This is a genomic window from Enterobacter sp. MGH 33 (assembly GCF_000534535.1).
In the GTDB taxonomy this organism is placed as follows: Bacteria; Pseudomonadota; Gammaproteobacteria; order Enterobacterales; family Enterobacteriaceae; genus Enterobacter; species Enterobacter hormaechei_C.
The window spans coordinates 3,837,174-3,894,844 of record NZ_KI973212.1 but is presented as its reverse complement, the minus strand read 5'-3'; the positions used below and the strand labels follow the sequence as shown (position 1 = coordinate 3,894,844).

54 protein-coding genes and 1 pseudogene (2 of these 55 cut by a window edge) are annotated in these 57,671 nt (G+C 55.9%); 34 read left to right on the top strand and 21 right to left on the bottom strand.

Annotated features, from left to right (window positions below; translation table 11 throughout):
• The 7 genes and pseudogenes from L379_RS05930 to L379_RS05955 all read right to left on the bottom strand — a co-directional run.
• On the bottom strand, positions 1-6,637 hold the 5' portion of the coding sequence (locus tag L379_RS05930) for a BapA/Bap/LapF family large adhesin (RefSeq protein WP_032654713.1). 4,787 nt of this gene lie to the left of the window's left edge; the window shows 6,637 of its 11,424 coding nt (coding positions 1-6,637); it begins with the start codon at positions 6,635-6,637; its stop codon lies beyond the left edge, outside the window.
• 864 nt (positions 6,638-7,501) lie between these two features.
• Positions 7,502-8,677 (bottom strand): cupin domain-containing protein, encoded by a 1,176-nt coding sequence (locus L379_RS05935; RefSeq protein ID WP_032654711.1) that lies wholly within the window; start codon positions 8,675-8,677, stop codon positions 7,502-7,504.
• Between the two features lie 11 nt (positions 8,678-8,688).
• A complete protein-coding gene (locus L379_RS05940) occupies positions 8,689-9,480 on the bottom strand; it encodes an HpcH/HpaI aldolase family protein (protein WP_032654707.1) in 792 nt (263 codons plus the stop codon).
• On the bottom strand, positions 9,462-10,205 hold the full coding sequence (locus L379_RS05945; protein WP_032654705.1) for an alpha/beta fold hydrolase: 744 nt from the start codon (positions 10,203-10,205) through the stop codon (positions 9,462-9,464). Before L379_RS05945 ends, L379_RS05940 begins: the two co-directional genes overlap by 19 nt.
• 8 nt (positions 10,206-10,213) lie before the next feature.
• Positions 10,214-10,978 carry an SDR family NAD(P)-dependent oxidoreductase gene (locus L379_RS05950; RefSeq protein ID WP_015571632.1) on the bottom strand — a complete coding sequence of 255 codons (765 nt, stop codon included), beginning with the start codon at positions 10,976-10,978 and terminating at the stop codon, positions 10,214-10,216.
• A gap of 3 nt (positions 10,979-10,981) precedes the next feature.
• A pseudogene (gene hisD, locus L379_RS0124270) lies at positions 10,982-12,303 on the bottom strand (histidinol dehydrogenase).
• Positions 12,304-12,378: 75 nt separating this feature from the next.
• Positions 12,379-13,617, bottom strand: a complete 1,239-nt coding sequence (locus L379_RS05955) for an MFS transporter (protein WP_023295299.1) — start codon at positions 13,615-13,617, stop codon at positions 12,379-12,381.
• Between the two features lie 308 nt (positions 13,618-13,925).
• Here L379_RS05955 and L379_RS05960 point away from each other — a divergent pair, with 308 nt between their 5' ends.
• From L379_RS05960 to L379_RS05980, 5 genes are all read left to right on the top strand, one after another.
• A complete protein-coding gene (locus L379_RS05960) occupies positions 13,926-14,996 on the top strand; it encodes a LacI family DNA-binding transcriptional regulator (RefSeq protein WP_003862277.1) in 1,071 nt (356 codons plus the stop codon).
• Complete coding sequence (locus tag L379_RS05965; protein WP_015571630.1) at positions 14,993-15,964, top strand: nuclear transport factor 2 family protein; 972 nt, start codon at positions 14,993-14,995, stop codon at positions 15,962-15,964. The genes L379_RS05960 and L379_RS05965 overlap by 4 nt, the downstream gene beginning before the upstream one ends.
• A 105-nt stretch (positions 15,965-16,069) precedes the next feature.
• Positions 16,070-17,212 carry a nuclear transport factor 2 family protein gene (locus L379_RS05970; protein ID WP_015571629.1) on the top strand — a complete coding sequence of 381 codons (1,143 nt, stop codon included), beginning with the start codon at positions 16,070-16,072 and terminating at the stop codon, positions 17,210-17,212.
• On the top strand, positions 17,213-18,508 hold the full coding sequence (hisD, locus tag L379_RS05975) for a histidinol dehydrogenase (protein WP_032654702.1): 1,296 nt from the start codon (positions 17,213-17,215) through the stop codon (positions 18,506-18,508).
• Positions 18,509-18,561: 53 nt separating this feature from the next.
• The gene (locus L379_RS05980; RefSeq protein ID WP_032654699.1) at positions 18,562-19,932 is read left to right on the top strand and encodes an amidase; all 1,371 of its coding nucleotides are present in this window, start codon (positions 18,562-18,564) and stop codon (positions 19,930-19,932) included.
• Here the strand turns inward: L379_RS05980 and L379_RS05985 are convergent.
• The 8 genes from L379_RS05985 to fliE are packed head-to-tail and all read right to left on the bottom strand — an operon-like array spanning position 19,929 to position 26,876.
• Complete coding sequence (locus tag L379_RS05985; protein WP_023304283.1) at positions 19,929-20,348, bottom strand: flagellar protein FlhE; 420 nt, start codon at positions 20,346-20,348, stop codon at positions 19,929-19,931. The two genes, L379_RS05980 and L379_RS05985, sit on opposite strands and share 4 nt — an antisense overlap.
• Complete coding sequence (flhA, locus tag L379_RS05990) at positions 20,345-22,438, bottom strand: flagellar biosynthesis protein FlhA (protein WP_032654696.1); 2,094 nt, start codon at positions 22,436-22,438, stop codon at positions 20,345-20,347. Before flhA ends, L379_RS05985 begins: the two co-directional genes overlap by 4 nt.
• Positions 22,438-23,583, bottom strand: a complete 1,146-nt coding sequence (gene flhB / locus L379_RS05995; RefSeq protein WP_015571625.1) for a flagellar biosynthesis protein FlhB — start codon at positions 23,581-23,583, stop codon at positions 22,438-22,440. Before flhB ends, flhA begins: the two co-directional genes overlap by 1 nt.
• Before the next feature lie 18 nt (positions 23,584-23,601).
• The gene (cheZ, locus tag L379_RS06000) at positions 23,602-24,243 is read right to left on the bottom strand and encodes a protein phosphatase CheZ (protein WP_015571624.1); all 642 of its coding nucleotides are present in this window, start codon (positions 24,241-24,243) and stop codon (positions 23,602-23,604) included.
• Positions 24,244-24,248: 5 nt separating this feature from the next.
• Positions 24,249-24,635 (bottom strand): chemotaxis response regulator CheY, encoded by a 387-nt coding sequence (cheY, locus tag L379_RS06005; RefSeq protein ID WP_015571623.1) that lies wholly within the window; start codon positions 24,633-24,635, stop codon positions 24,249-24,251.
• Positions 24,625-25,686: a protein-glutamate methylesterase/protein-glutamine glutaminase gene (locus tag L379_RS06010; RefSeq protein ID WP_017692814.1), complete on the bottom strand. Its 1,062-nt coding sequence runs from the start codon at positions 25,684-25,686 to the stop codon at positions 24,625-24,627. The genes cheY and L379_RS06010 overlap by 11 nt, the downstream gene beginning before the upstream one ends.
• Positions 25,683-26,537 (bottom strand): CheR family methyltransferase, encoded by an 855-nt coding sequence (locus L379_RS06015; protein ID WP_015571622.1) that lies wholly within the window; start codon positions 26,535-26,537, stop codon positions 25,683-25,685. Before L379_RS06015 ends, L379_RS06010 begins: the two co-directional genes overlap by 4 nt.
• 15 nt (positions 26,538-26,552) lie before the next feature.
• Positions 26,553-26,876: a flagellar hook-basal body complex protein FliE gene (fliE, locus tag L379_RS06020; protein WP_020480519.1), complete on the bottom strand. Its 324-nt coding sequence runs from the start codon at positions 26,874-26,876 to the stop codon at positions 26,553-26,555.
• 264 nt (positions 26,877-27,140) lie between these two features.
• On the opposite strand from fliE, the gene fliF reads away from it, so the two are divergent.
• The 13 genes from fliF (at position 27,141) to fliR (ending at position 37,582) form a co-directional block, all read left to right on the top strand.
• Complete coding sequence (gene fliF / locus L379_RS06025; RefSeq protein WP_032654693.1) at positions 27,141-28,811, top strand: flagellar basal-body MS-ring/collar protein FliF; 1,671 nt, start codon at positions 27,141-27,143, stop codon at positions 28,809-28,811.
• On the top strand, positions 28,808-29,794 hold the full coding sequence (gene fliG / locus L379_RS06030; protein WP_032654690.1) for a flagellar motor switch protein FliG: 987 nt from the start codon (positions 28,808-28,810) through the stop codon (positions 29,792-29,794). The genes fliF and fliG overlap by 4 nt, the downstream gene beginning before the upstream one ends.
• Positions 29,781-30,485 carry a flagellar assembly protein FliH gene (locus tag L379_RS06035; RefSeq protein ID WP_017692817.1) on the top strand — a complete coding sequence of 235 codons (705 nt, stop codon included), beginning with the start codon at positions 29,781-29,783 and terminating at the stop codon, positions 30,483-30,485. Before fliG ends, L379_RS06035 begins: the two co-directional genes overlap by 14 nt.
• A complete protein-coding gene (fliI, locus tag L379_RS06040; protein WP_032654688.1) occupies positions 30,482-31,855 on the top strand; it encodes a flagellar protein export ATPase FliI in 1,374 nt (457 codons plus the stop codon). The genes L379_RS06035 and fliI overlap by 4 nt, the downstream gene beginning before the upstream one ends.
• 21 nt (positions 31,856-31,876) lie before the next feature.
• Positions 31,877-32,308 carry a flagellar export protein FliJ gene (gene fliJ / locus L379_RS06045; RefSeq protein WP_015571617.1) on the top strand — a complete coding sequence of 144 codons (432 nt, stop codon included), beginning with the start codon at positions 31,877-31,879 and terminating at the stop codon, positions 32,306-32,308.
• Positions 32,305-33,366 (top strand): flagellar hook-length control protein FliK, encoded by a 1,062-nt coding sequence (locus tag L379_RS06050; RefSeq protein ID WP_032654685.1) that lies wholly within the window; start codon positions 32,305-32,307, stop codon positions 33,364-33,366. Before fliJ ends, L379_RS06050 begins: the two co-directional genes overlap by 4 nt.
• 190 nt (positions 33,367-33,556) lie before the next feature.
• Entirely contained in the window at positions 33,557-34,000 is a 444-nt protein-coding gene (locus tag L379_RS06055) for a flagellar basal body-associated FliL family protein (RefSeq protein WP_050597043.1), read from the top strand.
• Positions 34,001-34,005: 5 nt separating this feature from the next.
• Positions 34,006-34,998, top strand: a complete 993-nt coding sequence (gene fliM, locus L379_RS06060) for a flagellar motor switch protein FliM (protein ID WP_015571613.1) — start codon at positions 34,006-34,008, stop codon at positions 34,996-34,998.
• A 7-nt stretch (positions 34,999-35,005) separates the two neighbouring features.
• Entirely contained in the window at positions 35,006-35,389 is a 384-nt protein-coding gene (gene fliN, locus L379_RS06065; protein WP_015571612.1) for a flagellar motor switch protein FliN, read from the top strand.
• Positions 35,389-35,784, top strand: coding sequence for a flagellar biosynthetic protein FliO (fliO, locus tag L379_RS06070; protein ID WP_015571611.1), 396 nt, complete (start codon positions 35,389-35,391; stop codon positions 35,782-35,784). Before fliN ends, fliO begins: the two co-directional genes overlap by 1 nt.
• Positions 35,781-36,524 carry a flagellar type III secretion system pore protein FliP gene (gene fliP / locus L379_RS06075; RefSeq protein WP_015571610.1) on the top strand — a complete coding sequence of 248 codons (744 nt, stop codon included), beginning with the start codon at positions 35,781-35,783 and terminating at the stop codon, positions 36,522-36,524. The genes fliO and fliP overlap by 4 nt, the downstream gene beginning before the upstream one ends.
• 9 nt (positions 36,525-36,533) lie before the next feature.
• Positions 36,534-36,803: a flagellar biosynthesis protein FliQ gene (gene fliQ, locus L379_RS06080; RefSeq protein WP_017692822.1), complete on the top strand. Its 270-nt coding sequence runs from the start codon at positions 36,534-36,536 to the stop codon at positions 36,801-36,803.
• Complete coding sequence (gene fliR / locus L379_RS06085; protein WP_074174243.1) at positions 36,803-37,582, top strand: flagellar biosynthetic protein FliR; 780 nt, start codon at positions 36,803-36,805, stop codon at positions 37,580-37,582. The genes fliQ and fliR overlap by 1 nt, the downstream gene beginning before the upstream one ends.
• Positions 37,583-37,586: 4 nt before the next feature.
• On the opposite strand, the gene L379_RS06090 is transcribed toward fliR, so the two are convergent.
• From L379_RS06090 to L379_RS06100, 3 genes are all read right to left on the bottom strand, one after another.
• Entirely contained in the window at positions 37,587-38,108 is a 522-nt protein-coding gene (locus L379_RS06090; RefSeq protein ID WP_048974273.1) for a hypothetical protein, read from the bottom strand.
• Positions 38,074-38,892: a winged helix-turn-helix domain-containing protein gene (locus L379_RS06095; RefSeq protein ID WP_026094272.1), complete on the bottom strand. Its 819-nt coding sequence runs from the start codon at positions 38,890-38,892 to the stop codon at positions 38,074-38,076. Before L379_RS06095 ends, L379_RS06090 begins: the two co-directional genes overlap by 35 nt.
• A gap of 863 nt (positions 38,893-39,755) precedes the next feature.
• A complete protein-coding gene (locus L379_RS06100) occupies positions 39,756-41,249 on the bottom strand; it encodes a flagellin N-terminal helical domain-containing protein (protein ID WP_032654678.1) in 1,494 nt (497 codons plus the stop codon).
• Positions 41,250-41,559: 310 nt separating this feature from the next.
• Here L379_RS06100 and fliD point away from each other — a divergent pair, with 310 nt between their 5' ends.
• From fliD to fliT, 3 genes are read left to right on the top strand one after another with little or no spacing between them, the layout of a single operon-like run.
• Complete coding sequence (fliD, locus tag L379_RS06105; protein ID WP_032654675.1) at positions 41,560-43,062, top strand: flagellar filament capping protein FliD; 1,503 nt, start codon at positions 41,560-41,562, stop codon at positions 43,060-43,062.
• Positions 43,063-43,106: 44 nt separating this feature from the next.
• Positions 43,107-43,514 carry a flagellar export chaperone FliS gene (fliS, locus tag L379_RS06110; protein ID WP_032654673.1) on the top strand — a complete coding sequence of 136 codons (408 nt, stop codon included), beginning with the start codon at positions 43,107-43,109 and terminating at the stop codon, positions 43,512-43,514.
• On the top strand, positions 43,507-43,815 hold the full coding sequence (gene fliT / locus L379_RS06115; protein WP_032654672.1) for a flagellar protein FliT: 309 nt from the start codon (positions 43,507-43,509) through the stop codon (positions 43,813-43,815). The genes fliS and fliT overlap by 8 nt, the downstream gene beginning before the upstream one ends.
• Positions 43,816-43,931: 116 nt before the next feature.
• On the opposite strand, the gene L379_RS06120 is transcribed toward fliT, so the two are convergent.
• The 3 genes from L379_RS06120 to flgA form a co-directional block, all read right to left on the bottom strand.
• Positions 43,932-44,375, bottom strand: a complete 444-nt coding sequence (locus L379_RS06120) for a flagella synthesis protein FlgN (protein WP_032654668.1) — start codon at positions 44,373-44,375, stop codon at positions 43,932-43,934.
• 23 nt (positions 44,376-44,398) lie between these two features.
• Positions 44,399-44,689, bottom strand: coding sequence for a flagellar biosynthesis anti-sigma factor FlgM (gene flgM, locus L379_RS06125; RefSeq protein WP_032654665.1), 291 nt, complete (start codon positions 44,687-44,689; stop codon positions 44,399-44,401).
• 73 nt (positions 44,690-44,762) lie between these two features.
• Positions 44,763-45,461 (bottom strand): flagellar basal body P-ring formation chaperone FlgA, encoded by a 699-nt coding sequence (gene flgA, locus L379_RS06130; protein ID WP_015571601.1) that lies wholly within the window; start codon positions 45,459-45,461, stop codon positions 44,763-44,765.
• Positions 45,462-45,720: 259 nt separating this feature from the next.
• Here flgA and flgB point away from each other — a divergent pair, with 259 nt between their 5' ends.
• The 13 genes from flgB to fliA all read left to right on the top strand — a co-directional run.
• Complete coding sequence (flgB, locus tag L379_RS06135) at positions 45,721-46,131, top strand: flagellar basal body rod protein FlgB (RefSeq protein WP_015571600.1); 411 nt, start codon at positions 45,721-45,723, stop codon at positions 46,129-46,131.
• Between the two features lie 4 nt (positions 46,132-46,135).
• A complete protein-coding gene (gene flgC / locus L379_RS06140; protein WP_015571599.1) occupies positions 46,136-46,540 on the top strand; it encodes a flagellar basal body rod protein FlgC in 405 nt (134 codons plus the stop codon).
• Between the two features lie 8 nt (positions 46,541-46,548).
• Complete coding sequence (locus L379_RS06145; protein WP_015571598.1) at positions 46,549-47,247, top strand: flagellar hook assembly protein FlgD; 699 nt, start codon at positions 46,549-46,551, stop codon at positions 47,245-47,247.
• Between the two features lie 28 nt (positions 47,248-47,275).
• Complete coding sequence (gene flgE, locus L379_RS06150; protein ID WP_015571597.1) at positions 47,276-48,490, top strand: flagellar hook protein FlgE; 1,215 nt, start codon at positions 47,276-47,278, stop codon at positions 48,488-48,490.
• A gap of 9 nt (positions 48,491-48,499) precedes the next feature.
• Complete coding sequence (locus L379_RS06155; protein WP_015571596.1) at positions 48,500-49,237, top strand: flagellar basal body rod protein FlgF; 738 nt, start codon at positions 48,500-48,502, stop codon at positions 49,235-49,237.
• A gap of 18 nt (positions 49,238-49,255) precedes the next feature.
• Entirely contained in the window at positions 49,256-50,038 is a 783-nt protein-coding gene (gene flgG, locus L379_RS06160; RefSeq protein ID WP_015571595.1) for a flagellar basal-body rod protein FlgG, read from the top strand.
• Positions 50,039-50,100: 62 nt separating this feature from the next.
• A complete protein-coding gene (locus L379_RS0124265) occupies positions 50,101-50,814 on the top strand; it encodes a flagellar basal body L-ring protein FlgH (RefSeq protein ID WP_032654661.1) in 714 nt (237 codons plus the stop codon).
• Between the two features lie 58 nt (positions 50,815-50,872).
• Entirely contained in the window at positions 50,873-51,937 is a 1,065-nt protein-coding gene (locus L379_RS06165; protein ID WP_045324746.1) for a flagellar basal body P-ring protein FlgI, read from the top strand.
• On the top strand, positions 51,937-52,866 hold the full coding sequence (gene flgJ, locus L379_RS06170; RefSeq protein ID WP_032654658.1) for a flagellar assembly peptidoglycan hydrolase FlgJ: 930 nt from the start codon (positions 51,937-51,939) through the stop codon (positions 52,864-52,866). The genes L379_RS06165 and flgJ overlap by 1 nt, the downstream gene beginning before the upstream one ends.
• Positions 52,867-52,970: 104 nt before the next feature.
• Positions 52,971-54,611 (top strand): flagellar hook-associated protein FlgK, encoded by a 1,641-nt coding sequence (flgK, locus tag L379_RS06175; RefSeq protein ID WP_017692832.1) that lies wholly within the window; start codon positions 52,971-52,973, stop codon positions 54,609-54,611.
• 11 nt (positions 54,612-54,622) lie between these two features.
• Positions 54,623-55,516, top strand: coding sequence for a flagellar hook-associated protein FlgL (flgL, locus tag L379_RS06180; RefSeq protein ID WP_017692833.1), 894 nt, complete (start codon positions 54,623-54,625; stop codon positions 55,514-55,516).
• Positions 55,517-55,581: 65 nt separating this feature from the next.
• Positions 55,582-57,210, top strand: a complete 1,629-nt coding sequence (locus tag L379_RS06185) for a methyl-accepting chemotaxis protein (protein WP_032649212.1) — start codon at positions 55,582-55,584, stop codon at positions 57,208-57,210.
• Positions 57,211-57,379: 169 nt separating this feature from the next.
• Positions 57,380-57,671, top strand: the 5' end (the start) of a protein-coding gene (gene fliA, locus L379_RS06190; protein WP_026094273.1) for an RNA polymerase sigma factor FliA. It continues 437 nt past the right edge of the window; only the first 292 of its 729 coding nucleotides appear in the window; it begins with the start codon at positions 57,380-57,382; the stop codon falls past the right edge of the window.

Genomic DNA, 57,671 nt, shown 5'->3' with positions numbered 1-57,671 from the left:
CTGCGGCATCGGTGGCGTTGAAGGTAATGGTATGCGGCCCTTCACCCAGCGCGGTGGTTGGCGTGAAGGTCCAGTTACCCTGGGCGTTGACGACCGCCGTGCCGATTTCCACATCATCGACAATAACGTGCACCGTTGCGCCCACTTCCCCCGTACCGTTGAAGGTTGGACGGGTGTCGTTGGTGGAACCGTTGCTGGCGATGATTCCCGTTCCCGGGCTGACATCGTCTATCACCGTGGTAACCACCGGGGCCGCAGGGCCAGTGGTATCCACCGTAAAGGCGAATACTGGCGAGTTGGCGGAGACGTTTCCGACATCATCGCTGGCGTTGACGCGCAGGTTATACGTCCCGTCCGTCAGAACCGGATCCGGCGTAAAGGTCCAGTTACCGTTGCCGTCGACCGTAGTGGTACCAATCTCCACGCCGTTATTCAGAACGTGAATGGTGGTACCCGCCTGGCCGGTGCCGCTCAGGGTTGGTGTGGTGTCATTGGTGACCTGCCCGGCGGTAAGCGGGCCGGTTACGCCACCCGGAGCGTTGTCGCTGACCGTATCGATCGTCGGCACCTGTGGCGCCGTCAGATCGATATTGATGCTCCAGACGCCGGACGGCTGGCTGACGTTGCCCTGCGGATCCGTCGCTCTGACCGTAAAGTCATGCGTTCCTTCCCCGAGGGCGGTTTCAGGGGTAAATGCCCAGGCGCCGGTACCGTCTGCCGACACCGTACCAATCTGCGTGGCGCCATCAAAAATGGCGACGACGCTGTTCGGCTCGGCGGTACCGGTCAGGGTTGGCGTGGTGTCGTTGGTTGGATCGCCGCTTGGGACAGGCGTTGCCGCATTGCCTGCGTTATCCGTCACGCTGGTAATCACCGGCGTGGTGGAGACGGTGTCGACCACAATGGTGATCCCGGCCGACGGGGTGCTCTCATTGCCCGCCGGGTCGGTGGCGGTCACGGTCAGGGTGTGGCTGCCGTCGTCCAGCGCAGGCGGCGTGTAGCTCCAGGTGCCGGTCGGACCGACAACAACGGTGCCCAGCGGGTCGCCGTCATCGTACACCGTAATAGTGTCCCCGGCCGTGCCTGTCCCGGTCAGGGTAGGACGGTTGTCGTTGGTGCTCTGCCCGTCGGCGATTGGGCCGGTGATCGGACCTACGTCATCAGTCACCGCACCGATGGCTGGCGCTGTCGGGGCGGTAAGGTCGACGGTCACGGTCGCGATCGGCGACTGTCCGCTGGTCGCGCCGGTGGTGGTATTCGTGGCGGTCACGGCAAAGGTGTGTGGCCCTTCCGTCAGCGGCAACAGCGGCGTGTAGCTCCAGTTGCCGTTATCATCCGCAACAACGTTCGTCAGCGGAACCAGCGCCCCATCCTGATAAATGGCGATCACGCTGCCCGGATCGGCGGTGCCGGTAAGGGTAGGCGTGGTGTCATTGGTGGTTTTATCTTTCACGTCGCCCGTGACGGGATCGACGTCATCGTTGATCGCCGTAATCACCGGTACCGCAGGCAGCTCGAGCGGAGAGTCCGGCACGTCAAAGGTGGTTGACGGGCTGGCATTGCCTGCGGGGTCCGTGGCGGTGAGCGTCAGCGTCGCGGCATCCAACTGGGCCGGGGAGAGGGCAATGGAGAAGGATCCTCCCGTCGCGACCCCGGTCCCGATGACATTGCCGTTGGCGTCACGAACCGTCACCGTGGTTCCGTCATCTGCCGTCCCGGTCAGCGGGGTGCCCTCCGCGGCAATGGTGATATTGGTTGGCGTTGCAGGCGGCAGGGTATCCACCGTCACGCTGAGATCCCCGGAGCTGGCGGAGGTATTCCCCGCCGCGTCACTCGCGGCCACTGAGAAGGTATGCGGCCCCTCGGTAAGCGCAGGGTCGGCGGTCCAGGACCATGTCCCGTTCGGCTGAACCTCCACGACCACCGGCGAGGCGACACCATCAACAGAAACGGTGACGCTTGAACCCGGCTCGCCAATACCGGTGAGGGTTGGCGTACCGTCGCGGGTGTAAAGCACGCTGTTGGTCAGCTGGCTGTCAGAGACGGCGTCAATTTGCGGCACGGTTGGCGCCTGCGTATCAACCTCCACCGTAAAGACCGGGCTTACCGGGCTAACGTTACCGGCATCGTCCACCGCGGCGACGGTGATATTCAGCGGGCCGTCGGTCTGCGTCGGCAGGGTATAGGACCATCCGCCATTGACGACTTCAACGCGATCCACTTCCACGCCGTTGTTGTAGATGATCACCGTCTCGCCGGTGGTGCCGGTTCCGCTCAGGGTCGGTGTGGTGTCGTTAGTGGACCCGCCGTTCTGCGCGCCGGCGATGTCGCTGATAACAGGGGTGTCCGGGGCGAGGGTATCGACCGTTATCGTGATACCGGCTGATGGCACAGATTCGTTCCCGGCTTCATCGGTGGCGGTCGCCGTGTATTCGTGCGTCCCTTCGCCAATGTTGTTCTCAGGACGCCAGCTCCAGTTACCGTTACCGTCCACCGTAACGCTGCCCACGGCCTGCGGCTCGCCTGTACCCACCTGGTCATAGATGGTAATGACGTCATTCGGCGTACCGGTGCCGCTCAGGACCGGACGCGGATCGTTGGTGGATTCGCCATCCAGCACGGGGCCGGTGATCTGGCTTACGCTGTCTGTCACCGTTGGGGTTCCCGGCTGGGCAGGCGCGTCGGTATCAATGGTAATGGTCACCGGCGTGGACGGGGCGCTTTCGTTCCCGGCGCTGTCCTGGTTGGTCACCGTAAGGGAGAGATCGTAGGTGCCGTCAGGCAGCGGAGTGGTGGGTGTCCAGCTCCAGTTACCGTCGCCATCGATCTCGGCTTCACCAATTTTGGTGGCACCATCGTAAATGTTGACGGTATCGCCCGGCGTGCCCGAGCCGCTCAGGGTTGGCGTGGTATCCCGGGTGGTCTCCCCAGGATTCAGGGCCGTCCCCGGCGTGCCGCCGTCCGGGTTGACGGTGATCTCAGGAATATCCGGCGTTGCAGGCGCGGTGGTGTCGATCGCCAGTTCAAACGGCGGCGAAATGGTGGTGTTACCCGCCTCATCCGTTGCGTGGACCGTCAGCGAGTGCGGGCCGTCCGTCAGCGGCGTGGTTGGCGTGAAGCTCCAGCCGCCGCTGCCGTCGAGCACGGCCGTGCCGAGCAGGGTGGTTCCGTCATAGATCGTGATGGTGGTGCCGTCCGGTGCGGTTCCCTGCAACTGCGGCAGCGTGTCGTCGGTGGTGTCCCCGCTGTTAAGCGGAAGCTGCACGGGCCCCACGTTATCGAAAACGGTGTCAATGGTGGCCGCCGGTGGCGGAGTCGTATCGACGGTAAAGGTAAAGCCGGCTGATGGTGCGCTGGCGTTACCGGCCGCATCGCTCGCGACGACGGTGAACGTATGCTGCCCGTTCACTAATGGGGTAGTAGGCGTGAAGGTCCATGCGCCACCGCTGTTGACAACGGCAGTACCAATATCCTGTCCGTCCAGACGGATCGTCACGGTGGAGCCCGGCTCGCCGGTACCGTTCAGCGTCGGGAGCGTGTCGTTGGTGGTTTCATTGGTGTCGAGCGCACCCGTGCGGCCCGGTACGTCATCAATGACCTGCGTAATGGCCGGCGCGCCCGGGGCGGCGGTATCCACCGTGATGCTCCAGGTGTTCGATGTCCCGCTGAGGTTATTGTTGGCGTCAACCGCCGTCGCCGTCAGTACGTGCCCGCCGTCCGGTAGCGCGGTTTCCAGCGTGATGGACCACTGACCGTTCGCCGACACGACTGCGGTGCCAATTTCGGTAGTACCGCTGTAGAGGGTGATGGTGGTGCCAGGCTCGCCCGTTCCGTTGATGGTTGGCGTGCTGTCGTTGGTGAGACCGTTCTGGCTGACAGGACCGGTGACGCCGGGGGCATCATCCACCACGCCCGTGATGACCGGGGTTTGTGCCGCGGTGATGTCCGGCGCGTCAAACGGCGCGGTCGGGCCGGTGTTTCCGGCGGTATCAGTGGCATCGGCGGTCAGGGCTTCGCCGTTGGCTTTCGGCGGGATCAGATCTACGCTGAAATTCCCCTGATCGTCGGCGACCGCTTCCCCGACCTTCACGCCATTTTCACGAATGGTGACGGTACTGCCCGGCTCGGCTGTACCGGTTACGGTGGTGCCGTCGGCAGAGATCACCACGTTTTCCGGCGCCAGCGGTGGGGTGCTGTCTGGCGCGTCGGCAAAGCCAGACGGGCTGGTGTTGCCGCTGCCGTCGGTGGCCGTCACTTCAAGGGCTTCGCCGTTGGTCTGGGCTGGCGAAATCGGGATGGTAAATGTGCCGTCCGGACCGGCGGTGGCCTGGCCGATGATCGTACCGTCCGGCGCTTTAATGATAATCGTGCTGTTTGGCTCGGCGGTTCCGCTGACGCTGGCCCCGTCTTCCGCCACCACCAGGTTGCCCGGTGCGGCAGGCGGGGTGATATCCGCTGCGTTAACCAGCGCCGGTGAGCTCTGGTTGCCTGCGGCATCGGAGGCGACCACGGAGATAATCTCACCGTTGGTCTGCGCAGGGTTCAGGTTGGCGACATAATTGCCGTTGCTGTCGGCAGTGGCGGTCCCGATTTGCAGCCCGGCATTGTTGGTGATGACGATTTTACTGCCCGGCTCGGCGGTACCGGTGATCTGGGTGCCTGCGGAGTTGATCGTCGCAACCGGCATGTCTGGCGGCGTAAGATCGACGGTAAAGTTGATCGGCTGAGACAGACCGCTCTGGTTGCCTGCCGCATCGGTTTCCCGCAGGGTAATCGAGTGTGTGCCTTCTGCCAGTGGACTCGTCGGCGTGATGCTCCAGGTACCGTTCGGCAGAACGGTGGTGGTGCCGATAACAACGCCGTTATCGTAAACCGTGATCGTGCTGCCCGGTTCGCCTCTGCCCGTCAGGCGCGGCTCTGAGGCATCGGTAAATTGCCCGGCACCGATCGCCCCTTTCAGTACGCCCGTGTCGTCGTTAATGATAAATCCGGAAGGCGTTTGCGGCGCGGTGACATCTACCGTGACGGTAAAGACCGGCGAGGCCGGGCCAGTGTTACCGGCGACGTCGGTGGCGCGCACGGTAAGCTGGTGGCTGCCTTCGCTCAGATTCACCGACGGCGTAAAGCTCCAGCTTCCGTTACTGCCCACAACCGCTGTGCCAATGGCAATGCCGTTATCATAGATGGTGACCGTCGAGCCCGCTTCCGCCGTGCCGGTGAGCTGTGGCCGCGGGTCGTTGGTGCTGCTTCCACTCCCGAGCGTGCCGGTGCCAGGCGCAACATCATCGGTGATGCTGACGATCGCTGGCGCGCCAGGCGCGACGGTATCGACCACGAAGGTTACCGCCGTGGACGCCGGGCTGGTATTGCCTGCGGCATCGGTCGCGGTGGTGGTAATGGCGTGGTTGCCTTCAGACAGGTTGGTCGACGGGGTAAAGCTCCATTTCCCGGTGGCATCGGCTGTGGCGGTGCCAATCGGTTTCCCGTTGTCATAGAAGGTAATGACGGTGCCGGCTTCACTGATGCCGCTGAACGTCGGACGCGCATCGTCCGTGCGTTGTCCGTTGCTCAGCGGGCCTGTTTCGGCGCCCACGTTATCATTGACGGTGACAATCTCGGGTGCATCCGGCGCGGTTAAATCCGGTGCCGTGACCTGAACGCCCGGGCTGGTATTGCCGGACGGATCGGTGGCGGTAGCGGTGATCTGTTCCCCGTTGGTGAGCGACGTACCGAGATCAATCGTAAATTTCCCGTCGCTGCCCGCTTTGCCCGTTCCGATGGTGTTGCCATCGGCATCTTTCAGGGTAACGGTGCTGCCCGGCTCAGCGGTACCGGTGACGGTTTTGCCGTCAGGGGAGACCTCCAGATTGGCCGGGGCATCCGGCGCGGTGAGATCCGGTGCCGTAACCTGACCGCCCTGGCTGGTATTGCCGGACGGATCGGTGGCGGTGGCGGTGATCTGTTCCCCGTTGGTGAGTGGCGTACCGAGATCAATCGTAAATTTCCCGTCGCTGCCCGCTTTGCCCGTTCCGATGGTGTTGCCATCGGCATCTTTCAGGGTAATCGTGCTGCCCGGCTCAGCGGTACCGGTAACGGTTTTGCCGTCAGGTGAGACCTGTAGATTGGTGGGGGCATCCGGAGGCGTGGTATCTGGCTCGGAAGGATTTCCCGGATTGCCGGGATTCGGACTGTTGTTATCGTCATCCCCGCCACCTCCACCGCCGGTTCCCGCCGCAATGGCAATCCCACCTGCGACGGCCAGGCCACCCAGCACCCAGGGCCACGCTGCGGCGCCGCCGGTATCACTCCCTGACGCCGCCAGTAGGGCGTCCGTGGAGGCGATGGATTCATAGGTGGCGGCACCGGTTGGATCTTCAATCCACCACAGCGCACCGTCGCTCTCCTCAAGCACCAGCTGGCTCACGCCCTGCGCGTCGGTGACGTAGAAATTCTTGAGGGTAATCACTTCGCCCGAGTGGAGGGTAATCACCAGATCGTTTCCGCTGCGGGAGTAACCTGAGATATCGGCGCGATCCACGTTAAGTTTAACAATAGACGAATGGCCGAGTGTTACCTGTGTTCCCTCCGTGGTCGTTTCCACGCCAGTTAGTTTCGATATAACAGATATTTGGCTCATACAGTTATTACTCCAGCAGAGTTATTGTTTACGGCGTGTCAGACGTGGCCATATTTTCTGGAGGGATGAGGGCGCTCCCGGCGAAAATACTGTGAATAAAACAGTATTTACCGTTGCTTTCTTTAGAGCGACCGAGACCCGCCAGCAATCAACGTGGCAACATCAGGGCGAAGCTAATTATTTACATGAGTAACTGTTATTTATTTATATTTTCGTAATTTATAAACCTTATTATTTGTGCAGGTATTATTTGTTTTGCTGTAAAAATGATATAGCTATAAATATCTGAATGTGCAAATTAAGTGTCTGTAAACCCTGCACTGTGATTGCAGAGAAAATTAATTGATAGCGCGAATATATTTTGTTGGCTATGCGGGCCGCGCCACAGAGGCGTTGGCGTACAGGCGGTCGGGATTAGGTAGTGGAGGAAATGAGAGGGGGATAATACTGAATACATAGGCTTTATTTATAATTACAGCGAATATTAATGACTGCTTAATAATGATTTAAGTTAGGGTGAATCATCTGCTGTATGATATATTTCAAAGAATTGCATTAATGAAATATATTTTCGGTTTGGGTTTGGATTCTGCTACGCATAAAAATAAACTGTCGACTTCACATATTTCATAAATAAAAAGGCCGCAAATGTGGCCTTTCTGAGGGGGGAGGTTTAGCCGAAAGAGATAATCCCCATTTCAATCAGTGCGGCGAGCGTCAGAAGAATAAAGAGGATAACGACTATGGGTCTGTACATTTGATTTTCCATCCATGTTTATCATGCAATCCGTTTTATGTGCATCATTATTGATGATGGTGCAGGCGATCCCTGCCCCCCTATTTTGCGCCACTTTGCCGTAAAAATCAGTTAGCTGCTGGCACTTTTTCTACTTTTTCTCCGGCCCGACGGGCCGTGGCTGGCAGGATGTCGGCATCCGCCACGTAGCCATCAGGATCGAGACAGCGATTGTGTTCTCTCGCCTGGTGCAGGATCGCTTCGTCCCAGTACAGGCGCTTACGCTGATCGCCCCGGGTCGTCAGAATAAACTCCACATTGCCATCAACCGCGCGGTAGCGGCGCCAGCTGTTTGCCGGAATGGAGATCACCGAACGTTCCGGGGCGATAATGCTGACTTCCTTACCCGCCTCGTTCCAGGTCACCTCCAGCTGGCCTTTAAAGACCATGATCACCTGAATATCCGGGCAGAGATGGCGACCGACAATGTGGTCGTCAGCAAGACGCAGCCATTCGACGGAAAAACCGTGCGGGCTCAGGATAGCGGGAGCGGAATCCCGATCCTGTGAAATGCCGAAACCGATAACCGGCGCAATTTCGCCGCCGTGTCCCGGCAGCACCGAGTCCAGCAGTCCCTGCGCTGACCAGCAGCGATCATCGCCGGTTACCGCACGCTGGCGCATCTCCTCAACGCTGTAGTCACGCAGACCGGCAATATATTGCTCTGACAGCGGCGTCAGCAGCGTGGCGGGATCGGGCATTGGTTCACCTGCCTCCTGCGCAATCAGCATATTATCCTTGCTGAGATACATACCGTACTCGCTGGCGGCCGCCAGCACTGACGGGTGCCAGATGATGCCGCCCGTGTTGTCCCCGCCGAGCACGGTAAATACCATGCCGCAGGTATCTTCTTTACTGACGTTGGTGAAACCGCGGAAGATCCAGGTCGGTATTGAGAGGATGGTGGGCGCGCTAAATTCAGCTTCATGCTCGCCGTTGGCGCCCCAGCGAAAACGCCATGTCCCTTCATGGATGAGGAACACTTCTGCGGTGAAATGCAGATGCAGGTTATTGGTTACCCCTTTCGGCATAGCCGCCGCGCCAATGTTAAAGCCGTGCGGCTCGGGGATATTAACAATCTGCTCGCTGGACTGGGTTACACCCGGGCCGATGAAGGAATAGTTTTGTTTGAGATGCGAACCGGGCAGCTTGCAATCAATAAAGGCAAGATTGCAGGAAACCATATCGTCGGGGGCGATTAACCGTGTTCGTGCCTGGCTCTGGCTAAGATGGATAGTTTTCATCATTTCTCCTTTTAATAACCGGATGCACCGGTGGTAGGGATGGCGTTGCCGCGGGCGAGAGCAATTGCTTCACGTGAGGCGCGACCCAGCTGCATAACGTCGTTTGCTGGGGTAACAAACTGGAAACCGTGCGCAATACGCGCTGCGGCGGCCGCGCCGGAAGTGCAGAAAATACCGGCAATCTTCTGCTGCTGGCGGCAGCAGTGAATCACCCGCTCAATAGCAGCAAGCATTTCGGGATGTTGGGATTCGGCGCTGGCGCTGCCGGTCAGCGTCAGCGAGAGATCGTTGGGGCCAATAAACACACCGTCCAGTCCTTCGGTATCAAGGATGGCGTCAAGATCCGCCAGCCCTTCGCGGGTTTCGATCATTGCCAGCGTCAGGATCTCGTCGTTAGCGTGCTGTGGATAATCGCTGCCGCCGTAGAGTAGACCTCTGGCCGGACCAAAGGAGCGAACACCCAGCGGTGGATAGCGACAGGCAGCGACAAAACGGCGAGCCTGTTCCGCGCTGGAGATCATCGGACAGATTACGCCATACGCGCCGGCGTCTAATACGCGCATGATTTGCGCCGGATCGTTATCTGCCACCCTCACCAGCGGCACGGCAGGCGTGCTCGATAGCGCCTGTAGCATCGACAACGCGCTGGCAAAATCAATCATGCCGTGCTGCAAATCGACGGTGACGGCGTCGTAACCCTGATGGCCCATAATTTCCGCGCTATACCCGGACGGGATCGCCAGCCAGCCGTTAACGATCGGGGTATTTTCCAGAAATGCGGTCTTTAAACTGTTTTTGCGCACTGTATGCACTCCGTTATCCACTGACGCAGCAGCGGCGCGATCTCATCCGGGGTTTCCAGCGGAATAAAATGCCCGCCAGTCTCCACCGTATGCCTGGTCACGTTCGCGTTGCCTGCTGCCAGTAGCTGATGATGATGGGGCGTGCAGATAACGTCCTGCGCGCCGTTTAGAAGTAAAGTGGGGCAGGAGAGGGCGTTAAACGCAGCCCGGTTGTCCTGCCGGTGAATGGCCATTTCCGTTTGCTCCGCAAAGGTCTCAATGCCGCACTCTTGCGCCATTCGGCAAATAGTCTCTTGCAGGATCCGATCGGACAGACGTGACGGGGCGACATAGCTCTGCCACAGCGAGGAGACCAGCCAGTCGGCCAGGCCCCGCGCCTGTGCGGTGTGTACCGCTTCCCGGCGTGAAGCAAGGGTGTCTGGCGCAACGGGCAACGGATTAACGGAAATCAGCGTCAGCCCGTTCACTCTTTCTGGCGCGTCGGCGGCCATTTGCAGCGCGACAATCGCGCCGAGCGAAAAGCCCGCCAGCAGAAAGCGCGGCGGCAGAACCTTTAACAACCGCCGTGACGCCTGCGGCGCGGACTCTGCGCCCGTCAGCGTGATGCACAGCACCGCTGAGACGTTCAGCCGTTCAATGACGGGCTGCCAGAGCCGGGCGTTACAGAGCGTGCCGCCAAGCAGCACCAGCGGCAGATCGGTATTGTCCAGAAGCGGATATTCCATTGCATCCCTCATGTAGCCGTCCAGCCGCCGTCAACCATCAGGGCGCTGCCGGTTATCAGCCCGGCGGCCTCAGAGGCGAGGAACACTACCGGCCCCATAATGTCCTCCAGCCTGCCTGGCCGGCGCAGTTTGATGTTGTCCAGCACATAGCGGCGAAATGCCGGGTCGGCGAGCGACGAACGCGTCAGGTCGGTTTCAATGAAGGTCGGGCACAGCGTATTGACGCGGATCCCCGCATCGCCCAGCTCCAGCGCCATCGTTCGGGTTAACCCTTCAAGCGCGAATTTGGAGGCACAGTACACGCTACGCTCGGGGCCACCAACGTGTCCCATTTGCGATGAGATGTGAATAATCGATCCCCCCTTACCGCCCGCCCGCATTCTGCGCGCCACATGCTGGCTGATAAAAAAGGTGGCGCGCAGGTTAAGCGCCATCACCGCATCGAAATTATCCTCGTTCACCTCAAGAAACGGCTGGTGGCGGGCCAGCCCGGCACTGTTCACCAGAATGTCGGGCGTGGGCAACGTCGCCAGCACACGCGCCACCTCCTGAGTGTCGGTAATATCCAGTTCCAGCGGGTGAAATGCGAGACTGTGTTCCGCTGCCAGACCTGTGGCATGCGCCAGCGCCTCGCGGCCCCGGGCGGCGATCCATACCTCTGCTCCCGCCTGTGCGAGGGCGACGGCGGCGGCGAAGCCAATCCCTCTTGACCCGCCGGTCACCAGCGCGCGTTTGCCGTGCAGGGTGAAAGAGGGCGTTTGCAAAAGCGTCATGGCTTACACCTTTTCCCTGACCGGGGCCGGTGTGGCGTAGGGAACTTCCGTCTGGCCATAACGGCGCACGCGAATATTGGCCTGCTCGGCATGTCCGGCGAACCCTTCCAGCAGCGACAGACGGGAACAATAGCTGCCGATTTCGGCAGTGGCTTCGTCGCTGAGGACTTTCTGGAAGGTGCAGGTTTTCATGAACTTGCCCACCCACAGGCCGCCGGTATAACGTGCGGCTTTCTGCGTGGGCAGGGTGTGGTTGGTGCCGATCACCTTATCGCCGTAGGCCACGTTAGTACGCGGTCCAAGGAACAGCGCGCCGTAATTGGTCAGGTTAGCCAGGAACCAGTCGTCCCGGTCGGTCATCACCTGAACATGTTCGGAAGCGATACGATCTGCCTCCAGCAGCATCTCTTCGTGGCTGTCGCAGACGATGATTTCCCCGTAGTCCTGCCACGACTGGCGGGCAATGTCGGCGGTAGGGAGCTTTTCCAGCAGCCGTTCCACTTCGCTGAGCGTCTCTTTGGCAAGTTGAAGCGAGTTCGTCAGCAGGATGGCAGGGGTGGTGACGCCGTGTTCGGCCTGGCCCAGCAGGTCCGTGGCGCACATTTCCGCGTCAACAGTGTCATCGGCAATCACCAGCGTTTCCGTCGGACCGGCAAACAGATCGATACCTACCCGGCCGAACAGCTGGCGTTTGGCCTCCGCGACGAAGGCGTTACCGGGCCCGACCAGCATGTCGACCGGTGCCAGCGAGTCCGTGCCCAGCGCCATGGCGCCTATCGCCTGAATGCCGCCAAGGGCATAGATTCCGTTGCGCCAGCCATTTTTTGCGCCGCGACAATCGCCGGGGCGGGCTGACCGTTAAACGGCGGGGCACAGCTGATGATTCTTGAACACCCCGCCACGCTGGCAGTGATGATCGACATGTGCGCGGAGGCGAGCAGGGGATATTTTCCGCCAGGCACGTAACATCCTACGGCGTTAATCGGAATATTTTTATGTCCGAGGATCACCCCGGGACGCGTTTCAATTTCCAGGTCCCGCAGACATTCTTTCTGCGCGCGGGCAAAATTCGCCACCTGCTGTTGGGCAAATTCAATATCCTGAATATCCTGGCGGCTTAACTGTTTTATGCAGCGGTCAATCTCCGCGGACGTCAGACGATAATCCTGACGGTCATAACGATCGAATTTAATGGATAATTCGCGAATGGCTTTATTTCCGCGTTTTTCAATATCCGCAAGTATTTGTTCAACCGTTTCCCTTATTTGCTGGTTGGCTTGCTGGCGCTCTTCGGTAGATTTACCGGTTTTTAATTTCCAGGACACTCGCTTCTCCTTACCTTTTTCAGATGTCAGTTGTCCTCCCGGCGAGCCGGGAAAGGGTGTTTACTTCAGAAAGAGTTATTGATCCGGCGCGGCAGCGTACGCACCGTTTTTTAATAATTGGGCTGAGGTTTGCGTTTTACGGGCATATACCCATCGAGCGGACAGCGGCGTGGCAATAGCGGCCACAACGGAAAGGGCGGCAATCAATATATAACCGGACGACAGGTTAATATGTTGCATCATTACTCCCATCATTACCGGCCCGACAAACATGCCGCAGGAATAAATGGTCTGGAATAGTCCCATTCGCGTGGATTGTTCATCAGACGAGGTATTCACTACGCTGAGCGACATGAATGCGGCAAAGGCCATACCGAACGAGAACCCCGCCAGCGCCTGCCACAGGTAAATCACATAGATATTGCTGGTAAAGGGAATGCCGAAAGTGGAAATCACCTGTAAAACGATGCCGAGCACGGCGGTTTTTACCAGCCCAAGGCGCTGATAAAACACCGAGCTGCACAGGGCGATGGCCAGCCCGTAAAAAAGAAGGTGAATGTTACCCAGCAGCGCGAGGATCCCCGCCCGGGCGCCAAGCTGCTCGGCATAGACCGGCGTCAGCGTGTCGCGGGTGGCGAAGGGCACCAGAATGACGACGGTCGCCAGGATGCCAATCAGCCAGACGGAACGGTCGGCCAGCTGCTGGCGCGCGCCGGTAATGCAGGCTTTAAGCGTGGGGGCCTGAACCGGGTCGTGCACGTCCTGAATGCGGGTCGTCAGGAATAACGCCACCAGGGCGGAGATGCAGGAGACAAAAAAGGCGATGTTATTGGCGAAATAGTGAATCAGCACCGCGCCAATACAGTTACCGAGAAACACGCCGATGGGCCCTGCCAGCGCCAGCAGCGCGACGGCGGCAGGCGCTTCGTTGCGACCGAAGTAACGCATGAACAGGATGTTGTACAGCACCCAGGTCGCCGCCGTGACACCGTCTGCCGCTTTCGCCAGATACAGCGTAATGGCGTTGGGTTCAAGCCAGGCAATCGGCCAGGCGATAATTGGCAGCAGCAGGCCAATCTGGATGAAGATCCTGCGGCTTTTAACCACGTCGGAAATAATGCCTAACGGGAAGCGTATCAGAAGGGTTGCCAGACCGGACGCGCCCATGATGATGCCCATGATCTGTGGCTCAATGCCCTGGTTGATCATCATGGGGGCCAGGAATGCATCAATGCTATGAATGCAGATAAAGAACAGGATGCTGATGATGAAAAAGAGCCGGGCTTCCCGACGGCGTAACAGTGCTTGAAACATGGTTTTGAACCTCTTAAGAATTAATGGGTTATAACCAGTCAGGGACGACGTTTACCGGTTCAATCCTTTGGGCGACTCCTGTTCTCTCCGGTACCATTGACGGTATGAAAACTCTTTGCATACGTATTCAAGATTTGAAGTTACGAAAAGGTTTCACATTTGTAAAGTGATCTCGATCTTGTTGTGAGAATTTTAATTTTTTGTGTTGCATACGCATGCAAAGGTGGTGTAAGTATAAAAAACACCCACTTGCTGAGGCGTTTGAAGCACGCGCAAATGGGCAGGACGTTGATAAGGAATCAGGGGTAATGAAACGTAAGACTTTTGCAGCAGTCACATCCCAACAGGTCGCTCAGCTGGCGGGGGTATCGCAATCTGCGGTGTCGCGAACGTTCACGCCGGGGGCCAGCATTTCACCGGCAACGCGTGAAAAAGTGCTGAAGGCAGCGCGCGAGCTGGGCTATCGCCCGAATGCGATCGCCCGTTCGCTCAACACGGCTCGTTCGCGCATTATCGGTGTCGTCATTTCTTACTTTGATAACCCCTTTTACTCGCAGGTGCTGGAGGCGCTGGCGCAAAAGCTGGATACGCTGAACTATCACCTGCTGCTGTTCGTTGGCGACCGGGAAGGTAACGTAGACCGTATTTTTGACCAGATTATGCAGTACCGGGTGGATGGCATTGTGCTGGCCTCGGTGACGCTGTCGCTGGAGTTATCCGAGGAGTGCCTTGCCGCCGGGATCCCGGTAGTGCTGTTTAACCGCAGCGAAGAGAGTGGCATGGCCTCCAGCGTCAACAGTAATAACGAAGCGGCCGCGCGGCAGATTGCCGAGTTTCTGCTGGCGGGGGAGCACAAGCGTTTTGCCTACGTGGGCGGCGTGGCCGATTCCCCGGTCAATATCGCCCGCCAGCGCGGGTTCATTTCCACGCTGGAAGAACATGGCATCACCGATGTCCGGGTGGTGCACGGGAATTACGACGCTCAGCAAACCACCCGGGCAGCCTATACCCTGTTTTCGACGTCGCCAGCGCCGGATGCGGTCTTTGTCGCCAACGATCATATGGCCGTCACGGTAATGGATGTGGCGCGCTATGAGTTTGGTTTGCGCATTCCGGAGGAGGTCTCCGTTGTCGGCTATGACGACATCGGCCCTTCCGGCTGGCCCTCTTATGCGTTGACCTCGGCGTCGCAGCCGGTCGGCGCGATGGTGGATGCCACGGTGGAACTGTTAATGAAGCAAATTGACAGCGGAACCATAGAGCCTGAACAGATTACGGTGCCCGGTACGCTGGTGATACGCCACTCGGCGCGTCGCCCACGCAGCGGCGTTATCGAAACCAATGGTTTAACGCTATTCCAGTCTAAGGAGCGCACATGACCAGATTGCGGGGCTTCAGCCCTCAATTCGACTCTATCCAGCAGTTCATTTTGACGCTGACGCACGTGGTGTGGGAGCAGAAAGATATCGGCCAGCTGGCGGATTTTTACGCCACGCCGGTGGTTTTCACTACCCCCGAAAAACAGCTGCATGAGCTTTCCCAGTTTATGCGCCTGACGCTTGAGGCGATGCACAGCTTCCCGCAGCGAGCGGTGCTGACGGAGGATATTCTGTGCAGCCAGAACCCGGGGGACGAGTACTATGCGGCGCAGCGTACCGTAGCCCGCATTCAGCACCAGGGGGAGGGATTTTTTGGCCCGCCGACCGGGAAAAATGTCTGGGTCCGCACCTGGGCCGATCGCATCTGTGTTGATGGTGCCGTACGCCAGGAGTGGCTGCTTCAGGATCGTGCCGCGATTGTGGCGCAACTGGGGCTGGATGTCCGCGACTTTGCTTTTAACCTGGCGACCATGCGCCAGCAGCTTGGGCTGGAATCTGTGTCTGCTGAGACGCTGGACGCCCGCTGGGCGGGTGGGCCTGAGGGCGACGACGTGGAAGGGGCGCTGGCCGGGGTCGTTGAGCGCTACTTAACGATGTGGGCGGGCGGTAACAGCGGCGTGGTGCCCGGTCTCTATCACCCGGCGGCGACGCTGTACGCGCCGGGGCACTGCCTCTGCACCGGCGAACAGGAAATTGGCGCACAGCTTTCCGGTTATCGCGCTTCATTTGCCGACAGCGAAACGCAGCTTCATCACCTGATTGTGCGTAAAGATCCTAATGAGCCGATTCGACTTTCATTGCGCTGGTCGTTGTTAACCTGGCATGACGGTTACGGCAAATTTGGTGCGCCGACCCGTAAACCCATATCAATTACCGGTATCAGCCAGCTTGAATTACGTGATGGTTTAATTTTCCGTGAATATCTGGGGATCGATGAATTAGCGATTTGGTCGCAAATATTTAATTAATGGGGCGGCAGCCCCCTTATTCCGGCTGCAAAAAATAACCGTGTTTAATTCACCCTCACTTACGGGTGCGGGTTCTTATTGTCTGAAAACAGAGCAGGAGTTTATATGTCTTCCACCGAAGCAACAAATAAAGCACCAGCCGTACCCGAAAAAAGCAGCGTGAAATCGCTGAAAGAGGAACCTGTATTACAGGTGGAGCGTCGTGATTTTGTCGATCTGGTACCGGAAAAAAGACCGCGCGTGCAATCATTACGCGGCTTTGATGACTGCTATACCGATATTGTCGATTATATCGTTCGCTGCACCCATAAAATATGGGACGAGCGCGATGTTGGCTTAATTTATTCTCACTATACCCATAACTGCGTGCTGTATAACGCGCTGGGGACACTCTATAACCGCGAACAGGTGGTGCAGGATACGCTGCAACGCTTAATTGCCTTCCCGGAACGGCGCGGAATGGCAACCCAGGTTATCTGGAACGGAAATGATGTTGACGGTTTTTATACCTCTCACCTGGTGACGGGAAGCGGGCGGCATACCCAGCACAGCCATTTAGGTAAGCCGACGAACCGTACGTTTGTGACGCGTACCGTGGCGGATTGCATGATCCACGAGAATAAAATTTATCGGGAGTGGGTGGTCAGCGACAATATGTCACTGATGAAACAGCTTGGCCTGAATACCGATCAAATCGCATTTAATATGGCAAAGGAGCAGTTCGATAAAGGCTTCCGCGTGATGGACATCGGCGAAAACGGCCGCATGCTGGGGCAATATCCGCCGGAGATGGAGTGCGATGTTTCCATTGCGCACACCGATACGGAGGAGCAGTGCCTGCGCTGGCTGCATGAGATCTACAACCGCCGGATGTTTGGCAAGATCAAAGAAGTGTATGCGCCTAACGTACAGTGGCACGGTCCGCTGATGAAAGAGCTGTACGGCACCGCGGCGGTAACCCATCAGACGCTGGCGCTGGTGGGGATGATCCCTGACGGCGCGTGGCTGCCGCAGCATATTTGTTCCAACCCGTGCGATGAAGGCGGCGTCAAAGTGGCCGTACGCTGGATTATCGAAGGACATCACCTGGGTTACGGCGAACTCGGCAAGCCGACCGGAGAACGACTGTTCGTGATGGGCATGTCGCACTACCACATCGTCAACGGAAAAATTGTTGATGAGTGGGTGGTTTATGACCATCTGGCGCTGCTGGCGCAGATCAAACTCGGCCAGATGGAGGACGCGTAAATGTTAAATCAGGTGAGCTGGATTAAGCGCCCGCAGGGGCAGGATGCGCAGGCCGATCGTTCCCTGACGGAGAAGGTCAGCGCCATTATCGAGCGCGTGAAAGCCGAGGGCGATACGGCGCTAAGAGCCTTTTCGCAGCAGTTTGATCATGTCGTACCGGCGCAGTTTGAGGTGAGCGAGCAGGAGATTGCCGAAGCACTGGAGGGGATGGATGCCCAGACGCGCCGCGACAGTGAGTTTGCCATTAATCAGGTGCGTCGTTTTGCGCAGGCGCAGCTGGCGACCATGCTGCCGCTGGAGGTAGAGACGCTGCCTGGCGTGCATCTCGGTCACCGGATCATCCCGGTGCAGACGGTGGGCTGCTACGTGCCGGGCGGACGGTATCCGATTCTCTCCGCACCCGTGATGTCGATTGTTCCTGCGACGGTGGCGGGCTGTGAACAGATTATCGCCTGTCTGCCCCCGGGCGCGCATCCGGCGATGATTGCCGTTTGCCATCTGGCGGGCGCGCACCGCATTTTCAAAGTTGGCGGCGCGCAGGCCATTGCGGCTATGGCCTGGGGAACGGAGAGCATCCCGTCGGTGGACAAAATCGTTGGGCCAGGCAACGCCTTCGTTAACGAAGCGAAACGCCAGGTGTTTGGTCGAGTCGGCATTGATGCCCTCGCCGGGCCGAGCGAGATTTTTACTATCGCCGACGACAGCGCCGACCCGCGCATTCTGGCCGCCGATATGCTGGCGCAGGCAGAGCACGATATTCATACCCGCGTCGGGCTGGCGACAACCAACCGGGATATCGCTGAGCGTACCCTGGCGGAGGTTGAGCGTCAGCTTGCCAGCCTGCCAACGGCCGCCACGGCGGGCGAGGCGTGGCGTCGGCAGGGTGAAATTGTGCTCTGCGAAGATGAAGCGCAGCTGATTGCGTTTGCTGACCATATGGCGACGGAGCATTTGCAGGTGCATACCCGCGATCCGCACGCGACGGCAGCGAAGATCCGCAACTATGGCTCGCTGTTTATTGGTCAGAACGCCAGCGTGGTGTTCTCCGATAAATGCTGCGGCACCAATCATACGTTACCGACGATGGCGGCGGCACGCTATACCGGCGGTCTGTGGGTAGGGGCATACGTCAAAATCTGTACCCATCAGTGGATTGACGAGCAGGGTATCCCGGCAATCGCAGAACCGGCGATCCGCCAGAGCCGTACCGAGGGGATGCAGGGGCACCGACGGGCGGCGGAAATTCGTCTGCGTCCGCAGGACATTGATGCCATTACTACCGGCATGCGGGACTAAAACGTATCCCGGGCAGCCTTCTGCCCGGTTTTCAGCACGGGGAGCCTGAGACTATGAAGCGCCTGATACCGCCAGACGACTGTCCGGAGGAAATTGCCCGCCGTCTCGACGTCATACAGCAGCACCGGGCGCTCAACGCGATCCTCGGGGTTAACCCTGACGCCATGTCTCAGGCGGAACAGCATCAGCAGCAGCGTCGGCGTGGAGAGCCGATCGGCCCCCTGCACGGCGTGCCGCTGATCGTCAAAGATAATATTGCCTGCGCGCCGATGCCGATCACCCTTGGCTGCCGTGCGCTGGCCTCACTTAACGCGACAGCGGATGCTCGGGTCGTGCAGCGATTGCGCAGAGCGGGGGCGATTATTCTTGCCAGGGCCAATATGTCCGAGTTCGCGTTCGATGTGCGCTCGCGTAGCTCGCTGGGGGGTGATGTGGCGAATCCACTTTGCCCGACACTCACCGCCGGAGGTTCCAGCGGAGGATGCGCCGCGGCGGTGGCGGCTGGAATGGCGGATGGCGCATTGGGTACCGATACCGGCGGCTCTATCCGCATTCCCTGTAGCTATACCGGGCTGGTGGGGCTACGGCCTGCCTTTCGCCGTTCACAGCTGGACGGCGTGGCGCCGCTCTCGCCCAGCAAAGATACCGTTGGGCCAATGGTACATAGCGTTGAGGATGCCGCCTTGCTGCATGCGGTGATCCATGGCCTGCCGCCGGTTGCGCTTCCTGTGCGTTCGCTGAAAGGCGTTCGCTTTGGCGTGGTGACCGCGTTACAGGGAGAGGATGAGGTACAGCTGGAGGTCTGGCAGTCGGCGCTGCACACGTTGCGCCGTGCCGGAGCGACGCTGGTGGAAGTTTCACTCCCCTTTCTTGAAGAGGTGAGGCAGGCCACCTGCCTCAGTCTGTATGAATTTCGCGTGGCGATTGACGACTGGCTTAGCAAACAGCCTGGCGCTCCCTCCGGACTGACAAGCATTGTGGACTCCGGCGCTTTCCTGCCAGAGTTTGCGCCGTTTCTACGTCAGATGCTGGCGAGTAACACGCTGAGAACCCCGCTCTGGCTGGCGGGGCGTCGCTTTCAGCGCCTGTTGCGGCAGAACCTTTGCCAGGTGGCGGAGGTGCAGCGCATCGACGGATTTGTGTATCCCACCGTACAACGATTACCAGAAAGTATGGCGAAGATGCCGCCAGGCTGCGCGCCGGAACTGGCCGCCATCAGCGGCCTGCCTGCCATTACGTTGCCCTGTGGCGTAAGCCGTATCGGGCTGCCGGTAGGGATGGAGATGTTATCGGCGCAGGAGGATGAGACGATGCTGATGACGCTGGCGCTGGCATGTGAGGGGGCGCTGGGCGGGATAAATGAGGTGCTGAGGTTTAAGGCAGGATATCGCCAGAGCGGTACCGTTTGTCAGAACCTCTCTTAAGGCGCCGATGGCCCCTTGCCGCGATACCTTATTGTGATTTCATTTTTCAGTATTGTCAGCGGCGGCGTCATTTCGCCGCGCGCTACCGACTGATACTCAAAGCGAAAGGGGCCCGCGGCCGGGAAACCCGCTGGCAACGGGATTTCGCCCGCCAGTTCCCTGAGCATCAGACAGCGCAGGTTGTTACAGACGCGAATGCGAAAGCCCGGCGGCGTGGGGCCGTCCGGTGTAATCTTCCACAGCAGATGCGTCGGCGTAACCCCTTTCGGAAGGGGGGCGGCGGGCTGAACTGGACGACTTTTCAGTACCTGCTTGCCGCGCGACAGCGTGCCGCCAAAACTATGGCTGCTCCATGAACCGTCCGCAGCAAACGCCGGTGGCGCAAGCAGCAGAACAAGCAAGGCGGCTCTTATCACGATTTACCTCCAATGAGATACGTCATTCTCACGTTGCGCTGAGTGTTTATCTCCTGGCTGGAGAGCACTGCAAGCTGAGGGAAGATGCGACGAAGATAGCGGGACAGCATCAAACGCAGCGCCGGGTTCACCAGCAGAACCGGCGGCGCACCCAGCGCTTCCTGATGCTGCAACGCCTGCTCGGTCTGTTTCATTAAATTCTCGGCAATTCCCGGCTCGATAGCGCTTCCGCTCTGGGTTGCCTGTACCAGCAACTGCTCAAGTGACATATCAAGGCCGATTATTTGGATATCGTCGTCGCCAGGGAACCACTGCTGCGTAATCGCCCGGGAGAGGCGAGCGCGCACGCGGGCCGTCAGCTCGTCAGCGTCAGACTGAGGAGTGGCATACTCAGCCAGCGTGTCGATGATGGTCCGCATATCGCGGATCGGCACGCGCTCGGAGAGCAGATTTTGCAGTACTTTGTGCAGCGTGGTCAGGCTGATTACCCCGGGGATCAAATCCTCTATCAGCTTCGGCGACTGTTTGGTGAGCTGGTCAAGCAGCTGCTGCGCCTCCTGGCGACCGAAAAGTTCGTCCGTGTGGGTGCTGATAAGGTGGTTCAGGTGCGTAGCGACGACGGAACATGGATCGACTACGGTATAGCCCAGCGTCTGCGCCAGCTCGCGATGGACTTCATCGATCCATAGAGCGGGAAGTCCAAAGGTTGGTTCTTTACAGGGCGTACCGGGCACTTCTCCCTCTGCACAGCCTGGATCGATCGCCATCCAGCGATCGGGCTGGACCTCGCCTTTACCAATCGTCACCCCTTTTAGCAGAATACGATAGTGAGTCGGCGGCAGGTCGAGATTATCGCGAATATGAACTGCTGGCGGCAGAAAGCCCATCTGCTGCGCGAACTTCTTACGAATACCCCGTACGCGGGTTAACAGCTGGCCCTGCTGTTCATGATCGACCATAGGGATCAGTCGATAGCCAACCTCCAGCCCCAGTACATCTTCCATCTGTACGTCAGACCATGTCGCTTCATTAACCTGCGCCACGTCAGCTTCAGCTCGGGTAGGGGCGGAGGGGGCGGCGCCCGTTTTTTTCGCCTTACCTTCCTGGCCCCGCAGCCACCATGCAATGCCTAAAAGTGAGGAGGTAAAGAGTAAAAAGACCAGATTGGGCATGCCTGGGATTAGCCCCAGCAAACCAATTACGGCCGCAGAGAGGGCAAGCACGCGAGGCGAGGTAAACAGCTGGCCGACCATCTGCTCGCCTACGTCCTGCTCGTTGACCACACGCGTTACAACGACACCTGCCGCGGTGGAGATCACAAGACCAGGGATCTGCGCAACCAGGCCGTCACCGATGGTCAACAGCGTGTAGGCTTCTCCCGCTGCGCTGAGGCTCATATCATGCTGCATTACGCCGATAATCAGGCCACCGATAATGTTTATTGCCATGATCAGCAGGCCTGCGATGGCATCGCCACGAACAAATTTGCTCGCACCGTCCATGGAGCCGTAAAAATCTGCCTCCTGAGTCACCTCTTTTCGACGGCGCTTGGCCTCCTCCTCGCCGATCAGACCGGCGTTCAGGTCGGCATCGATTGCCATTTGTTTACCGGGCATACCGTCAAGGGTAAAGCGAGCGCCCACTTCTGCAATACGCCCGGCCCCCTTGGTGATGACCATAAAGTTTATAATTATCAATATGATAAAAACGACGATGCCGATGGCAAAGTTGCCGCCTACCAGGAAGTGGCCGAACGCTTCGATGACCTGGCCCGCGGCGTCAGCGCCGTTATGGCCGTGCATCAGGATAACGCGCGTTGAGGCGACGTTTAGCGCCAGGCGAAGCAGCGTTGAGAAGAGCAGTACCGTCGGGAAGGCGGAAAACTCCAGCGTATTCTGGGTAAACATGGCGACCAGAAGGATCATGATCGCCAGTACAATATTAAAGGTAAACAGCAAGTCCAACACGAAGGTTGGCAGCGGCAGGATCATCATCGCAAGGATCGTCATGATCAGGACTGGACCGGCCAGTACCTGCCACTGGGTCTCCTTGATGCCGGGCAAACGTAATTTGGTGGCGATATTAGCCATTACTCTTTACTCTCTTGTGCAAAATCGAGCGCCGGGGGAACCGGCAAATCTTTAGGTTCTGTTGGGCGCAAGCCAAAGCCTTTACGCCACCGGCGCAGGCTATATACCCAGGCCAGGACTTCGGCAACAGCGTTATATAATTCACCGGGCACCGGCTGACCCGGCTCGCAGTGCCGGTAAAGCGCACGCGCCAGCGGTGGCGCTTCCAGCATCGGAACCCGATTTTCTTCAGCCATCTCGCGGATGCGCAGGGCAATAAGTCCACTGCCGCTTGCGACGACGATCGGTGCGCCCATGGTGCCTTCCTGGTACTTCAGCGCCACGGAATAGTGGGTCGGGTTGTTGACGACCACATCGGCGGTGGGCACCTCGGCCATCATGCGGCTTTGTGCCATCTGGCGCTGAATCTGCCTGACGCGACCCTTAATGTGCGGGTCACCTTCCTGGTTTTTAAATTCATCCTTTATCTCCTGGCGGCTCATTCTCAGCTTCTTAAAGTTGCTCCAGAGCTGATAAATCACGTCGAAGGCCACCATGGGGATCAGTGACAAAATCACGTACAGCATGCAGCCAATCAGCAGGTTGCTGATGTCGTTTAGCGCGCCGCCCAACGGTTCATACATTAGATTGATGAACCTGCTTTTATTGAGCAGTAAAAACAGTCCTCCCCCCGTGGCGGCCAACAGCACCTTGAGGATGCTTTTGATCATCTCTGATACCATTTGGGCAGAGAAAAGACGCTTGATACCGGTGACGGGATTAAGTTTTTTAAGATTAACCTTTAGCGCCTTACTGCTTGCGTTCAGGCCGCCGATAATCGACGGTGCCGTTATTGCGGTCACGTACAGCCCGCCGGCGAAGGGCAGAATGGCGAGAAAAGCCATGCTCAACAGCGAGGCTGCACGATGTAACATATTCTGCGGGTCGCGGATCAGCAGTCGATCAAAGGTCAACCCGTTGTGCAGAATAGATTCAAGCTGCGTCGCCAGATGGCTACCTGCGCCGACGATAAGCCCCCAGCCCACCAGAAGCATGGCAAGGGTGGTCAGCTCGCGCGAACGCGGAACCTGACCTTCCTCCCGCGCTTTCTGTTTTCGGTGGGGTGTGGGGTCTTCTGTTTTGTCGCTCTCGCTCTCTTCAGACATAGTGTTGGCCTGGGGTCATCAAAAGCCCAGCGACTCCAGCAGGTCATCCACCTGTTCCTGAGAGGCGACAATCCCGGCGACGCTGGTATCAATCTGCGGGCCGTTCTTGAGATGGGCGTCACCGCTCTGTTCGATACCCGCGTCACGTTCGCGCATGTTTTCAACCAGCACGCTGATCAGCTCGGTTTCGACGGTCTGAATCACCTGCATCAGGCTTTGTAGCACCTGGCCGGTGAGATCCTGGAAGTCTTGCGCCATCATTATTTCGGTGAGCTGTTGGTTGGTTTGCTGAGCGGTGGCCGGCACGTCCAGCAGAAAGGTACGTGTCTCTTTCACCAGTTCTCGCGCCTCGTCAAGCGGCTGTGGCTCTTCAAACCAGGCGTCCCACCGTTCAGTAAGCTTACCGGCATTTTCACCTAATCTTTCCTGGAGCGGTCGTGCCACCTCGACGGCCGTCAGCGCGCGATCGGCGGCCTGAGACGTTTTGCCAACAACGTAGTTGAGACGGTCACGCGTGTTGGGGAACGCGTCCGCGACTTCTTTAATGGCCTGCTCCAGGCCAAGATTTGCCATACTGTCGCGCAGCAGCCGGGTTAATTGACCGATACGCAAAAAGAGATCCTTTGGCGGTTCCGCGATCTCGCCAGGCTGAGTGGTCATAGTATTCACCCGAGTTTTTCAAAAATTTTGCCAAGCTTTTCTTCCAGCGTGGCGGCAGTAAACGGTTTAACGATGTAACCGTTGGCACCCGCCTGCGCGGCGGCGATAATGTTTTCGCGCTTTGCTTCCGCAGTAACCATCAGTACCGGCAGCTTTGACATCGCCGGGTCGAGGCGAATGGTTTTCAGCAGCTCAAGGCCATCAAGGTTGGGCATATTCCAGTCGCTCACAACGAAATCAAACTCACCGGCGCGCAGCTTGTTCAGCGCGTCCTGGCCATCTTCCGCCTCTTCAATATTTGAATAGCCCAGATCCTGAAGCAGGTTACGTACGATACGTCTCATGGTGGCAAAATCGTCCACCACCAAAAAACGCAGGTTTTTATCCGACATGTGTGTTCTCTCCTGAACGTCGTGGTTTATGGCTGAAACTTTCCAGCAGACGCTGGCTAATTTTATTGAGATCGACGATTTCTCGGGCAGCGCCAAGGGCAATCGCTTCGCGAGGCATACCGAACACCACGCAGCTCGCTTCGCTCTGAGCGAGAGTAAACGCGCCCGACTCCCGCAACGCCAGCAACCCACGTGCGCCGTCGGCTCCCATTCCGGTAAGGATGGCGGCGCTGGCATGTGCGCCCACCAGCTGTGCAACGGAGTTAAAGAGAACGTCTACCGACGGGCGATGACGGTTTACGGGGGGCGCGTCGGTCAGCCTGACGGCGTACCCTTTTCCGTGACGGACGATCTCCATATGCTTATCGCCGGGGGCGATCAATGCCGTACCCGGAAGTACCGGATCGCCGTCATCCGCTTCATGCACCTTTATCTGGCAAAGTGAATCAAGACGCTGGGCGAAGGAGCGGGTAAATCCAGCAGGCATATGCTGGGCGATGACGATACCGGGGACGCTGGCTGGCAGCGGCGTTAATACCTGGCGCAGCGCCTCCGTCCCGCCGGTCGAGGAGCCAATCGCCACAATGCTTTGCGGATCCACGGTAATGCCCCGCAGTATCGGCGAGGCCACTTCAGCCTGACGTCCCAGTTTTGCCTTCGCGGCAATGCGGATCTTCTCTGCGACCTGCACACCCCACAGTTCCAGATTTCCGGCGATACGCTGATCGGGTTTGGCCAGAAAATCGACGGCGCCGTGTTCCAGCGCGGCCATTGTCGCCTTCGAGCCTCGGGTGGTCATCGAGGAGATCATCACCACCGGCATTGGACGAAGGCGCATCAAACGGGAGAGAAACTCCAGCCCATCCATTTTCGGCATGTCGATATCCAGCGTCAGCACGTCGGGGTTCAACTGCTTAATCATCTCGCGTGCGATCAGCGGGTCTGGCGCGGTGCCGACCATCTCCATATCTGGCTGTTGATTGATCACTGCGCTCAGGATGTTGCGCATGAGCGCAGAATCATCAACTGTCAGCACCCGTATCCGTTTCACCGTAAGGCCTCCGTAAGTTCATACACCGACTGGCCGCGAAGCCTGAGTGGAATGTGCGGATGATTAAAATGTTCAGAGTGACCAACAAACAGCAGGCCGTCTGGCTTCAGCATGCGGGCAAAGCGCTCAAGCAGACGCTTCTGCGTCGGCGCATCGAAATAGATCATCACGTTGCGGCAAAAGATGGCGTCAAACGGTCCGGGCAGCGGCCAGCTGTTGTCCAGCAAGTTGAGCCGCTGATAGTGAATAGCGGCCAGCAGTTCTGGCTTTACCTTCACCCGATCGCTGTTCTCACCCGAGCCGCGCAAAAAATAGTGGCGTTTTTGCACCAGGGTCAGCGAGTGTAGGTCGGACATGCGGTATACCCCTGCCTCCGCTTTGGCCAGCACCTCGGTATCGATGTCAGAGGCCCAGACGCGTGGCCCTCCCGTCGCGCTCCCCAGAGTCTCGTCCAGCGTCATGGCGATGGAGCAAGGTTCTTCCCCGGTGGAAGCGGCAGTACACCAGACGCGGTAGCCGTTGGGCCGCTGACGGGCGTGTTCTGCGAGCACCGGGAAGTGGTAGGTTTCGCGAAAGAAAGAGGTCAGATTGGTTGTCAGCGCGTTGACAAAGTTCTGCCATTCCGGATGCTCGCTGTGGGATTCCAGAATGCTGATGTACTCAAGAAATGTGTCAATCCCCAGCGCCCGTAGCCGCCGTGATAAACGATTAAAAATCATCTCTCGTTTTTGTGCGTTGACTACAATCCCGGCGCGGCGATAGATCAGTTGCCCAATACGCTGTAATTCAGAATCGGATAACGTAAGCTTATTTGGCGATAAGCGCACGGGAATGTCTTTAAATTCACTCATAGACAGGGCGAGGCCTTATACCGGGGTATTCATGATTTCCTGGTAGGCACTGAGCATTTTATTGCGCGCTTGCACACCGAAGCTAAAAGAAATTGAGGACTTCTGCATTGCCAGCATTACGTCATTTAATCCAATATCGCTACTGCCAGACATCCACTGCTGCGTCATTTCTTTCGCGTTAACCTGAGTTTCATTAATTTCATTGATACTGTTGAATAAAATGTCAGAGAACGACGGCGTGTTTTTCAGCGCGGCAGGCTGGTTTCGGCTCATGCCGGCTATTTGCTGTGACTGAGTGTTAATTTGATCGAGTACGCCACGCATTAAAGTTGCTGACATTGTTGACTTCCTGAATTAATAAGAGAAAAGCATACATTTATTACATATCTTTTAAACGTTGATAGTTTAACACGTAGGCAAAATGGCCATAAAATCCAATAAGCGAACATTACTTTAAGCTTATTTATCCTTAAAAAATCGGCCTTTCAGACGATAATGCCCGCCTGAAAATTTCTCTTAATTTGAAATCGTCGTTATCAGCCCTGCGATATCACAGGCGCTGACGCGCATTATTGTGCGTGCTATTTCTTACAGGATCACGGCATGAGTGCCACATTAAATGATTTAACGAATAATCCGGCTGACCGAATTAAATCGGCTCTGTCATGGCTTCGCGCCAGCCCGAAGCTATCGCTGGTCATTTGCGCCGCGGCTGCCGTATCGGTATTAATTGCGCTTATGTTCTGGGCAAAAGAGCCAGGCTATCGCGTGTTGTTTAGCAATATCAGTGATGAAGACGGTGGGGCCATTGTTGCCCAGCTGTCGCAGATGAATGTCCCTTACCGCATCGACGCGCCGGGTGGCGCTATTCTGGTTCCTGAAGGGCAGGTCCATGAAGTGCGTATGAAGCTGGCCCAACAGGGGTTGCCAAAAGGCGGCTCCATAGGGTTTGAACTGCTGGATAAGGAAAAGTTTGGTATTAGCCAGTTTAGCGAACAGGTTAATTATCAGCGGGCGCTTGAGGGAGAGCTGGCGCGTACCATTGAAAACCTGGGGCCGATCAGATCGGCGCGCGTTCATCTTGCCACACCCAAGCAGACGATGTTTGTGCGTGAGCAAAAACAGCCGACGGCTTCCGTTACCGTCAACCTGATTCAGGGGCGTACCCTGGATGAAGGACAGGTCATTGCCATTACCCATCTGATTTCCAGCGCCGTGACGGGGCTGACGGCAGAAAATGTCACTATCGTCGATCAGCGGGGTGAGCTGCTCACCCAAAGTGGTTTGCGCGGCCTGCAAACGTCACAGCTGAAGTACACCAGTGAGATCGAAAGTGATTACCAGCAGCGCATCCAGCGAATCCTGGCGCCGCTGGTGGGCAGCAAAAATATTCGCGCCCAGGTCACGGCGCAGATTGATTTTACCCAGCAGGAGCAGACGCAGGAGCAGTATCAGCCCAACGCCGATCCGCAAAAAATGGTGATTCGAAGCCGCCAGACGAGCCAGTCCGAGCAGGGTAATGGACGCGGCAATGGCGGCGTACCGGGCGCGCTGACGAATCAGCCGCCAGCGCCTGCCACTGCGCCACTTACGCAGCCGCTTAACAAGCCTGCCGCTCAAACCAGTACCGCTGGTACCGGAAATGACCGTTCACAGCCCTACAACAATCACAACGATGAGACCACCAATTTTGAGGTCGATCGCACGCTAACCCACATTAAAAATGCCATGGGGCGCATCGATCGTCTTTCAGTCGCGGTGGTGATAAACCATCTGCCGCAAGGCGCTGAGGGCAAGCCGGGTCCGCTGAGTGAGGCTGAACTGAACCGTATTAATGCTCTGGTTAAAGAGGCTGTCGGCTATACGGCCTCACGCGGCGATAGCGTCAATATTTTGAACTCGCCGTTTAACGGGGTTGAGGAAGAGGAACTCCCGCCATTCTGGAAACAGGATAAGTTTTATCAGTTGATGATGGCGATTGCGCGTTATCTGGTTATTGCGATTATCGCCTGGGTTATGTGGCGTAAGCTTGTTCATCCGGCCTGGATCCGCCATCAGGAAACCAGCCTGCGCCGCATGGAAATGGAAAAAGAGGCGCGTCAGGAAGAGCTGGCCGCCCGCAAGAAAGCGTCCGAAAAGGATGCGCGTGACCGCGCTCAGCAGCGTGTGGATACGGAACTTAACAGTCAGCAGCTGCGCGAACTGGCGGAACAAGAGCCGCGGGTTATTGCGCTGGTTATTCGTCAGTGGATGAATCAGGAGCTCAAATCATGAATGCCGCAGAGAAAAGCGCCATCGTTATGTTGACGCTGGGCGACGTCCTGGCCGCCGAAGTCTTTAAGCACCTAAACGCGCATGAGGTGAAGACCATCAGCACTTCTATGGTCAACATGGCGGGGTTTACCCACGATCAAATGGCCTCCGTGCTGCGCGACTTTAAAAATGACTCAAGCGAGTATGCCGCGCTGAGCCTTAACACGAACGAGTATCTGCGCAGCGTGCTGGTCAAGGCGCTGGGTGAAGAGCGTGCGTCAACGCTGCTTGAGGATTTGCTGGATACCCACCAGGGTGGAAACGGGATCGAAACGCTCAACTTTATGGATCCGCTGGCGGTATTCGATCTGATTCGTGAAGAACACCCGCAAATTATCGCCACGATCCTGGTCCACTTAAAGCGTAACCAGGCGGCGGACGTCCTGAGCAAATTCGACGATCGTGAACGTAACGACATTATGCTGCGTATCGCCACCTTCGGCGGGGTTCAGCCCGCCGCGTTGCAGGAACTGACGGAGGTACTCAACGGCCTGCTCCACGGTCAGAATCTTAAGCGCAGCAAAATGGGTGGGGTGCGCCCGGCTGCGGAGATTTTAAACCTGATGAAATCCCAGCAGGAAGAGGCCGCCATTGAGGCGGTTCGCGATTTCGACAGTGAGCTGGCACAGAAAATTATCGACGAAATGTTCTTGTTCGAAAACCTGGTGGATGTCGAGGATCGCAGCATCCAGCGTCTGTTGCAGGAGGTGGAAAGTGAAACCCTTATCATCGCCCTCAAAGGAGCAGACGAAGCGCTGCGGGCCAAGTTCTTCCGTAACATGTCGCGCCGTCAGTCGGATCTGATGACCGAAGATCTGGCATCGCGCGGCCCGGTACGTTTGTCACAGGTGGAAGCCGAGCAGAAGACTATTCTGAACATCGTTCGTCGCCTTGCGGAGACAGGGGAAATCATCATTGGAGGCAGCGACGATGCCTACGTTTGATGCCAATAGCGCCGCTCAGTGGCGCAGCTGGCAGCCTGAGGATCTGTTAAACGAAACGGTTGAAGTACCGTTGCAGACGCAGGATACCGGCCATTCTGACGCGCAGTTTAAGGCCGAGCTGGCACGCCTGCGTAAGCAGGCTGAGCAGCAGGGTATTGCTCAGGGATTGGCGCAAGGCAAAGAGGAAGGCCGTCGCGAAGGCTATGAGGCCGGGCTGAAGGAGGGGCGTGAGGCGGGTCTGGCGCAGGGACTGGAACAGGCTCGTGACGAACGGCAGGCTTTACTGCTCCAGGCTGGAGAATGGGTGACGCAGTGCAAGCTTGCGCTTTCGAATCTCGATAGCCTTATTCCCGGACGTCTGGTTCAGCTGGCGCTGACGGCGGTACAGCAGCTGTACGGCACCCTGAGCGTGGCGGATAACCATGCTCTGCTTGCGCAGATCCGCCAGTTAATGAAGCAGGATACCCTGCTCAACGGCCCGACAGAACTGCATGTGAACCCGCAGGATCTGCCCATGGTCTCCCAGGCGATCGGTGAGACGCTCTCCTCAATGGGGTGGTCCTTACAAAGCGATCCCCAATTGGCCGCAGGGGGATGTCGTGTGGTCACGCCGGACGTGGAGTATGACGCCACCATGGAAACGCGCTGGCAGTCTCTCTGTCAGCTCGCCCGAGAGGAATTGTCCCAATGAGCCAGCAGTTAAAAAACTGGCTCTCGGTCATGGATCGGGTGGAAGAGAAGCTCGGAGAGCTCCCGCGCTTTCGTCAGTACGGCAAGCTGACGCGTGCTACCGGGCTGGTGATGGAGGCCGTTGGCCTGAAGCTGCCGATAGGCGCGTTGTGCATTGTTGAACGTCAGACCGGGCAGGCTATTTTACCGGTCGAGTGTGAGGTGGTCGGGTTTAACGGTCAGACGCTCTATCTTATGCCGCTTGAACATGTTGACGGTATTCTTCCCGGCGCGCGCGTGTACGCGCCAGAGGCCGATAAGGGAGCGGGTAAACAGCTGCCGGTGGGGTTACACCTGCTGGGGCGCGTGCTTGACGCTCAGGGCCGCCCCCTGGATGGTCGTCCACCGGCGGGAAAACCCGTAGCCGGCCTGTTTACCCCCTCGTTTAACCCGCTTCACCGCGATCCCATCAAGTCCGTGCTCGATGTGGGCGTGAGGGCAATAAATGGCCTGCTGACGGTTGGCAGGGGACAGCGTATGGGCCTTTTTGCCGGCTCGGGCGTCGGTAAGTCGGTGCTGCTCGGCATGATGGCCCGTTTCACCACCGCCGACGTCATCGTTGTCGGGCTGATTGGCGAGCGCGGACGTGAAGTAAAAGATTTTATCGAGAACATTCTTGGCGAAGAGGGGCTCTCACGCGCGGTCGTGATCGCCGCACCTGCTGACGTCTCACCGATCCTGCGTATGCAGGGTGCGGTTTACGCCACCCGAATTGCTGAGGATTACCGCGATCGTGGGATGAATGTCCTGCTGATAATGGACTCTCTTACGCGCTATGCCATGGCGCAGCGTGAAGTGGCGCTGGCTATCGGTGAACCGCCGGCAACGAAAGGTTATCCACCGTCCGTCTTCGCGCGTCTGCCCGCACTGGTAGAGCGTGCGGGTAACGGTATGCGCGGCGGCGGATCGATAACCGCCTTTTATACGGTTCTAACCGAAGGGGACGATCAGCAGGATCCGATCGCCGATTCGGCGCGCGCGATCCTCGATGGCCATATCGTGCTTTCTCGTCGCCTGGCTGAGGCGGGCCATTATCCTGCTATTGATATTGAAGCCTCTATTAGCCGCGCGATGACGGAGCTAATTCCGCATGTCCAGTACCGCAAGGTTCAGCGTTTTAAGCAGCTGTTGTCGACCTACCAGCGTAACCGGGATCTGGTCAGCGTAGGCGCTTACGTGAAGGGCAGCGATCCGCTGCTCGATAGAGCGATAGACCAGTATCCTGCGCTGGAAGCCTTCCTGCATCAGGCAATACACGAGCGGAGCGGTTACGACGAGGCTATTGCCGCACTGAGCCAACTTTTCCCTGACATCGATGAACAGGCGGGATAAAACGTGAAAGTGAATAATCCAATGGTCATGCTGCGTGACATGGCTCAGGAAAAGCTTACGGAGACCACTCGCGCCCTCGGCAGCGTCCAGCAGACGCTTATGGCAGCCGTGGCCCAGCATGAACAGCTTCAGCACTATGAGCGCGAGTATCAGCAATCTTTGCGTCAGGGCCTGCTGGGCAGCGGTATGTCGATGGCGGATCTGGTTAATCAACAGTCTTTCATTTTGTCACTTAACCAGGTGGTGAAGCAGCACGAATCACATGTTTCCACCTGCGAACAAGCCGTGGATCGGGTCAAAGAGAAGTGGCTACAGAAAAAGCAGCGCCTTAATGCGTTTGAGACGCTCATCGATCGCCGCGAAGCGGCACTGGCTATGGCACAGAGCCGCCAGGAGCAAAAAATGATGGACGAATTCGCCCAGCGTGCCGGACAGAAAAGAGAAAGGCTATGAATATTGATATTACGGCTCTGCTGTCCGGCGGAGCGCCGACGAGAGCAGGCAAAGGAAAACTCATCGGCGAGGATTTTGCTCTCACGCTCGACGACAGGTTGGCGCAGATGGGAGTGTTGTTACCTGGGCTGGACGTTCCGGCGCAGCTGTTGAGTCATGAAGGATACCCTCTTCCGCAGCCGGTTTTGCCGCCGGTAGCTGAGCCGGGGGAGAGTGACGACACGCTGGCGGAGATCAGAATCAGCGCCTCTCCCGGTGATGAAAGCCCGCAATGGCAGCTTCAGCAGATAGTCACCCGCCAGGCGAGGGGCGCTACAGAGGCTTCGACCCTTGCTGATGCGACTCTGCCACGTGAAGAGGTAGCTGGCGAAAAGGCGCCTTTAACGATCCCTGTTGACGATATTAAGCTGAAGCCCGCCCGACGCGAAGATACCCCTCTCCAGATGCAGGCACAGGCGTTAGGGGGGAAAGCCCCGGACGCCAGCGCCGTGATGCCAGGCTTAACGGCTCATCAGGGAGACGCATCGCAGCACGCTACGTGCGATCCCACGGTTCAGAGCGTCGTGATGGAGCCATCAACGGCGCGACTGGTCAGTCAGCCTGTCTCACAGCAGGTGGTCAACGTCCGTTATCCGCTGGAGTCGCCCGAATGGAAACAGTCGGTGAGCCAACATATTGCCCTGTTCAGCCGCGACAATTTGCACAATGCGGAGATCCGCCTGCATCCTCAGGAGCTGGGCTCATTGCATATCTCTTTGCGCGTGCAGCAGGACCAGGCGCAGATCCATATCGTCAGCGAACATGCCCAGGTGCGGCAGATGATGGAGACTGCTCTACCGCACCTGCGGGCGGCTTTAGCGGAAACCGGGCTTCAGTTGGGCCAGGCGAGCGTGAGCCCCGATCGACCACATACTGGCGGTGGCGAGCAGGGACGTCATCCTTCCGGAGAGCAGCATACCGCTCAAGGTGCAGATAACGTGTTCGTGGACGAAGACGCTGTGGCGGAATTATTAACATCGACGCAAGGAAATATATACGGCATTAACACTTTTGCCTGAATTGCTGAATTGCCGACAGGAATGAAATTTTATCTCCTGATTATTCTGCTGATTAAATGGACTACAATGTCCGCCGTATTTATCGAGGGGCAGGTTGCTGCCTCTCTTATTTTATTGGGTTTACGTAATGGGTAACAAAAATAAAAATGCTGCGGCTCGCGGAGGGTCGCGCTCGCTTCTGTTAATACTAATGTTTCTGATTGCCCTCGCAGCCTGCTGTTTTTCAGGCTATCTGTTCTGGTCGATGAAATATGCACACGTGCAGACGGACAACAATTCGAGAAGTGAGCACGAAGCCCCGGCGGTACAGCAAGTTGAACCGTTATACGTGTCGATGAATACCTTTACCGTTAGCCTGACCCCGACGCAGCACGAGTCGGATCGCGTGCTCTACATTGGTCTGTCCGTGCGACTTGGCGATACGTCGTCCGTACAGGTGCTTGAGAAATTCCTGCCGGAATATCGCAGCCGATTGTTTATGCTGCTTTCTCAGCAAACGTATGAAACGCTCTCAACGGATGAAGGTAAACGCCTGCTGATTAGCAACATCAATAATGAGCTTAAAAAACCGCTGGCGTTCAACAAAAAGATTAACGTCACTGACGTTTTGATTAATGAATTTATTCTGCGGTAAACACAATGGCTGATAGTTTTTTATCACAGGATGAGATCGATCGCCTGCTCAATGCTGATACGGAGAGTCCCGATGACCTCCATGGAAGCATGGGAGATGCGGGGATAAAACCTTACGATCCAAATACTCAGCGACGCGTGATTCGCGAGCGGCTTCATTCTCTGGAAATTATTAACGAACGCTTTGCCCGTCAGTTCAGGATGGGGCTATTTAACCTGCTGCGCCGCAGTTCAGATATTACGGCGGGAAATATCAAGATCCAGCCGTATCATGAGTTTGCCCGCAATTTACCGGTGCCAACTAACCTGAACCTGCTGCACCTTAATCCCCTGCGTGGGACCGCGCTGATGGCATTCTCCTCCGGTCTGGTATTTATGGCCGTGGATAACCTGTTCGGCGGAGACGGGCGTTTCCCGACGAAGGCAGACGGGCGGGAATTTACCCCGACCGAGCAGCGGGTGATCCACCGTATGCTGACAATGGCACGCGAGGCGTATGAGTTTGCCTGGGGCTCTATTTATAAAATTAAGACGGAATACATCCGTTCAGAGATACAGGTGAAATTTACCAATATTACCTCTTCACCAAACGATGTTGTTGTCACCACGCCTTTCTCCGTGGAAATCGGCTCGCATCGCGGGGAGTTCAATATTTGTATTCCCTTCAGCACGATAGAGCCTCTGCGTGAACTGTTAAGCAATCCGCCAATGGATAATTCGCGCCATGAGGATTCTGAGTGGCGCAGCATGCTGGCAAGCCAGATGCGTGAAACCGAGCTGGAGCTGGTGGCGCAATTTGCCGACATCAACACGCGGTTGTCAAACGTCATGAAGATGAAAAAAGGCGACATTATCCCACTGGATAAGCAGGAGTTTATAGAAGCGAACGTCGGCAGCGTGCCGGTATTTACCGCGAAATATGGCTCTGTAAATAATCAATATGCTCTGAAGGTCGATCGGATGAATCAGCCAGCATTAAAATCTTTCAATAAGGAGTGATTTCCCCATGAGCGACATGAATAACTCGTCGGGATCTGAAGATAAGTCTATGGACAATCTTTGGGGTGAGGCGCTGAACGAGCAGAACGCTGCGGGAAGTACAGAGCAAACGGCGGTTCCTCAGTTTTCTGAAGAGATGAACCTGATTCTGGATATCCCTGTCAAAATGACCGTTGAGCTGGGCCGCACAAAAATGACTATCAAGGAGCTGCTGCGCTTAAGCCAGGGCTCGGTGGTTTCGCTTGACGGTCTGGCGGGTGAGCCGCTTGATATTCTGATCAATGGTTACCTTATTGCCCAGGGCGAAGTGGTGGTCGTGTCCGATAAATTCGGGATTCGTATTACCGATATCATTACCCCATCCGAGCGAATGCATCGCCTGAGCCGCTAATGAACGCAGTACAACCTCCTTTTGCCGCAGGGAGCACGAACGTGCTCTCTGGCGGGGCAATCGCGCTATCGGTTATCGGTACGCTCATGCTCATTATTATGCTGATGGTACTGCTGGCGTGGATCGCTCGCCGCAGCGGGTTGGCGCGTTGCACCCGCGAAAGCCAGGCTGCGGTATCGCTGGTGGCAAGTAAACCTCTCGGCTCGCGCGAACGGCTGGTGGTGGTTGACGTGGGCGAACAGCGTCTGGTGCTGGGTGTTACCCCAACCCACATTAGCTGTCTTACCGTACAGGTTAGGCCAGAGGTGCCTGAGCAGGCGACTCCTTCAGCGGCTTTCCCCGCCATGCTGGATAACTTTCTTCATAAATACCGTTCGGGTGGTGAGCAAAAATGAACCGTCTATTGATTGCCCGTGCTGCGACGGGCGTTGGTCTGCTGCTGCCCGTCGCCTCTGCGCTCGCCGCTAACGGCGACATTACGCTGGCCAGTTCGCCGGGGAGCGCTGGCTGGACGCTACCCATCCAGACGCTATTGTTGCTCAGTGGATTCACGTTCATCCCTGCGGTACTGCTGATGATGACTGGCTTTACGCGTATCGTTATCGTGCTGGGATTGATGCGCAACGCGCTAGGTACGCCGACCGCACCGCCAAATCAGGTATTAGTGGGACTGGCCCTGTTTTTGACCTTTTTTGTGATGTCGCCAGTGCTCAACCAGATCTATGAACAGGCATGGCAGCCGTTGCAGGCCAATAAAATCACCATGGAAACGGCCCTGAAGGAAGGCGTAAAACCGCTGCGGGCCTTTATGCTTGAGCAGACGCGTGAAGCCGATCTGGCGATGTTTGCCCGCATTGCTAAAACGCCGACCCTTACCGGCCCGGAGGACGTGCCGCTGAGTATTCTGGTGCCTTCCTTCGTCACCAGCGAGCTGAAAACCGCCTTCCAGATTGGTTTTACCATCTTTATTCCGTTTTTGATTATTGATTTGGTGGTGGCCAGCATTCTGATGGCGCTGGGGATGATGATGGTTCCGCCAGCGACAATTGCGCTGCCTTTTAAGCTGATGCTGTTCGTACTCGTGGATGGCTGGCAGCTGCTGGTCGGTTCGCTTGCACAAAGCTTTTACTCATAGGAGCCTGATATGACCCCCGAAAGCGTCATGGTATTGGGCATGGAAGCTATCAAGGTTGGGCTAATGATTGCGGGGCCGCTGTTGCTGGTCGCGCTGGCAACCGGTCTGATTATCAGTATTCTTCAGGCCGCGACGCAGGTGAACGAAATGACCATGACCTTTATCCCTAAAATCCTGATGATCGTGGGTGTCGGCGTACTGCTCGGTCCGTGGATGATGAAAATCTTTATTGAATACACGCGCATGTTGTTCGCCAGCATTCCTTACGCCATCGGCTAATGATTTTTAATCTTCCCCTTGAGCAGCTTTACGCCCTGATAAGCCATTACTTTTTGGTCATGGTGCGTATCTCGGCGCTTCTGCATGTTGCGCCAGTATTTAGCGAAAAAGCGATAAGCGCCCGCCTGCGTGCGGCATTGGCCTTAACCCTCGCGCTGCTGCTGGGCGGGCTGGTTTCTGAAGCGGATATAGGACTTTACTCCTGGGCGGGCGTCTGGACGATGGCTAAGCAGGTGCTCATCGGCGCCGCGATGGGGCTGACGATGCAACTGCTGTTTGCCGCCGTTCGCCTGGCGGGCGAGATCATTGGGATGCAGATGGGACTCTCGTTTGCCACCTTCTTCGACCCGGGCAGCGGTAACAGCCCGGTGATCGCTCGCCTGCTAAACATGCTGGCGATGCTGCTCTTTCTGGTGTTTAACGGCCATCTGTGGTTGCTTTCGCTGCTTGCAGAGACATTCGAGGCTCTCCCCATTAACACAGAACCGCTGCATGCTGGCGGGATGTTTTACCTCGTTAATCATGCCGGACTCATCTTCAGTCAGGGACTGATCCTGGGCCTCCCGGTGATAGCCCTGCTGCTGAGTATAAACATGGTGCTTGCGCTGCTAAACCGACTTACCCCGCAGCTCTCGATCTTTGTAGTAGGGTTCCCGCTCACGCTGACCTTTGGCATGCTGGCACTGTTGCTCATCGACGAAACGCTGGCTCCATTTTTTGAACGTCTTATGAGCCACGGCTTCGAGATCCTGAGCGGGTTACTACAAGCGCTGGTTTGAGGGCTTAATTCGTGCAGGCTATCCGTACTACCGTCTCCGTTCCCGATGCCAGGATGCTGTTTTCCAGCAAATAGAGGGAACTGGTGGAGGTTTCGCCGCTCTTAAGCTGCGGAAAAATATAATCCGTCACCTCTTTTTCGTTGCTTTGATCGCCCAGCCGACGGGCGTGGCTAAGCATCGTCAGATGCAGCAGGTTGCCGGAGAAGGACATGGTATAATTCACGCTGCGCTGTACGGGTGAAGCTTGCCCTACGCGTTTTCCGTCCTGAAAATGGCGGATGTTACCGATATAGGTCGTGTGTCCCTCATGAAGTCCATCGCGGTATGAGCGATAAATTCCTCGCGCTAGCGTCACGTTGTTTTCGTCCTTGATAGTGTAAAACGAGGCTGGGGCAAAGCACGTCTGTTTCAGCGGCGACGTGGCGATCGTGTACCCGATTGTTAACGCTAAACCTGTCATCAGGCCGCCAGCAAAGAGGATCTGCGGGCGTTTAATAAAGATGAAAATAGAACGATTCACAGTCATTCTTTTGCTCCTGAATGGGTTTTTGACAGGCAATAACTGCCTGATATTTATCTATCTTTCCCGTACCGGTAGTGATGTATAAAATTTTACCCGGTCTGTAATGGACGCGTCTTTCCAGCACATATTCGCTATAGGTGTGCAGCGTTGCCTGGATAAGTTCTGTTTGGCTTATTCGGTTTTTTTGCACCATCACGATATGGCCGGGGGGGATCCCTTCTCCCTGCCAGAGGATAAACTCGATGCTCTGCGGGCTGGGGACAAACGCATTTTTGACGGACAAGGCAATAAGAATACCGATCAGCATGCCGCAGACCGCGAACGCAGCGCTTCGCAAAAGCCTTTTTCGACGCGGTGCTGGCGTAGCGGAGGGGGGAGAAGGCGTAGCCTCCACCGGCATTTCAGGCGGCTGTGGTGGGGGGAGGATCTCAACGCTTTCAGCCGAGGGTTCCGGCGGGCTCTCTTCACGAATAATCAGGCGATAGCCGCTTCGCGTTACGGCAACCAGCGCAATAGCATCCTGCATCTCTAGCGAGGCCAGCGCTCGTCGAAGCTTGTTCACCATAACGCGCACGCTATTATCCGTGACCTCAACGCCAGCGCTACGCCAGCCGATATCCATTAACTGTTCCTGAGACAAAATTTGTCCCTGCGCTTCCACCAGGGCGGCAAGGCAGAGGCAGGCGCTGGCAGGCAGCGTCACGCACTCGCCGTCGCGCGTTCGTGTTAGTAACCTCGTGTGTAAATCCAGCGTCACTAACGATCCAATCGCAATGTAATTGACCATAATATCTTGATACTTCGTAATGAAAGATAAGGTGAATTGAATGGGTATTTATGTTAATTGGGTAAAGTCTTTTCGTTAACAATGCGCAACAATTTCGGGCTACCTAAGGCTTATATCGCAACTATTCGCGGATCGCTAAAGGTAAATTTCAACGATATTAATGTTATTAATGCCGATGTTAAAAATGGCCAGGCCTCGGTTGGCGTATTTGTGTGATAAATAAAGTAAATGCCCTCCCATTTTGATGCGCATGCGGTGATTCCTCTCGCTGAACCTGGCGGCACGATAGCAGTGGGGTGACGCTTATATTCCTATTTTTCTGAGGCTTAGTACGTGAAGGGCAATGACTGACGGGCATTTGCTGACTGCTCAAGTTAGATAAGCTAAACGCTTAAAAATGTATAAGTAACAGGAGGGAATTTCTCCTTTTGCACGCTGTGCAGCGAAAACGATTTTAACATTAAATATCGGCAGTCGCTATAAATGAGTTGGTTAATTTTATCTCACTGGTCATATCATTTAAACAATGTTGAGATGAGCTGTTTAGCGGAAGGTTGCGTTCATAATAAATAAACGAGATGCGTTCGTTCTTTCATTTCGTATTCAATGGCACTTTACGCATGCTATTTATGGTCGATTACCGATCGTCTCCAAATAGGGTAAACGCGTTTTTATATTGTTTTGCGAGACCTTTTTAACCATATTATTTGTAATGTTTTTGGTTGGTTGTGACTTGCCTGACAGACGGTCAGGGCAGGGGAGAAGGATTGAGGACGATTAGCGAGGTTCAAAACGAAAAAAGCCCTCCGACAGGGAGGGCTAACGCGCAATAAATACGCGTAAAATGTTGAGGCTTTTCGGGATTAGCGCAGCAGGCTCAGAACGTTCTGAGGTACCTGGTTAGCCTGGCTCAGAACGGATACGCCGGCCTGTTGCAGGATGTTAGAACGGCTCATTGCGGACACTTCCACGGAGAAGTCAGCATCCTGGATACGGGAGCGGGCTTCGGTGGTGTTGATAACAGTGGTGTTCAGGTTCGCGATGATAGAGCTGAAACGGTTCTGAATCGCACCCAGGTCAGCCTGGAAGTTAGTCACTTCAGTCAGGGCTGCATCCAGGTTACCCAGCAGGTCGTCGGCTGCGGCAGCGTTAGCGGCGGTGTTGATGAACGCTGAGTTCGCTGCGCCTGCATCCGCGACGGTAGGGGCAGTTGCGTTATCTGCGAAGGTCAGCTCTTTCACCACGGTGTTACCGCTTGCGTCGGTGCTCTGCGCGAAGTATTTGGTGTTTGCACCGTCTTTCACGGAGAACAGCTGCATGTTGCTGTCAGCAGCGTCAGCGCCAAAGGCCGCGTTGGAGATCTCGTCCAGTTTAGCCTGATCCAGCGTCACTTCAGAACCATCCTGAGCTTTGAAGGTCGCGCCTTCTTTCAGCTTGGTGGCATCGCTCAGCGTAGATGGACCGTTCAACAGGATATCGGCATCCAGCGCGTTGACTTCCGTTACGTTAGCGGCAGTGACGGCGTCGATTTGAGCAGTAGTACCGGAACCATCATCCTTGAAGGTCATTGCGGCTGTATCAAGTTTAAACATCTTTTCGTTCACGGTGTCGTAGGCGAACACTTCACCGCCAGTGCTGTAAACTTCAACATCCGCAGCAGCACCTGCGCCAATTGCGGTTGCCAGCGCAGCGCCATCATCAGCTTCGTTGTATTTCCACATACCGGTAGCACCGGTATCGATACCCATGTCATCACCATCAGCCTTAAGGTCAGCTTTCTTGGTGTACTGGCTGGTGGCGCCCGCAGAGCCGGCAATTTTATCGAATGCAGCAGTGAAGCCGTCCAGACCCAGAGAGTCGATGTCCAGTTTCTTCAGATCGATGTCGATGGTCTGGCCATCTTTGTCGCCAATCTGGATGGTCAGTTTATCTTTGGAGCCATCGAGAACGTTAACGCCGTTGAAGTTGGTGGTTTCAGAAATACGTTTGATTTCGTCCAGACGTGCAGAGATCTCTTTTTTAATGGAGTCACGGTCGTCAGAGGAGTTAGTACCGTTTTTTGCCTGAACGGTCAGTTCACGGATACGCTGTAAGTTCTCGGTTACTTCTTCCAGCGCGCCCTCGGTGGTCTGCGCCAGGGAGATACCATCGTTGGCGTTACGTGCTGCCTGGGTCAGGCCGCGGATAGAAGAGGTGAAGCGGTTAGAGATCGCCATACCTGCTGCATCGTCTTTCGCACTGTTGATACGCAGACCGGAAGAGAGACGCTGAATTGCAGTACCCAGAGAAGTCTGAGATTTGTTCAGGTTGTTCTGAGCCATCAAGCTCAATGCGTTAGTATTAATGACCTGGGCCATATCAATATCCTTTTAAATAAAGTAACGACGGCATTCGCCAGTTAAATATGCGATGTCTGTTGCGCATACTGAATTAATCGGATGAAAAGGAAATGACTAAATTATTTTTTCATAATTTTTTATATTCCAGAAAAAGCATTCACAAGTGACGGCAATTCTCCCGATTACCTCAGTCAATAGCCTGATAAGCGTGTAAGAGTGTATTAATGTGGTGGTTTCGTTGTCGCCTGAACTGTAAAAAATTAAACTTTATGGCCGAAACCCCGATGATATCGCTATATCTATCTTCACTGTAACAGGAATACAAATCATGGCTTCGTTCTCTATGTCAGGCCTCGGCGGCTCCGGGTTAGATATTGAAAGTATGATTTCGCAGCTCCAGGTAGCTGAGAATAAAAAATTAAACCCCTATTTGCAGAAGCAGAGCAATTATGAAGGACAAACTTCCTCCTGGGGTAAAATCTCCAGCAGTCTGGATGCGGTGAAAACGGCGCTGAAAAAACTGGAGGATGAAGGGTTCAATGGGGTCAGCATTGGCACCAACAAGGCATTTAACGCAACGGCAGGTAAGGGAGCGATCCCGAATAGTTACTCGGTCCAGGTTGAGCAGTTAGCAAAAGCCAATAAAGTGGGGACGGCACCGCAAAATGCGAACGACACCCAGATGGGTGACGGCGCCGGTCCGCGTACGGTGACCATCACCGCAGGCAAAGGCAAGCCGATGGAGGTGGAGCTGAAAGATGATGAAACCTCTCTGGTACAGATTGCTAAAAAAATTAATGCTAAAAATGGCGATGTTACCGCGACGGTAATGCCTGCCGAAGATGGCAAATATCAGCTGGTCGTGACGTCGAAAAAGACCGGCGAAGATGGCGAAATTAGCATCAGCGTAAGCGGCGACAGTAAGCTGGCAAAAGTGCTGGATTACGACCCGGCAGTCACGCCGGGGGCAGATAATGCCCGGGAGATTACGCCGGCGCAGAATGCCATTGTCTACGTTGATGGTACGAAGATTGAACGCAGCTCCAATACCATTTCTGACGCCATTGACGGGATCACCCTCGATCTGCGCGAGGTCTCAGAAAAAGATCCTGACGACGCATCAAAACTGAAATCAGAAACACTGTCGATCACCGCCGATACCTCTAAGGTTAAAAGCCTGATTGAAGAGTTTGTGAATGTCTATAACGCCTATCTTAGCGCGGCATCCAGCGCCAGTGCATACAACGAACCGGAAAAGACGACCGGCGATGAACTGCCGCAGGCCAATGCGTCAAACGGCGCGCTTTTCGGTGACGGTACCCTGCGCCGTTTGACCAGCCAGATGAAGTCCGCTGTCGCCGGGAGCTATGGCGATGCCGACGATCTGTACAAATCTCTGGGTGCGCTCGGTATTGAGGTGAAGTTCAACGAAACCAAACCCGGCGAGGAGCGTACCGGGACCCTGGGCATACTCACCATCGACAATAAAAAGCTCGACGAAGCGCTGAAGAAAAATCCAAAGGAAGTGGAAGCTCTGTTTTTAGGCACCGGCTCAACGGGCGGGATCAAGGATCGCATGGAGGAGGTGTTCACCACCTATCTGGGCGATAACGATTCGATCCCGAAGGTTGAAGGGGCGATCTCCACCGCTCTCAAGGGGGTAAAGGAACAAAATACCCGCGTTGAAAAACAGATAGCCCGCATGCAGGAACGCATTCAGGACAGCCTTGACCGCAGCCGTAAGGAATTCCAGCGTCTCGACCAGGCCCTGACGCAAATGAACAGTACGAGCCAGCAGCTTCAGTCCGCGCTGCTTGGGATCATGGGTTAAACTTAACGCATCCGGGCAGGCCAACTGCCCGGCAGGAACCGAAGATGTACACCAAAACGGGCAACAACGCCTATTCCTCCGTCTCTCTGGACAGCCAGATTGCTGGCGCCACCCCGCACCAGCTCATCGTTTTGCTCTACGACGGAGCAATCAATGCCATGCGTCGCGCCGAGATCTACTTCCAGTCTGGAAACATCGCTCGCCGGGGTGAGATGATCTCCCGTGCAATCAACATTATTGATAATGGCCTGCGCGCCGGGCTTAACCATGAGGTTGGGGGACAGATTGCCGCCGACCTGGAGCGACTGTACGAGTATATTTCGCGCTCTCTGCTGGAAGCGAACCTTAATAAGTCCGGGGAAATGCTCCCGCATCTTATCTCACTGATGGTGGATATGGCCGAGACGTGGAAAGCCATCGACCCACAGGCGCGTCAGGTGAAGCATGGCTGATAAACTCACGCGGCAAATCGCCCTGATGTTGCAGAGTAACGAACGTCTACAGCAGTTAGCAGACGAGGAGGCGTGGGAGTGCTTTACCGAAGAGGTTGCAGCCTACGCCCGGGGTATGCAGGCGCTCTGTGAGTTCGATCTCTCGCCGCTTGCTGAAGACGCCCGCGCACAGCTTGCGCAGCTTCTTGCCCAGGACGAACGTCTGCGCCAGCGGATGTCAGTCCGGCTAGGTCATCTCAGCAATAACATTTCTGCTCTACTTAAATCAAACGCGTCTGCCCAGGCATACCACACTGTCTGACGCTCCCGCCCCTGATGGCGGGAGCGTGTCCCGCCTCAATCCCTCTGCAAGATGACGTTAGCGCGTAAAAAAAGCCCGCCATGGGCGAGCTCGGTTACGGGTAAGCAAGAGGCGAATCAGATGCTGATATTGTATTTACGACCCGCAGGTGCCTGGCTGGATTCCCCGGCGGGGCCGTAGAGCGCGTTGGCGTGACCCACGCGGTCTACCACCTTCTGCATATATTGATTCTTCTTCATATGGTTTTGCAGAAGCGTTTCGACCTGCGCGTTCAGCGTTTTGGTGCTTTGCACCCGTTCTCTGATCAGCTTCCAGCTGGTGAACAGCCTGCTGTGATGGTGATAGGGCGCCTGAAGGGCGGAAAGCTGTTCCTGCTGGAGACGCATTTCATCATAGTACTGAATCGACGAAAGCAATTGGCTTTTATTATCCGATAATACCTGTAGCGAAACGGGATTTATTTGTACGCGGCTGAGCTGATTGACCTCTTCAATCATGATGGCTTCCAGCTCGTCCAGGGACGTTTTCATTTGCGTCAGTATCGGGTACAGCTTATCCATAATGTTAAAAAATCCTGCCGTTATTAATACTCAAAAATATGTCGCACCAGCGCCTGAGCAATTTTCTCTGGCTCGATAGTGAGTTCCCCGGAGGCCATTGCGGCACGGATTTTATCCACCCGTGCATAATCCACGTCACGGCTGTCATCGGTCTGAATTTTTTTTGTCAGCGCGCTCAGGGTCACTTCGGTTTTGTTTCCGCGCGCTTCGCCCGTCGCGACACTATTTTCCTGAGTAGTGCCGCGTGTACGCAGTTCGTGTCCGCCAGCCAGATTGCCAATCGGTGCGGTGGGTTGGGTGCTTTCGATGCTCATGTTTATCCTCGCCAGTAATCGTTACTGCTCTTGCCTATACACTAGTCTTCGGAAATACACGAAAAAACTAAAATTATTGTTCTAAAAAAATTGTCACGGCTCCGTCACGACCCACTTTTCCCGTAACGTTACGTCCACCCGTGGTTTTCACGCGCAGCGTATCGTCAACCGCAGCGTTGTTTAGCGCTTTGCCCTGGCTGCGGATAAAGAAACCCGGTCCCGACATGACCAGTTCTACCGTCTGCCCGGCGCGAAGACGCCACTGCTGGCGCAGCTGGTTTTGCAGCACCGGTTTGCCCGCGGAAAGGGGGCGCAAAAGGCGTTGGCCGACAATGTCCCTCGCCTCAAACATTAGCCCAACGGGCAAATCGTCTATGCTGCCGGTCATGGGAGTAATATCGCCCTGCTGCACAATTTCCCCGCCCTTCAGACTATGACTGGCGACCCAGAAGGTTCCCTGGGCGCTAATGCTAAACGGCAGATAGAACTTACGCATGCCGCAGCGCGCCACTGCGGTGCGTTTGCCGGTGAGGCGGTCATCATGCCCGGCCAGGCTCAGGTCAGGATTTTCGCACACCGCTGATAGCTGTCCGGGCGAGGCCAGCAGCGTAACGGTACGAACGATATTGCCTGGATTTTCCGTGAGCTTAACCAGCGCCTCCAGTTTCTGCACTAATCGAAGTTTCGCCGTTGTCGCGGATGGCACGCTGGCATACAGCGGGCTCGCGAAAAGGAGCGTTACCAGCGTTACGCGTAATAATGGAAGCTTCATCTTGTTGCCTTATTGTAACACCAGTAAAGTAAACGGGTATGCTTATTCTGACTAAATTATATACGTGATAGAAACGCTTTTATTGCGTTAAATAACGACACTTCTGCTGCCGTTTTCATGAATCAGTTCCGCATGTTTTAAATATCTATCTTAATTTCGCTAATAGCGCCTATTTCTGTCAGGTCTTTGCAGTGTGATATTTCATCAGCGCTGTCTACACTATCGCGGTTTATATAAAGCAAGGCAGAGGCCAGAGTGCATGATGAATAAACTTGACGATGCGTTTCGCTTCCAACAGCAAGCGTTAGGTCTGCTCTCGCGTCGGCAGGAAGTCCTGGCATCGAATATTGCGAATGCCGATACGCCAGGCTATCAGGCGCGAGATATTGATTTTTCTCAGCAACTTAAAAATGCGTTAGGGAATAAACCTGCATCAGGGCCTGTCACAATGGCTTTAACGTCCAGCAAGCATATGCAGGGTAAAAAAATGCCTTTTGATGATGCTCAGTTGCTATATCGCGTACCGGATCAACCAAGTGCTGATGGTAACACCGTGGATATGGACCGCGAGCGAGTTAATTTCGCGGATAACGCCATGAAATATCAATCGAGCCTGACATTCCTCGGTGCAGATATTAAGAAAATGATGACGGTAGTCAGTCAGGGGTAAATAAATGTCGTTATTTAGCGTATTTGATATTTCAGGCTCGGCGATGGCCGCGCAGTCAAAACGTCTCAACGTGAGTGCCAGCAATATGGCGAACGCAGACAGCGTTGCCGGACCGGACGGACAGCCTTACCGCGCCCGTCAGGTCATGTTTGAAGCGGACACCTCTGCCGGCCAGGGCATCGGCGGCGTCAGAGTCAGCGACGTAGTGGAAAGTACAGCGCCCGATCGCCTGGTCTATGAGCCCGGTAATCCGCTGGCGGACGAACAGGGATATGTACGTATGCCTAACGTCAACGTGGTCAATGAGATGGTCAATACCATTTCCGCCTCACGCAGTTATCAGGCAAATGTGGAGGTGATGAACTCCGCCAGGGCCCTGATGCAGAAAACCTTAACCCTCGGTCAGTAAGGCAGGATATGACAGTTTCAACGGTAAACGACACCAGCGGCAATACCAGCACCTACGGCACGGGCAGCAGTGCAGCCGACCTCTCCGAGCAGTTTATGAAGCTGCTGGTTGCACAGATGCAAAACCAGGACCCGACTAACCCGATGGATAACAACCAGCTGACCTCCCAGCTGGCACAGTTCAATACCGCCGCGGGAGTGGAAAAACTCAACGCATCTGTCGGCAACGTTCAGGCGCTTATGGCGCAGTTGGGCAGTATGAGCGCCGCCTCCTGGGTTGGCCGTGGGGTACTGATCGAGGGCGATCCGAAAGTCGCCTTTGGTGACGCCACGCAGCCACTGGACGGGGAAGAGAAGCCATCAGACAGCTTTAGTTTCCTGTTATCGGGGGATGCAGAAACGGTCACCGTCACGCTGACGGATGATGAAGGCAATGCCTATACGGCGCAGCTGAAGGACGTGAAATCCGGTGTGAAGACTTACACCCTCGACGATCTGGAAAACTTCCAGCCGGAGCCGGGGCCGCCTCAGGACAGGGAATACACGCTCTCCTTTGAGGCGAAAAATCCGGAAGGCGATAACCCGGAAATATCCGGCCTGATTCAGGAGCAGGTGTCTGGCGTCACGATGACGGCCAACGGCGCGGTACTGCACCTGCTCAATCATGACCCCATCACCATGGGCGACGTGGTTGTTATCCAAAAATAGCGAATAATTTACTCTCTGGAACTTCAATATGAGCTTTTCACAAGGTCTTAGCGGCCTCAATGCAGCCGCCAAAGCGCTGGACGTGGTTGGAAACAATATCGCCAACTCCCAGACAGCAGGTTTTAAAGCAGGCTCCGTGGCCTTCGCCGACATCTTCGCCGGAACGACGGGTCTCGGGGTTCAGGTTGCGGGCGTGACCCAGAACTTCGGCGACGGTGGCCTCACGGCGGGCAATAGCTCGCTGGATATGGGCTTACAGGGAAAAGGATTTTTCCGCATGGTAAGCGAAGGTGGCGCCGTCTATTACGGACGTAACGGCCAGTTTAAGCAGGATCAGAACGGCAATATCATCAACAGCACCAATGGATTGTACCTGACCGGCTACCAGGCGACCGGTACGCCGCCGACAATCGCCCCTGGCGCACCGGTAGGACCCATTCGTATACCGACGGAAGACATGCCCCCCGCGGCGTCCACCGCCGGATCCCTTACGGGTAACCTGAAGTCAGATGACACCACCATCATCACCGACTCGTTCGATTATAGCGATCCGAAAACCTACAACTACCAGAGCCAGATTGAGGCGACCGACACGCTGGGCAATAAACACACCGTAAAGGTCTACTTCGTGCAGACCGCGGCAGGCGAGTGGAAAGCTTACGCGCGCGATGAAACCGCGCCCGGCACGCCTGATGTGACCTCCCTGGATTTAAAGTTCGATAGCAACGGCAATATGGACACGGCGGCGATGGCCAGTACCAAAATGACCATTAACGGGGCCGCGTTTAATGGCTCCGCGCCGCTGAGTATCGACATGGATCTTTCCAGCTTGACCCGCCGGGCCACCGATAGCCTCGTGAAAGTTGACACCATCGACGGTCAGGCCCCGGGTAAATATCAGAGCTTTGTTATTGGCGACAGCGGAGAAGTGGTCGCGACCTACAGTAACGGTCAGCGTCAGACCGTGGCACAAATCGTACTGGCTGATTTCGCCAACAGCGGTGGGCTGGCGGCTGAAGGTAATAACGTCTGGAGCGAAACGCCGCAGTCCGGCCAGCCTTTCCTTGGTACTTCCGGCTCCGGCAGCTTCGGTACGATTAACGGGAATATGCTTGAGCAGTCTAACGTCGATCTGGGTCAGGAGATGGTCAATATGATTGTCTACCAGCGTAACTACCAGTCGAATTCGCAAACCATCAAAACCCAGTCTGAGCTACTCCAGACGCTGGTTAACCTGCGATAAGGGCGGCGGATGGATCGCGCAATATATACCGCATTGAGTGCTGCCAACGCGGCGCTCAACCGCCAGGCCGTGACGTCGAACAATATGGCTAACAGCGCCACGGCGGGCTTTCGTGCTCAACTGGCCGCGTTTCGCGCTGTGCCGGTTGAGGGGCAGACCCTGAAAACTCGCGCGCTGGTAGCGGAATCGACGCCGTATAACGACGACACCATGGGACCGATTACCCACACCGGACGCAGTCTCGATGTTGCACTTCCGCAGAACGGCTGGCTGGCGGTAGCCTTGCCAGACGGTAGTGAAGGGTACACCCGTAACGGCGGCATTGAGATCGATCGGGATGGCGCATTGCAGGTTGGCGGGAAGCCGCTGATGGGCGATGGCGCACCGCTGGTGGTTCCTCCCCATTCGCAGATCACCATTGCGGAGGACGGTACCGTCTCTGCACTTGGCGCGGGTGATGAGCCAACGGCCGTCGTGCCGGTCGGAAGACTGAAAATGGTTAATGCTCCCATGAGCACCCTGATCCACGGCGACGATGGGCTGTTTCGCCCGGCGGCGGGCAATGCGTTGCCCCAGGATGACGCCATGCGTCTGAGTCCTGAATCCCTTGAGGGAAGTAACGTGAGCCCGGTGAAGGCCATGACGGAGATGATCGCCACCGCACGCAGCTTCGAGATGAACATGAAGGTGATCCGCACCGCGGATGAAAACGCGCAAAAGGCCAACCAGCTATTAAGCGTGGGCTAACCCGCGCAAGGAGTACAGATGATTCGGTCATTATGGATCGCAAAAACCGGTCTGGAAGCACAGCAGACCAATATGGACGTGATTTCAAACAACCTGGCGAACGTCAATACCAACGGCTTTAAGCGCCAGCGAGCGGTGTTCCAGGATTTGCTTTATCAAACCATGCGCCAGCCCGGTGCACAGGCTTCCGAACAGACAACGCTGCCAAGCGGCCTCCAGCTGGGTACCGGCGTGCGTCCGGTCTCTACCCAGCGCGTGCATACTCAGGGCGGCCTGAACATGACCGGCAACGATACCGATGTCGCTATCGAAGGCAAAGGCTTCTTCCAGGTGCAGTTGCCTGACGGCAGCACCGCGTACACCCGTGACGGACATTTCGATAAAAATGAAAACGGTCAGTTGGTAAACGCAGAAGGCCATCCCATTCTGCCGGGCGTCGTAGTACCGCAGGACGCCAAAGAGATGCAGATAAGCCCTGATGGTATCGTCAGCGTGACGCTCCCGGGTCAGGCTCAGCCGCAGCAGGTGGGGCAGTTGACCCTGGCGACCTTTGTCAACGATGCCGGTCTCGAAAGCATTGGCGGCAACCTCTATCGTGAAACGCAATCCTCCGGCGCACCGAATGAACTGAATCCGGGCCTTGAAGATGCGGGTACGCTCAAGCAGAAGTACATTGAGACGTCTAACGTCAACGTGGCTGAGGAGCTGGTCAATATGATCCAGGTCCAGCGCGCCTACGAGATCAACAGTAAGGCCGTTTCTGCATCCGATCAGATGTTGCAGAGGCTTACCCAGCTTTAATTTCCTCTCTCTTACCGCTCCGGGCGCAGGCTCGGGCGGATAGATGGTTTATCGACACGTAAATGAAAACACTTTTTACATACAGTCCAACAGGGCTATCGCGTCCTGCACTGCTGGCGGGCGTGCTGCTGCTAAGCGGCTGCGCGCATATTTTGCAAAAACCGCTCGTGGACGGACCAACGTCGGCAGAACCATTACCGATGGCACCGGTCACAACCGGCGGCTCGCTGTTCCAGGCAGGACAGGCCATGAACTATGGCTATCAGCCGATGTTTGAAGACCGCAGGCCGCGCAGCGTGGGCGACACGTTGACGATCCTGCTTCAGGAAAACGTTAGCGCCAGCAAGAGCTCCTCCGCCAGTGCCAACCGTAATGGATCGGCCGGAATGGGATTACTGGCCATGCCGGGCAGCTCGAGCAGCTGGCTGGGTAACGGCAAAGCTGACTTTAACGCGGAGGGAAAAAGCGACTTCTCCGGCAAGGGCGGGGCGGCAGCGCGCAACACCTTTACCGGCACCATCACGGTGACGGTAAATAAACTCCTGCCGAACGGCAATTTACAGGTGGTCGGTGAGAAGCAGATAGCCATAAACCAGGGGACCGAGTTTATACGCTTCTCGGGTGTGGTGAACCCTCGCACCATCAGCGGGGCCAACACCGTGCCCTCAACTCAGGTAGCGGATGCGCGCATAGAGTATGTCGGCAACGGCTACATCAACGAAGCGCAGACGATGGGCTGGCTGCAACGCCTGTTCCTGAACCTTTCTCCTTTTTGATACGACGATGAATACAAAATCCATTCTGTTATTTCTCGGCCTGCTGCTCAGCATTCCGATGCTGTACACGCCGGCGCAGGCCGAGCGAATTCGCGATCTGGCCACGGTGCAGGGGGTGCGCTCCAACTCGCTAATGGGCTACGGGCTGGTGGTAGGGCTTGATGGCACGGGCGACCAGACGATGCAGGCGCCGTTTACGGGCCAGAGCCTCAATAATATGTTGTCCCAGCTTGGGATCACCGTACCGGCGGGCACCAACATGCAGCTGAAAAATATTGCCGCGGTGATGGTGACGGCCGAACTGCCGCCGTTCGCCCGCTCAGGGGATAAGATCGACATCGTGGTCTCTTCTCTGGGGAATGCGAAGAGCCTGCGTGGCGGTACGCTGCTGATGACGCCACTTAAAGGGGCGGACAACCAGATCTACGCGATGGCGCAGGGCAATGTGCTGATCTCCGGGGCTGGCGCGCAGGCTGGCGGCAGTCGCGTGCAGGTTAACCAGCTTAACGGCGGTCGCATTAGCGGTGGGGCGACGGTTGAACGTGAAGTCCCAAATGACTTCGCCACGCAAAACACGCTGCGCCTACAGCTTAACGAGTCAGATTTCTCGCTGGCGCAGCAGATCAGCGACGAGATTAATCGTCGCTATAGCGGTGGGGCGGCAATCCCTGAAGATGCCCGTACTGTACGTTTGTTTGCACCGCCGGATGGTCCTTCCCGGGTGCGTTTCCTCGCCAATATCCAGGATATTCCGCTGCGGGTGGGGATACAGGATGCGAAGGTCATTGTTAACTCTCGTACCGGCGCCGTGGTGATGAACCGCCATGTTTCCCTCGATGCTTGTGCCGTAGCTTATGGATCGCTGACGGTAGAGGTTACACAGAATAATGTTGTGAGCCAGCCGGATACTCCCCTCGGGGGAGGGCAGACCGTCGTGGTGCCACAAACCGATATCTCAGTACGCGACCGCGGCGGCTCGCTGCAAAGCGTGCGCAGCAGCACGGATCTGAACGCGGTGATCAGGGCACTCAATACGCTTGGCGCGACGCCAAATGAGCTGATGTCCATTTTGCAGTCAATGAAAAATGCAGGCTGCCTGCGTGCGAAGCTGGAGGTGGAGTGATGAATGCTTTCGATCGTCTGGATAAGCCAGCCTTTGACGTTCGCTCTCTCGACGCGCTAAAGCGCGATGCACGCCGCGCTGAACCCGGGGCGCTCAGGGCGGCGGCGCAGCAGATGGAGGGGATCTTCGTGCAGATGATGATGAAGAGCATGCGCGATGCCACCATCAAAGATGACCTCATGCACAGCCAGTCCACCGATATGTTTACCGCGATGCACGACCAGCAGGTGGCGCAAAATATTGCCGGGAGCGGACAGCTTGGGTTTGCGGATATGATTGTGCGCCAGTCAGGCGGGGAGATCGATAGCCCATTGGTGTCGACGCCCGGCAGCGGTCCGCTTAATTTGCCGGGACTTTCCTCCTCCGTCAGATCCGCCACCGGTCCGCTGGCGCCGTCTGCGTCGGTCTCCTTCGGCAAAGTAGCGCAGGGGGCTCAATCCTTTATTTCTCGTCTGCTGCGTCCAGCACAGATCGCCGCCAGGCAGAGCGGGGTTCATCCGCAACTGATCCTCGCGCAGGCGGCGCTGGAGTCAGGATGGGGGCAGCGTGAAATCCCCACCGCTGACGGCCGCCCCAGCCATAACCTGTTCGGTATTAAGGCCGGAGGTGACTGGCAAGGCAAGACCACAGAGGTGATGACCACCGAATACATCAACGGCGTGAAGCAAAAGATAAAGGCCTCGTTTCGCGTTTACGATTCCTATGAACATGCGCTCGCCGATTATACGAAGCTACTCACTAAGAACCCGCGCTATGCGGGCGTTGCGCATTCCCGTTCGCCGGAGCAGGCGGCCAAAGCGCTTCAGGCGGGGGGATACGCAACCGATCCTGCCTATGCGAAAAAACTGATCGCCATTATTCAGAAAGTAAAAGGTGATATTAAGCAGGGTGTAGAAGCCTATAAAAACGACCTCGCGAAAATATTTTAAAAAAGTTTTTAGATAAATTCGCAATCACCGATGAATAAAGCAGAGCAATAATTTTGACCCAGCCCGAATATCGGGCTGGAAATAACGGAATATCCAGGTGCCTTATGAACAACCTCTTTAGTCTCGCGAAAAGTGGCCTTAGCGTAGCGCAATCCGCTCTTAGTGTGGTAGGCAGCAACCTGACCAATGGCATGAGCGATACCTATAGCCGCCGCAGCCTTGTGATTGGTGAGCTCGGTGGCATGACCACGGGAAACGGATTTTATGGCTACGGTGCGACGGTAACTGGCGTCGATCGCGCTTACGATGCTTTTGCCAACAAGCAGCTACGCGGCTCCGTCTCAAACTGGGCCTCGCTTAACGGCCGCATGGAGCAATTGAGCGACATTGATAATATGTTGGGCGATGAATCCGACAACGTCTCTGTCTCCATCAATAACCTGTTCAAGTCGATGGCGACGCTGAGCGCAACCCCAGATGACGGCCCGGCCCGTTCCGCAGTATTCAGCTCACTCGGCGTATTGACCCAGCGCTTCAATGACAGCGGCAAGCGCCTCACCGCGCTGGAAAAGAGCACCAACACCAATATCGAAACCAGCGTTAAAGAAATTAATAGCATCAGCGACCAGCTGGCAGAAGTGAATAAACAGCTGGAACGCGTACAGGCGCAGAACGGTACGCCGCCTGCGGACCTGCTGGATCAACGTGATGCATTACTGGAAAAACTGAGTGAGCAGATCGGTATAGATGTAACCGAGAATAGCGTATCTGGCCGCGTCGACGTAACGCTTCAGGATGGTCGCCCCCTTGTCTTTGGCGAAAACGCCAGCAAGCTACAGGCCACAGCGTCTGAAAGCGATCCTGACAGAATCGTTGTCTCTTACGTTGATAGCAACGGCACTACCACGCCAGTTAACGAAGCGAGCATTACCAAAGGCCGCCTGGCCGGGTTGTTTAAGTTCCGCAGCGAAGATCTTGAGATCGCTAAAAACGAGCTAAACCAGATCGCCTTTATGATGGCGAGCCGCATGAACGAGCAGCACCGTTTGGGTGAGACGCCAGCGGGTGTGCCGGGGGGCGATCTTTTCTCTCTGCCACCTATGAAGGCGGTGGCAAATGCAGGCAATGCCGGTGGGGGAACGCTCGACGCTATCAGCGTGACGGACTACACCAACGTAAAATCTGAAAATTACAGCATCGACTTTGATGGAACAAACTGGAACGTAATGGGGGAGGACGGACGCCTGGTGAAGCAGGTGCCGGCCGGTTCCGCCACGCTAGAGTTTGACGGCATTGAGATTGATCTCTCCGGTGTGACCGCAAGCGCCGGGGACAGTTTTTCCTTTAATCCTATGGCTGGGGCTGCGGAGGGTATTGGCCGCGCGATCAACAGCGCACAGGATTTTGCCGCAGCGGATGCCTCCGGGGGCGGGGTGGGAAATAATCTTAATCTGGAAGAGATGCTTAAGATCCAGAATGAGAAACTGATTGGCGGCAGCACGCTGACGGAGGCTTATTCAAGCCTGGTGGGGACCATTGGTTCTAACGCGCGGGCGGTAAAATCGGGCATTTCCTCGGCTGAGATCGACCTGCAAACTAAATATGATGCGAAGCAGGCGCTTTCAGGTGTGGATATGAACGAAGAAACCGTCAATATGCAGATGTTTATTCAATATTACCAGGCCAATGCGCAAATTCTACAGACCGCAACCACCATGTTTGATTCGCTGCTTTCGATTAAATAAGGAGCTATCCGATGCGATTAAGTACGCTGTATATGTTTAAACAGAGCGCCGAGAGCATGTCAAAGCGCGTGAGTGATAATAATAATATTTATCTTCAACTCTCTGCTGGAAAATCGTTGCTGCGAGCCTCGGATGATCCAAAGTCCGCTACCGATGCGGTAAATTATCAGGACGCACTGGCGAAGCTTGAGCTTTACAGCAACGTACGTTCAACGGTGCGGAGTTCACTTGAGCATGAAGATAATATCCTGAACGGTGTGGGCAATTTGCTGACCACCACCCTCACCGAAAAAATCGTAGCGGCGAAAACGGAAAGCTACTCTGATGAAGATCGTCGGGCGCTGGGTGCAGAGATTAAAGGTATTCGCGGCAATCTGATGGATCTCGCGAATAATCGCGACGGGAGCGGGCGCTATATTTTTGGCGGATTTAAAAGCGATACGGCGCCGTTTGACGATGCGGGTAACTATGTCGGCGGTGATACCGCTCGTCGACAAACCGTTGCCGATGGTACGGATATGCAGACGGGCCACCTGGGCAGCGATGTTTTCGGGGATATATTCTCTGTTCTTGATAAAGCGGTAGAAGAACTTTCTCGCGATCCCATCGACCGTGATGCGCTGAATGCTGCGTTGAGCGCCGCCAGCGAAGCGGTTTCCGGCGGCATCGATCGTCTGGGTAAGGCGCAGGCGGAACTGGGGACCAACCTTCAGCAACTGGACGCGCTTGATATGAGTGGCGACGTCATGATCAACGACACCATAACCAAGGTTCAGACGGCCATTGGCGCTGACTATAGCACGATGACCTCGCTCATTATGGATTCTAAAATGTCAGAATTTGCGCTGAACGCATCCATGATGGTATTTCAGTCAATGCAAAAAATGAATTTATTTAATAAATAACATTATCTTTCCATCTTATTTCTGAAAGTTTTAGCCGCATATTTATGTGCGGCTTATGAGGATCTATGTTAAATAAACTTAAAATCTATACCGTAATCAGCCTGATTATCGGCATGATCTCTTGCATGCTGTTTGGCGTTACGGCTTTTTCCGTTTATAACTCGGTGACGATTAATAAAAATTTTAAACGCGTTGTGGACGTTAATGACAGCAACGCCTACATGACTAACGCCGCATATAACATTAACTCGGTGGTGGCGAATACGAACGGGATGATGCTTCAGACGTCGCTGCATAAACCGCTGTCGCCAGAGATGATCAAACATACCCACAACCTGCTGAAAGAGGCGCGCAAGGAGATGGATGCTTTCGCGCAGGTGAAATTCAACAGCCTGGCAGAGACAAGGGCTGCTGAGGAGCTTCGCGCCAAATTTGACCTGGTTTATAACACCGTCCAAACCAAGCTCGGCTATCTTGAGCGACCGGAAGGATACCCGGGCTCGATGAACGGTGATATGGAACTGCGTACCGAGCTGCGTCAAAAAATTGAGAAGTATTCAGAAATCTCATCTGACCGGGGGTACGAATATGTGTCAGTAGCTGAAAGCAGCTACAAGATGATGATTTGGGTCAGCGTGGTGATGATGGCCATCGCGATTTGCGTATTGTTAGCCGTTCGCTACTGGTTGCGTATTGCGCTGGTGCGCCGGATGGAAACTACCGTTGAGATGCTTCAGCGCGTAGCGGCAGGCGATCTGAGTCATGCCATAGAGACTGGCGCTGATAACGAAATTGGCAAAATGCTCAGGGAGCTTGAGAAGATGCGTGTCTCCCTGACCAACACCATTACCGGTATCCGTGAAGGGGTAGTGAATATCCATTCTAACGCCCAGGAGATTGCTCAGGGCAACAGCGACCTTTCCTCCCGTACCGAAGAACAGGCTGCGGCCCTTCAGGAGACGGCTGCCAGCATGGAGCAAATTAAAACCACCGTACGCCAGAATGCGGATAACGCACATGCGGCGCGCAGTCTGGCAGAAGGGGCAAGCATGAATGCCCAAAATGGCGGTGAGGTGATGGTAAACCTGGAAGCTATCATGGCGCAGATTACCGAAAGCTCCCGTCAGATTGCTGATATTAACGGCGTCATCGACAGTATCGCCAATCAGACCAACATTCTGGCCTTGAACGCAGCGGTTGAAGCCGCTCGAGCGGGAGAGCAGGGGCGTGGCTTTGCGGTAGTTGCGGAAGAAGTGCGTAACCTCGCCAAGCGCAGCGCCGATGCAGCGAAAGAGATTAATCAGCTGATTAATACCAGCGTTAACAATATTGATACAGGTTCGCGCCAGGTAAGCCAGGCGAGCGGCGTCATGCAGGACATCGTGACTTCGGTTGCTGAGGTGACGCAGATTATGGGCGAAATCAGTTCGGCCTCTGACGAGCAAAGTGCGGGTATCAATCAGATTTCGCAGGCCGTGAACGAGATGGATCTGGTGACTCAGCAGAACGCGGCGATGGTGGAAGAAGCGGCCATGGCGGCAGGCAAACTGGAATCTCAGTCGGACGAGCTTGAGCAGCTTGTTGCCCAGTTTACCCTGCGAGATGAAAAAGTTGAAAAACGCCATACGCCCGCGCCGGAAAAAATGACGTTGCGTCACGTTGAAAATGATAATGCGCAGTGGGAAACGTTCTGACAACTGCGGAAAGAGAATAATTGGCGTCAATAGTGCCGCCAATTATTCCTGTCAGGCAGCGCGATGATTAAATTAACAGAATGCGCATTTTTATAAAAGCTTATCGCACTTTTTGATTATGTGGTTTCAACTGATAATTGAGAATGTGAAGATTAGGTGGAAGAAATGCGTGGACGGTATATACACAGCTGAAGGGCTGGAGAATAAAACGGCATTGTGGTCAAAATACCATTTTATCGTCAGGCAAGAAGCGCTGCGTTTGCATAAGAGACTGCCTGCCAATGTCGAATTAGACGATCTCATTCAGGCGGGCTCCATGGGTTTTTTGAGTGCCATTGATAGCTTTGACCCTAAAAAAGGGGTGGCCCTTAATGCCTGGATCTCACAGCGTGTGAAATGGGCATTAATGGATGAGCTTCGGGAAAGTGATTGGGTTCCACGGCGCGTGCGATCGCATTCGC

What these genes read in the sequence shown, in the direction of transcription:
- flgJ (WP_032654658.1), top strand. Translation starts at nt 51,937, where the DNA reads ATGAATGCTTTCGATCGTCTGGATAAGCCAGCCTTTGACGTTCGCTCT.
- L379_RS05965 (WP_015571630.1), top strand. Translation starts at nt 14,993, where the DNA reads ATGACCAGATTGCGGGGCTTCAGCCCTCAATTCGACTCTATCCAGCAG.
- L379_RS06155 (WP_015571596.1), top strand. Translation starts at nt 48,500, where the DNA reads ATGGATCGCGCAATATATACCGCATTGAGTGCTGCCAACGCGGCGCTC.
- flgG (WP_015571595.1), top strand. Translation starts at nt 49,256, where the DNA reads ATGATTCGGTCATTATGGATCGCAAAAACCGGTCTGGAAGCACAGCAG.
- fliF (WP_032654693.1), top strand. Translation starts at nt 27,141, where the DNA reads ATGAGTGCCACATTAAATGATTTAACGAATAATCCGGCTGACCGAATT.
- L379_RS0124265 (WP_032654661.1), top strand. Translation starts at nt 50,101, where the DNA reads ATGAAAACACTTTTTACATACAGTCCAACAGGGCTATCGCGTCCTGCA.
- L379_RS06165 (WP_045324746.1), top strand. Translation starts at nt 50,873, where the DNA reads ATGCTGTACACGCCGGCGCAGGCCGAGCGAATTCGCGATCTGGCCACG.
- fliG (WP_032654690.1), top strand. Translation starts at nt 28,808, where the DNA reads ATGAATGCCGCAGAGAAAAGCGCCATCGTTATGTTGACGCTGGGCGAC.
- L379_RS05960 (WP_003862277.1), top strand. Translation starts at nt 13,926, where the DNA reads ATGAAACGTAAGACTTTTGCAGCAGTCACATCCCAACAGGTCGCTCAG.
- fliO (WP_015571611.1), top strand. Translation starts at nt 35,389, where the DNA reads ATGAACGCAGTACAACCTCCTTTTGCCGCAGGGAGCACGAACGTGCTC.
- L379_RS05955 (WP_023295299.1), bottom strand. Translation starts at nt 13,617, where the DNA reads ATGTTTCAAGCACTGTTACGCCGTCGGGAAGCCCGGCTCTTTTTCATC.
- L379_RS05950 (WP_015571632.1), bottom strand. Translation starts at nt 10,978, where the DNA reads ATGACGCTTTTGCAAACGCCCTCTTTCACCCTGCACGGCAAACGCGCG.
- L379_RS06035 (WP_017692817.1), top strand. Translation starts at nt 29,781, where the DNA reads ATGCCTACGTTTGATGCCAATAGCGCCGCTCAGTGGCGCAGCTGGCAG.
- flgK (WP_017692832.1), top strand. Translation starts at nt 52,971, where the DNA reads ATGAACAACCTCTTTAGTCTCGCGAAAAGTGGCCTTAGCGTAGCGCAA.
- flgC (WP_015571599.1), top strand. Translation starts at nt 46,136, where the DNA reads ATGTCGTTATTTAGCGTATTTGATATTTCAGGCTCGGCGATGGCCGCG.
- fliJ (WP_015571617.1), top strand. Translation starts at nt 31,877, where the DNA reads ATGGTCATGCTGCGTGACATGGCTCAGGAAAAGCTTACGGAGACCACT.
- cheZ (WP_015571624.1), bottom strand. Translation starts at nt 24,243, where the DNA reads ATGACCACTCAGCCTGGCGAGATCGCGGAACCGCCAAAGGATCTCTTT.
- fliM (WP_015571613.1), top strand. Translation starts at nt 34,006, where the DNA reads ATGGCTGATAGTTTTTTATCACAGGATGAGATCGATCGCCTGCTCAAT.
- L379_RS06055 (WP_050597043.1), top strand. Translation starts at nt 33,557, where the DNA reads ATGTTTCTGATTGCCCTCGCAGCCTGCTGTTTTTCAGGCTATCTGTTC.
- fliT (WP_032654672.1), top strand. Translation starts at nt 43,507, where the DNA reads ATGGCTGATAAACTCACGCGGCAAATCGCCCTGATGTTGCAGAGTAAC.
- L379_RS06100 (WP_032654678.1), bottom strand. Translation starts at nt 41,249, where the DNA reads ATGGCCCAGGTCATTAATACTAACGCATTGAGCTTGATGGCTCAGAAC.
- flhB (WP_015571625.1), bottom strand. Translation starts at nt 23,583, where the DNA reads ATGTCTGAAGAGAGCGAGAGCGACAAAACAGAAGACCCCACACCCCAC.
- fliR (WP_074174243.1), top strand. Translation starts at nt 36,803, where the DNA reads ATGATTTTTAATCTTCCCCTTGAGCAGCTTTACGCCCTGATAAGCCAT.
- L379_RS05945 (WP_032654705.1), bottom strand. Translation starts at nt 10,205, where the DNA reads ATGGAATATCCGCTTCTGGACAATACCGATCTGCCGCTGGTGCTGCTT.
- L379_RS06185 (WP_032649212.1), top strand. Translation starts at nt 55,582, where the DNA reads ATGTTAAATAAACTTAAAATCTATACCGTAATCAGCCTGATTATCGGC.
- fliI (WP_032654688.1), top strand. Translation starts at nt 30,482, where the DNA reads ATGAGCCAGCAGTTAAAAAACTGGCTCTCGGTCATGGATCGGGTGGAA.
- L379_RS05970 (WP_015571629.1), top strand. Translation starts at nt 16,070, where the DNA reads ATGTCTTCCACCGAAGCAACAAATAAAGCACCAGCCGTACCCGAAAAA.
- L379_RS05935 (WP_032654711.1), bottom strand. Translation starts at nt 8,677, where the DNA reads ATGAAAACTATCCATCTTAGCCAGAGCCAGGCACGAACACGGTTAATC.
- fliD (WP_032654675.1), top strand. Translation starts at nt 41,560, where the DNA reads ATGGCTTCGTTCTCTATGTCAGGCCTCGGCGGCTCCGGGTTAGATATT.
- L379_RS06090 (WP_048974273.1), bottom strand. Translation starts at nt 38,108, where the DNA reads ATGACTGTGAATCGTTCTATTTTCATCTTTATTAAACGCCCGCAGATC.
- L379_RS06145 (WP_015571598.1), top strand. Translation starts at nt 46,549, where the DNA reads ATGACAGTTTCAACGGTAAACGACACCAGCGGCAATACCAGCACCTAC.
- fliN (WP_015571612.1), top strand. Translation starts at nt 35,006, where the DNA reads ATGAGCGACATGAATAACTCGTCGGGATCTGAAGATAAGTCTATGGAC.
- L379_RS06095 (WP_026094272.1), bottom strand. Translation starts at nt 38,892, where the DNA reads ATGGTCAATTACATTGCGATTGGATCGTTAGTGACGCTGGATTTACAC.
- fliS (WP_032654673.1), top strand. Translation starts at nt 43,107, where the DNA reads ATGTACACCAAAACGGGCAACAACGCCTATTCCTCCGTCTCTCTGGAC.
- flgB (WP_015571600.1), top strand. Translation starts at nt 45,721, where the DNA reads ATGATGAATAAACTTGACGATGCGTTTCGCTTCCAACAGCAAGCGTTA.
- hisD (WP_032654702.1), top strand. Translation starts at nt 17,213, where the DNA reads ATGTTAAATCAGGTGAGCTGGATTAAGCGCCCGCAGGGGCAGGATGCG.
- flgL (WP_017692833.1), top strand. Translation starts at nt 54,623, where the DNA reads ATGCGATTAAGTACGCTGTATATGTTTAAACAGAGCGCCGAGAGCATG.
- flgM (WP_032654665.1), bottom strand. Translation starts at nt 44,689, where the DNA reads ATGAGCATCGAAAGCACCCAACCCACCGCACCGATTGGCAATCTGGCT.
- L379_RS06050 (WP_032654685.1), top strand. Translation starts at nt 32,305, where the DNA reads ATGAATATTGATATTACGGCTCTGCTGTCCGGCGGAGCGCCGACGAGA.
- L379_RS06015 (WP_015571622.1), bottom strand. Translation starts at nt 26,537, where the DNA reads ATGAGTGAATTTAAAGACATTCCCGTGCGCTTATCGCCAAATAAGCTT.
- fliP (WP_015571610.1), top strand. Translation starts at nt 35,781, where the DNA reads ATGAACCGTCTATTGATTGCCCGTGCTGCGACGGGCGTTGGTCTGCTG.
- fliQ (WP_017692822.1), top strand. Translation starts at nt 36,534, where the DNA reads ATGACCCCCGAAAGCGTCATGGTATTGGGCATGGAAGCTATCAAGGTT.
- cheY (WP_015571623.1), bottom strand. Translation starts at nt 24,635, where the DNA reads ATGTCGGATAAAAACCTGCGTTTTTTGGTGGTGGACGATTTTGCCACC.
- flgE (WP_015571597.1), top strand. Translation starts at nt 47,276, where the DNA reads ATGAGCTTTTCACAAGGTCTTAGCGGCCTCAATGCAGCCGCCAAAGCG.
- fliE (WP_020480519.1), bottom strand. Translation starts at nt 26,876, where the DNA reads ATGTCAGCAACTTTAATGCGTGGCGTACTCGATCAAATTAACACTCAG.
- flhA (WP_032654696.1), bottom strand. Translation starts at nt 22,438, where the DNA reads ATGGCTAATATCGCCACCAAATTACGTTTGCCCGGCATCAAGGAGACC.
- L379_RS05980 (WP_032654699.1), top strand. Translation starts at nt 18,562, where the DNA reads ATGAAGCGCCTGATACCGCCAGACGACTGTCCGGAGGAAATTGCCCGC.
- flgA (WP_015571601.1), bottom strand. Translation starts at nt 45,461, where the DNA reads ATGAAGCTTCCATTATTACGCGTAACGCTGGTAACGCTCCTTTTCGCG.
- L379_RS06120 (WP_032654668.1), bottom strand. Translation starts at nt 44,375, where the DNA reads ATGGATAAGCTGTACCCGATACTGACGCAAATGAAAACGTCCCTGGAC.